General features: G+C 67.9%; 51 protein-coding genes (1 of these 51 running past the window's edge). 33 read left to right on the top strand and 18 right to left on the bottom strand.

Annotated elements, in window-relative coordinates; all coding sequences use genetic code 11:
* Nucleotides 1–295 carry the 5' portion of a DMT family transporter gene (locus ABL840_RS30630; RefSeq protein WP_093302022.1) on the bottom strand. It extends 617 nt beyond the left edge of the window, so 295 of the gene's 912 nt are visible here — the first part of the coding sequence; the start codon lies at nt 293–295; its stop codon lies beyond the left edge, outside the window.
* Nucleotides 296–393: 98 nt separating this feature from the next.
* Between ABL840_RS30630 and ABL840_RS30625 the strand changes: the two genes are divergently transcribed.
* Entirely contained in the window at nt 394–1,890 is a 1,497-nt protein-coding gene (locus ABL840_RS30625; RefSeq protein ID WP_093302019.1) for a PLP-dependent aminotransferase family protein, read from the top strand.
* Between the two features lie 9 nt (nt 1,891–1,899).
* Here ABL840_RS30625 and ABL840_RS30620 read toward each other — a convergent pair whose 3' ends face one another.
* The 4 genes from ABL840_RS30620 to ABL840_RS30605 all read right to left on the bottom strand — a co-directional run bounded on the left by ABL840_RS30620 (nt 1,900) and on the right by ABL840_RS30605 (nt 5,728).
* On the bottom strand, nt 1,900–2,910 hold the full coding sequence (locus ABL840_RS30620) for a LacI family DNA-binding transcriptional regulator (RefSeq protein ID WP_093302017.1): 1,011 nt from the start codon (nt 2,908–2,910) through the stop codon (nt 1,900–1,902).
* Nucleotides 2,911–3,088: 178 nt separating this feature from the next.
* Nucleotides 3,089–3,787, bottom strand: coding sequence for a DUF1353 domain-containing protein (locus ABL840_RS30615; protein WP_093302014.1), 699 nt, complete (start codon nt 3,785–3,787; stop codon nt 3,089–3,091).
* Nucleotides 3,784–4,728 carry an alkaline phosphatase D family protein gene (locus ABL840_RS30610; RefSeq protein WP_176947469.1) on the bottom strand — a complete coding sequence of 315 codons (945 nt, stop codon included), beginning with the start codon at nt 4,726–4,728 and terminating at the stop codon, nt 3,784–3,786. Before ABL840_RS30610 ends, ABL840_RS30615 begins: the two co-directional genes overlap by 4 nt.
* A 100-nt stretch (nt 4,729–4,828) precedes the next feature.
* Nucleotides 4,829–5,728 carry a LysR family transcriptional regulator gene (locus ABL840_RS30605; RefSeq protein WP_176947468.1) on the bottom strand — a complete coding sequence of 300 codons (900 nt, stop codon included), beginning with the start codon at nt 5,726–5,728 and terminating at the stop codon, nt 4,829–4,831.
* Between the two features lie 133 nt (nt 5,729–5,861).
* Between ABL840_RS30605 and ABL840_RS30600 the strand changes: the two genes are divergently transcribed.
* Together ABL840_RS30600 and ABL840_RS30595 are read left to right on the top strand one after the other, a co-directional pair.
* Nucleotides 5,862–6,911: a Bug family tripartite tricarboxylate transporter substrate binding protein gene (locus ABL840_RS30600; protein WP_093302005.1), complete on the top strand. Its 1,050-nt coding sequence runs from the start codon at nt 5,862–5,864 to the stop codon at nt 6,909–6,911.
* A gap of 7 nt (nt 6,912–6,918) precedes the next feature.
* Nucleotides 6,919–8,232, top strand: coding sequence for an FAD-dependent oxidoreductase (locus ABL840_RS30595; protein ID WP_093302464.1), 1,314 nt, complete (start codon nt 6,919–6,921; stop codon nt 8,230–8,232).
* Nucleotides 8,233–8,236: 4 nt separating this feature from the next.
* Here ABL840_RS30595 and ABL840_RS30590 read toward each other — a convergent pair whose 3' ends face one another.
* A complete protein-coding gene (locus tag ABL840_RS30590; RefSeq protein WP_093197710.1) occupies nt 8,237–8,638 on the bottom strand; it encodes a phage holin family protein in 402 nt (133 codons plus the stop codon).
* Entirely contained in the window at nt 8,632–9,033 is a 402-nt protein-coding gene (locus ABL840_RS30585) for a VOC family protein (RefSeq protein WP_093302003.1), read from the bottom strand. The genes ABL840_RS30590 and ABL840_RS30585 overlap by 7 nt, the downstream gene beginning before the upstream one ends.
* 99 nt (nt 9,034–9,132) lie before the next feature.
* Between ABL840_RS30585 and shkS the strand changes: the two genes are divergently transcribed.
* A complete protein-coding gene (shkS, locus tag ABL840_RS30580) occupies nt 9,133–10,548 on the top strand; it encodes a surface-behavior sensor histidine kinase ShkS (RefSeq protein ID WP_093197705.1) in 1,416 nt (471 codons plus the stop codon).
* 151 nt (nt 10,549–10,699) lie between these two features.
* Here the strand turns inward: shkS and ABL840_RS30575 are convergent, their stop codons facing one another.
* From ABL840_RS30575 to ABL840_RS30540, 8 genes are all read right to left on the bottom strand, one after another.
* Complete coding sequence (locus ABL840_RS30575; protein ID WP_093058637.1) at nt 10,700–11,302, bottom strand: LuxR C-terminal-related transcriptional regulator; 603 nt, start codon at nt 11,300–11,302, stop codon at nt 10,700–10,702.
* A gap of 74 nt (nt 11,303–11,376) precedes the next feature.
* Nucleotides 11,377–12,711 carry a tryptophan--tRNA ligase gene (locus ABL840_RS30570; protein ID WP_093197703.1) on the bottom strand — a complete coding sequence of 445 codons (1,335 nt, stop codon included), beginning with the start codon at nt 12,709–12,711 and terminating at the stop codon, nt 11,377–11,379.
* Between the two features lie 18 nt (nt 12,712–12,729).
* Nucleotides 12,730–13,401, bottom strand: coding sequence for a site-2 protease family protein (locus ABL840_RS30565; protein WP_093302000.1), 672 nt, complete (start codon nt 13,399–13,401; stop codon nt 12,730–12,732).
* 41 nt (nt 13,402–13,442) lie between these two features.
* Nucleotides 13,443–14,078, bottom strand: a complete 636-nt coding sequence (locus tag ABL840_RS30560; RefSeq protein ID WP_093301997.1) for an L-threonylcarbamoyladenylate synthase — start codon at nt 14,076–14,078, stop codon at nt 13,443–13,445.
* A 19-nt stretch (nt 14,079–14,097) separates the two neighbouring features.
* Nucleotides 14,098–15,075: a DMT family transporter gene (locus ABL840_RS30555; RefSeq protein WP_093301995.1), complete on the bottom strand. Its 978-nt coding sequence runs from the start codon at nt 15,073–15,075 to the stop codon at nt 14,098–14,100.
* Nucleotides 15,072–15,929, bottom strand: coding sequence for a 3',5'-nucleoside bisphosphate phosphatase (locus ABL840_RS30550; protein ID WP_093197693.1), 858 nt, complete (start codon nt 15,927–15,929; stop codon nt 15,072–15,074). Before ABL840_RS30550 ends, ABL840_RS30555 begins: the two co-directional genes overlap by 4 nt.
* 97 nt (nt 15,930–16,026) lie before the next feature.
* On the bottom strand, nt 16,027–17,112 hold the full coding sequence (locus ABL840_RS30545; RefSeq protein ID WP_093301992.1) for a transporter: 1,086 nt from the start codon (nt 17,110–17,112) through the stop codon (nt 16,027–16,029).
* A gap of 18 nt (nt 17,113–17,130) precedes the next feature.
* Nucleotides 17,131–18,762, bottom strand: coding sequence for an inorganic phosphate transporter (locus ABL840_RS30540; protein WP_093197688.1), 1,632 nt, complete (start codon nt 18,760–18,762; stop codon nt 17,131–17,133).
* 153 nt (nt 18,763–18,915) lie between these two features.
* On the opposite strand from ABL840_RS30540, the gene ppk2 reads away from it, so the two are divergent.
* The 10 genes from ppk2 (at nt 18,916) to ABL840_RS30490 (ending at nt 30,219) form a co-directional block, all read left to right on the top strand.
* Nucleotides 18,916–19,845: a polyphosphate kinase 2 gene (ppk2, locus tag ABL840_RS30535; RefSeq protein WP_093197685.1), complete on the top strand. Its 930-nt coding sequence runs from the start codon at nt 18,916–18,918 to the stop codon at nt 19,843–19,845.
* A 71-nt stretch (nt 19,846–19,916) separates the two neighbouring features.
* Nucleotides 19,917–20,960, top strand: coding sequence for an alpha/beta hydrolase family esterase (locus ABL840_RS30530; RefSeq protein ID WP_093301990.1), 1,044 nt, complete (start codon nt 19,917–19,919; stop codon nt 20,958–20,960).
* Between the two features lie 93 nt (nt 20,961–21,053).
* The gene (locus ABL840_RS30525) at nt 21,054–22,517 is read left to right on the top strand and encodes an MFS transporter (RefSeq protein ID WP_093301988.1); all 1,464 of its coding nucleotides are present in this window, start codon (nt 21,054–21,056) and stop codon (nt 22,515–22,517) included.
* 61 nt (nt 22,518–22,578) lie between these two features.
* Entirely contained in the window at nt 22,579–22,911 is a 333-nt protein-coding gene (locus tag ABL840_RS30520) for a nucleotide pyrophosphohydrolase (RefSeq protein WP_093301985.1), read from the top strand.
* Between the two features lie 117 nt (nt 22,912–23,028).
* Nucleotides 23,029–24,297 carry an urea ABC transporter substrate-binding protein gene (gene urtA, locus ABL840_RS30515; RefSeq protein WP_019657838.1) on the top strand — a complete coding sequence of 423 codons (1,269 nt, stop codon included), beginning with the start codon at nt 23,029–23,031 and terminating at the stop codon, nt 24,295–24,297.
* A 193-nt stretch (nt 24,298–24,490) separates the two neighbouring features.
* Complete coding sequence (urtB, locus tag ABL840_RS30510; protein WP_093301982.1) at nt 24,491–26,038, top strand: urea ABC transporter permease subunit UrtB; 1,548 nt, start codon at nt 24,491–24,493, stop codon at nt 26,036–26,038.
* Nucleotides 26,035–27,255, top strand: a complete 1,221-nt coding sequence (urtC, locus tag ABL840_RS30505) for an urea ABC transporter permease subunit UrtC (protein ID WP_093301980.1) — start codon at nt 26,035–26,037, stop codon at nt 27,253–27,255. The genes urtB and urtC overlap by 4 nt, the downstream gene beginning before the upstream one ends.
* A complete protein-coding gene (gene urtD / locus ABL840_RS30500; protein WP_093301977.1) occupies nt 27,252–28,130 on the top strand; it encodes an urea ABC transporter ATP-binding protein UrtD in 879 nt (292 codons plus the stop codon). Before urtC ends, urtD begins: the two co-directional genes overlap by 4 nt.
* Before the next feature lie 13 nt (nt 28,131–28,143).
* Nucleotides 28,144–28,836: an urea ABC transporter ATP-binding subunit UrtE gene (gene urtE, locus ABL840_RS30495; protein WP_093197661.1), complete on the top strand. Its 693-nt coding sequence runs from the start codon at nt 28,144–28,146 to the stop codon at nt 28,834–28,836.
* 132 nt (nt 28,837–28,968) lie between these two features.
* Complete coding sequence (locus ABL840_RS30490) at nt 28,969–30,219, top strand: MFS transporter (protein WP_093301975.1); 1,251 nt, start codon at nt 28,969–28,971, stop codon at nt 30,217–30,219.
* Nucleotides 30,220–30,224: 5 nt separating this feature from the next.
* On the opposite strand, the gene ABL840_RS30485 is transcribed toward ABL840_RS30490, so the two are convergent.
* On the bottom strand, nt 30,225–30,902 hold the full coding sequence (locus ABL840_RS30485) for an anti-sigma factor family protein (RefSeq protein WP_093301972.1): 678 nt from the start codon (nt 30,900–30,902) through the stop codon (nt 30,225–30,227).
* Nucleotides 30,889–31,464, bottom strand: coding sequence for a sigma-70 family RNA polymerase sigma factor (locus ABL840_RS30480; protein ID WP_093301969.1), 576 nt, complete (start codon nt 31,462–31,464; stop codon nt 30,889–30,891). Before ABL840_RS30480 ends, ABL840_RS30485 begins: the two co-directional genes overlap by 14 nt.
* Before the next feature lie 152 nt (nt 31,465–31,616).
* Here ABL840_RS30480 and ABL840_RS30475 point away from each other — a divergent pair, with 152 nt between their 5' ends.
* Entirely contained in the window at nt 31,617–32,912 is a 1,296-nt protein-coding gene (locus tag ABL840_RS30475) for a plastocyanin/azurin family copper-binding protein (RefSeq protein ID WP_093301967.1), read from the top strand.
* Here ABL840_RS30475 and ABL840_RS30470 read toward each other — a convergent pair.
* A complete protein-coding gene (locus ABL840_RS30470) occupies nt 32,888–33,847 on the bottom strand; it encodes a sugar-binding transcriptional regulator (protein WP_093197649.1) in 960 nt (319 codons plus the stop codon). The two genes, ABL840_RS30475 and ABL840_RS30470, sit on opposite strands and share 25 nt — an antisense overlap.
* A 137-nt stretch (nt 33,848–33,984) precedes the next feature.
* On the opposite strand from ABL840_RS30470, the gene ABL840_RS30465 reads away from it, so the two are divergent.
* The 18 genes from ABL840_RS30465 to ABL840_RS30380 all read left to right on the top strand — a co-directional run bounded on the left by ABL840_RS30465 (nt 33,985) and on the right by ABL840_RS30380 (nt 57,196).
* The gene (locus ABL840_RS30465; RefSeq protein ID WP_093301964.1) at nt 33,985–35,343 is read left to right on the top strand and encodes an iron-containing alcohol dehydrogenase; all 1,359 of its coding nucleotides are present in this window, start codon (nt 33,985–33,987) and stop codon (nt 35,341–35,343) included.
* Nucleotides 35,344–35,393: 50 nt separating this feature from the next.
* On the top strand, nt 35,394–36,722 hold the full coding sequence (locus tag ABL840_RS30460; protein ID WP_093301962.1) for an extracellular solute-binding protein: 1,329 nt from the start codon (nt 35,394–35,396) through the stop codon (nt 36,720–36,722).
* Between the two features lie 25 nt (nt 36,723–36,747).
* Entirely contained in the window at nt 36,748–37,653 is a 906-nt protein-coding gene (locus ABL840_RS30455) for an ABC transporter permease subunit (RefSeq protein ID WP_093197641.1), read from the top strand.
* A 24-nt stretch (nt 37,654–37,677) separates the two neighbouring features.
* The gene (locus tag ABL840_RS30450) at nt 37,678–38,598 is read left to right on the top strand and encodes an ABC transporter permease subunit (protein WP_093301959.1); all 921 of its coding nucleotides are present in this window, start codon (nt 37,678–37,680) and stop codon (nt 38,596–38,598) included.
* A 20-nt stretch (nt 38,599–38,618) separates the two neighbouring features.
* Nucleotides 38,619–39,380 (top strand): glycerophosphodiester phosphodiesterase family protein, encoded by a 762-nt coding sequence (locus tag ABL840_RS30445; protein WP_093301958.1) that lies wholly within the window; start codon nt 38,619–38,621, stop codon nt 39,378–39,380.
* Entirely contained in the window at nt 39,377–40,939 is a 1,563-nt protein-coding gene (locus ABL840_RS30440; protein WP_093301955.1) for an alkaline phosphatase D family protein, read from the top strand. The genes ABL840_RS30445 and ABL840_RS30440 overlap by 4 nt, the downstream gene beginning before the upstream one ends.
* Before the next feature lie 107 nt (nt 40,940–41,046).
* The gene (locus ABL840_RS30435; protein ID WP_093197630.1) at nt 41,047–42,057 is read left to right on the top strand and encodes an aldo/keto reductase; all 1,011 of its coding nucleotides are present in this window, start codon (nt 41,047–41,049) and stop codon (nt 42,055–42,057) included.
* Nucleotides 42,058–42,347: 290 nt separating this feature from the next.
* Nucleotides 42,348–43,823: an efflux transporter outer membrane subunit gene (locus ABL840_RS30430; protein WP_093301954.1), complete on the top strand. Its 1,476-nt coding sequence runs from the start codon at nt 42,348–42,350 to the stop codon at nt 43,821–43,823.
* 4 nt (nt 43,824–43,827) lie between these two features.
* Entirely contained in the window at nt 43,828–45,063 is a 1,236-nt protein-coding gene (locus tag ABL840_RS30425) for an efflux RND transporter periplasmic adaptor subunit (protein WP_093301951.1), read from the top strand.
* Entirely contained in the window at nt 45,060–48,233 is a 3,174-nt protein-coding gene (locus ABL840_RS30420; RefSeq protein ID WP_093301949.1) for an efflux RND transporter permease subunit, read from the top strand. The genes ABL840_RS30425 and ABL840_RS30420 overlap by 4 nt, the downstream gene beginning before the upstream one ends.
* A gap of 74 nt (nt 48,234–48,307) precedes the next feature.
* Nucleotides 48,308–49,015: a heavy metal response regulator transcription factor gene (locus ABL840_RS30415; protein ID WP_093301946.1), complete on the top strand. Its 708-nt coding sequence runs from the start codon at nt 48,308–48,310 to the stop codon at nt 49,013–49,015.
* Nucleotides 49,012–50,409 carry a heavy metal sensor histidine kinase gene (locus tag ABL840_RS30410; RefSeq protein WP_093301945.1) on the top strand — a complete coding sequence of 466 codons (1,398 nt, stop codon included), beginning with the start codon at nt 49,012–49,014 and terminating at the stop codon, nt 50,407–50,409. The genes ABL840_RS30415 and ABL840_RS30410 overlap by 4 nt, the downstream gene beginning before the upstream one ends.
* A 139-nt stretch (nt 50,410–50,548) precedes the next feature.
* Entirely contained in the window at nt 50,549–51,487 is a 939-nt protein-coding gene (locus ABL840_RS30405) for a DedA family protein/thiosulfate sulfurtransferase GlpE (RefSeq protein ID WP_093197615.1), read from the top strand.
* A gap of 127 nt (nt 51,488–51,614) precedes the next feature.
* A complete protein-coding gene (locus ABL840_RS30400) occupies nt 51,615–52,853 on the top strand; it encodes an MFS transporter (RefSeq protein ID WP_093301944.1) in 1,239 nt (412 codons plus the stop codon).
* 44 nt (nt 52,854–52,897) lie between these two features.
* Complete coding sequence (locus ABL840_RS30395) at nt 52,898–54,319, top strand: cache domain-containing protein (protein ID WP_093301941.1); 1,422 nt, start codon at nt 52,898–52,900, stop codon at nt 54,317–54,319.
* Nucleotides 54,316–54,957 (top strand): response regulator, encoded by a 642-nt coding sequence (locus ABL840_RS30390; protein WP_093197607.1) that lies wholly within the window; start codon nt 54,316–54,318, stop codon nt 54,955–54,957. The genes ABL840_RS30395 and ABL840_RS30390 overlap by 4 nt, the downstream gene beginning before the upstream one ends.
* Nucleotides 54,958–55,324: 367 nt before the next feature.
* Complete coding sequence (locus tag ABL840_RS30385; protein WP_418116066.1) at nt 55,325–55,576, top strand: hypothetical protein; 252 nt, start codon at nt 55,325–55,327, stop codon at nt 55,574–55,576.
* 417 nt (nt 55,577–55,993) lie between these two features.
* Nucleotides 55,994–57,196, top strand: a complete 1,203-nt coding sequence (locus ABL840_RS30380) for a hypothetical protein (RefSeq protein WP_093301936.1) — start codon at nt 55,994–55,996, stop codon at nt 57,194–57,196.
* Nucleotides 57,197–57,264 lie beyond the last annotated feature (68 nt).

Raw genomic sequence — 57,264 nt, 5'->3', positions numbered from 1 at the left:
GGCCGATGCTGCACAGCACGGAGAACGCGGTCATGTGCAGCACGCCGACGCTCAGGATGACCGGCAGGTCCGCGCGCCGGGGCAGCACCAGCCGCCGCGTCAGCAGGCACAGCAGCAGAACGGCGAGGGCGCCCACGCCGGTTCGCAGCGCCACGGTCCACACCGGCGGAAGGTGGGCGAGCATGGCCTTGCCGACCGGCCAGTTGATGCCCCAGACCACCGCCACCAGGCCCAGCAGCCAGGGCGCGGCGCGCGATGACGGTGTCGATGCGAAGGCCGTGGCGGAAGTGCTCATTCGTAGGTGGAAGCGGATGGGTTCGACCCCGGACCTTAGGCTTGCCGTGGCATCATTTGTAGACCCAGATCAGCCCGCATCGATGGAGCCACCACAACATGGACTACGGCGCCTTGCTCGCCGCATTCGCGCGCGAAGAGGGGCCGCAGGGCCCCGCGACCCGGCAGCACCGGCTGTACGCCTGCCTTCGCTGGGCGATCCTCGGCGGAAAGATCGCCGAGGGCGCGCGGCTTCCGTCCACGCGAACCCTGTCGGCCGAGCTCGGCATGGCCCGCAACTCCGTGCTCTATGCCTACGAGCACCTGGGCGCCGAAGGCTTCCTCGTCGGCACGCGCCATGGCACCGTCGTCGCGAGCCTCGGGCTGGCGCGTGACGCGGCCGTCGGGTGCGACTCGGCGCAGGCGCCCGAGGCGCCGCCGCTGGCACGGCGAGCCGCCATTCCGCACGGCGGGCCGGACGAGGCCGACCGCGCGCTGCCCCTGTGGCCCGGCGTGCCGGCGCTGGACGAGTTTCCGCTCGCCGCATGGCGTCGCTGCATGGAGCGGGCCTGGCGCGCCATCGACGCACGGCAGCTGAACTACGCCCCCGTGCAGGGCCACCTGCCGCTGCGGCAGGCGATCGCGCAATACCTGCGCGTGTCGCGCGGCGTGCGCTGCGAGGCGGAGCAGGTCTTCATCACCAACGGATCGCAGGGCGGCCTCGAGCTCTGCGCCCGCACGCTGGCCGACGCGGGCGACACGGCATGGATCGAGAACCCCGGCTACCCGGGCGCCCGCGCGGCCCTGCAGGCGGCCGACCTGCGGCTGGTGCCCGTCGCGGTCGATGCCGAGGGCCTGGCGCCCAGCGCCGAAGACTGGAGCGCAACGCCGCCGAAGCTGATCTACATCACGCCTTCGCACCAGTACCCGCTCGGCGCCATGATGAGCCTGGAGCGGCGGCTGGCGCTGATACGGCAGGCGCGCGAGGCCGGTGCGTGGCTGGTCGAGGACGACTACGACAGCGAATTCCGCAGCGAGAAGGTTCCGCTCTCGGCCGTGCAGGGGCTGGACGCGCATGCACCGGCGATCTACGTCGGCACCTTCAGCAAGACGATGTTCCCGGCGCTGCGCCTGGGCTTCACGGTGGTGCCCGCGCCGGTGGTCCCGGCCCTGCTGGGCGCGATCGGCGCCACAGGCATGCGCGGCCGGGTCGCGGACCAGGCCGCGCTGGCCGACTTCATCGAAAGCGGCCAGTTCACGCTGCACCTGCGCCGGATGCGGCAGCTCTATGCCCGGCGGCGCGAGGCATTGCAGGAGGCGCTGCAGCGGCACCTGGGCGGCGTCGTCACCGTCTCCGGCGGCGCGGGCGGCATGCATCTGTCGGCGCGGCTCGAAGCGCCGGTCGCAGACGTGGACGTGAGCCAGGCGGCGCGGGTGCAGGGGCTGGGGCTGCGTCCGCTGAGTCCGTTCTGCCTGCCGGGCACGGCCGGCACGCTCTACAACGGCTTCGTGCTCGGCTACGCGGGAATGCCTCCGGAGCGGGCCGACGGGCTCGTGCGGCACATGGGGCGCGTCATCGACCAGGTGTGGCGCGCGGCTGCGAACCGGCCCTCCTGAAGCAGGGGCCTACGAACTCTCGCGCTGCTCGATGCGGAACGGGATCAGCACCGTCTCGGCGGGCGGCCGGTGCCCCTCGCGCGCCCCGTCGATCACGCGCAGCAGCAGTTCGCCCGCCGCCTTGCCGATGCCCACGCAATCGACGGCCACGGTGGTGATGCGCGGATGGCAGGCGCGCGCCACCTCGAAGTCGCCGAAGCCCGCGATCGCAATGCGGCCCGGCACATCCCAGCCGCGGCGCTGGCATTCCATCAGCGCGCCGAAGGCCGAGAGGTCGGACACGCAGAGCACCGCGTCCACGTCGGGCCACTGGCGGATCAGCTGCGCCACGGCCTCTCCGCCCTGTTCCATGGAGATGGGCGGCTGGCCGAAGCTGATCACGCGGCCGTCGGGCAGGCCCAGTTCGCGGATCGCCTCCGCGTAGCCGCGCTGGCGGTCGGCACCGCGCGTGTCGCGGTTGGAGGTGCCGCCGATGAAGGCGATGCGCCGGTAGCCCTTGTCGTGCAGGTGCCGCACCATCGCGCCCGCGGCTTCCGCGTTCGAGAAGCCGACCGTGTGCTCGATGGGCGTGACGGGCAGGTCCCAGGTCTCGACCACCGGCACGCCCGCAGCCTGCAGCATCGCGCGAGCGGCCGGCGTGTGCGAGCCGCCGGTGAGGATCACGCCTTCGGGCCGGCGCGCGAGCATGGCGCGCAGCAGGCGCTCCTCGGTTTCCACGCGGTAGTCGGTGTAGCCCAGCAGCAGCTGCAGGCCGCGCGCTTCCACGGCGGCGGTGATGCCCTGGGCGGTCTCGGAGAAGTTGGAGTTGTTGAGCGAGGGGATCAGCACCGCGACGAAGCCCGAGCGCTTGCTGGAGAAGGTGCGCGCCGTCTGGTCGATGACGTAGCCCATTTCCTCGCAGGCCTGCAGGATGCGCTGGCGCAGCGCCTCGGAGGTCACGCGGTCGCTGCTGCCGCCCCGGTTGAGCGCGCGCGACACCGTCATCTTCGACACGCCGACGCGCGCGGCCACGTCGGCCATGGTCGCGGGGCGGGTGAGGGGCGGAGCGGGGGCGGCGGAGGCTTTGGTCGGGGGCAAGGGGCTTCTTTCTCGGGAAAGCAGTCCAAGGATCAAGGATATGCGACGCAGCATCGTCGCAAACCCATGGCTGCCGAGAATACGCCGGGAGCTCCCGTCCGGGGCAGGCAGGGCCCGCCGGTCACTCGGTGGCCAGCAGATTCTTCATGCGCACCTGGTCGCCGTTGCGGTAGTAGAAGTCGTCGGGGCGCTTTGCCTGTGCGCGTTTCTCGAGGTCTTCCAGGCTGATGCCGTCGGGGTTGGCCTGCAGCTCCTGCTCGAGCGCGGCGAGCTCGGCCTCGTTCGTCACTGTCGCGTAGTCGGCCTCGCGGGAGCGCATCACCGGCTGGCCGTCGCTCGTCTTGAAGCTCTTGATGCAGTTGCCTTTGCAGCTTTCGCCCGGCATCAGCTTGACCCACTTGGGACCGCCGAGATAGACGGCGTAGTACATCAGCTTGGCCTTGGCCTGCGGCACGCCTTGGTCGATCAGTCCTTCGTAGAAGACGCGGTGCGTCTTGCGCCACGGACGCACCTGGCGCACGCAGTAGTGGTCGTGGATGATGGCCGCCTTGAGGAAGGACTCCTCGAAGGGCTTGCCGACGATCGGCTGGAATATCGGCGGAATGGTGGCGCCGTCGGTGGGCTCTCCGTCGTAGGTTTCCCAGACGAGCTTGTTGCTGTCGGTGAAGCGGAGCTTGTTCTTGACCTTGCACTTGCCGGTCTGCGTGCATCCCGCAGGTTCCAGCACCAGGTCGCCGACGAACTGGGCCTGCGCGAACGCCGACGCCACGCAGAAGGCGGCGGCCGCGAGGGTCCGGAAGAAGGTGCCGGATGCTTTCATCGGATCTCCTGGTGCACGAAGGTCGCGTTGTCGATGACGTTGTGCAGCTCCAGCCCGTGCTTGTCGAAAAGCTTGATGTCGGTGCTGGCCGGCGAGTAGTCGAGGATGCCGAAGTTCTCGCGCTCGCCGGTGAGGTAGTACTTGGTGACGAAGGCGCCCGAGGAGACGACCTCGAACATCTTCGTTCCGCCGGCGGGCGGCAGGAATGCGTTCTCGTGGATGTCGCCGGTCAGGAAGATGATGTTGCGCCCGTAGATGATCTCGCGGAACTTCGCGTAGTCGTCGCGGTAGCGCATCCAGCCGTTGCCGGTCGCGCGGATCGGGGTGCCGGCGCAGATCACCACGTAGCCTTGCTCATTGGCCAGTTCCTGCTTGAGGTAGTCGAGTTGCTTCTGCCCGAGCAGCGGGCTGGCGTCGCCGGGCTCGGCGCTGTACCAGCGGGTGTCGAGGAAGATCGCCCGGCCGATGCGCTGCTGCTGGTGCATCAGCGGCACCGAGTAGTAGATGCCGTCGGTTGCGGGATCGAGATGCGCCGGGTTCTGCAGCTGCTCGATCTGCATGTACTTGGTGAAGAGCCGGCGGGTCTCCTGCTTCACCGGCGCGCTGACCTCCGAGCCGTGCGCGTTGTTCCAGGCGAAGTCGTGGTCGTCCCAGGTGCCGTACACGCCGCCGCCGTTGCCCTGCCTCTGGCGCAGCGCGTCCCGCAGGGCCTTGAAGTTCGGCACGCTCCATTGCGTTTCGTACTTTCCCTGCATCACATCGGCGAACTTGGCGGGAGTCCATCCGGCCGGTTCGTTCAGCTTGGGAAAGTAGTCCATGTAGATCTGGTCGCCCAGGAGGAACAGGTAGTCGGGCTGCTCCTGCGCGATGCGGTTCCAGACGTGCTGGTAGCCGTCGGGGCCGGACTTGTAGTTCATGCACGACGTGAAGGCGATCTTCATGGGGGCTCCTCGTTCACCGGTCTCTGTCTGCCGGGTGAGGCGGATCATAGGCAGCCGTCGCGCGCTGTCCCTCCGCAGAATATGGGATGGCGCTGCCCGTTCAGGCGCGCTCTTTCTTCAGCTGGCGCAGCGCGGCCTCGGCGTGCGCGACGAACCGGTCGGCCAGCAGCGAGGCCGCGAAGTTGTCGTTGGTCACCGCGAAGATGTCGAACGAGGGCGCGTTGCGTATCGGCCTGAAGCTCAGCCGGTCGGTCATGCAGCCGCGCGCCGTGAGGTCGTCGACGATGGCCACGCCCGCGCCCGCCGCCGCCATGGCGCAGGCGCTCTGGCCGGCTCGCACCTCGATGCGCGAGTCGGGCTGGCAGCGCTGCTGCACGCACCAGTCGGCAATGATGCGGCCCTGTGGGGTGTCGGGGCTGAAGGAGATCATGCGCTCCTTCAGGATGTCGGCCGGTGCCAGCGTGCGCCGCGACTCCAGTGCGTGGCCGCGCGGGAACACGCCGGCCAGCGTCCACCGGCCGATGGGGCGGGCGCTGAGGAGCGGATCGTCGATGGCCAGCGTGGAGATGGCCACGTCGGCCTCGTGCGCCACCAGACGCTTGACCATCTCCTTCGCGAGCAGCACTTCGAAGTAGAGACGCGCGTCGGGAAATTCCTCGCCCAGCGCGGTGAGGGCGCGCGGCACCATGTCGAGCCCGGTGCCCGGGCTGCACAGCACGCGCAGCGTGAGCATCCTGCCGCCCTTCAGCGCCTGCGCGCAGTCGTCGATGCGCGCCACGCCCCGGTACACCTGCTCGACCTCGGCGAACAGCGCCTGAGCCTCGGGCGTCGCCAGCAGCCTGCCCTTGCGCCGCTCGAAGAGGCGCAGCCCCAGCTGCAGCTCGATGTGCGAGAGCATGCGGCTGATGCCCGGCTGCGACACGTGCAGCGAGCGCGCAGCGTCGGTGACGGAGCCCGCCAGCATGACGGCGCGGAAGACTTCGATCTGTCGGAGGTTCATGACTTGCCTCGGCCCGATGCCATTGTTCGATAACGCGATGTTATGGGCTTGCGACATGTTGGTATTTGCCGGGCGGGCGGGGGCTTCCTAGGATCGGCCTCATTCTTCAGAACAAGCAAAGAGGCAACGAGACATGGCCACAGTCACCGGCATCACCGGCATCACCGGCATCACCGCCACCACCGCCGCCGCCGCGCACGGCATCACGCGCAGGCATGCGATTTCCACTCTCTCGGTCGCGGCGCTCGCCGTCGCCTTCGGCCACCGCGCGGATGCCGCCGAGGCCTGGCCCACGAAACCGGTGCGCATCATCGTGCCCTTCGCGCCCGGCGGCGGCGCCGACGGCTCGGCGCGCGTGCTGGCCGAGGTGCTGGCACCGCAGCTCGGCCAGCCGGTGATCGTCGAGAACAAGCCCGGCGCGGGCAGCGCCATCGGCGTGATGGCGGCGCTGCAGAGCCGCGACGGCCACACGCTGCTGATGGGCAGCAACAGCATGGTGATCAACCCGTCGCTCAACCCGAAGCTGACCTACGATGTGGCGCGCGATTTCGACGCCATCGGCATGGTCTCGCAGCAGCCGCTGGTGCTGGTGGTGCCGGCCGAATCGAAAGCGAAGACCGTGGCGGACCTGGTGGCGCAGGCCAAGGCCCAGCCCGGCAAGCTCAGCGCGGGCAACAGCGGCACCGGCACGCTCGCGCACCTGACGGCGGAACTCTTCGCGCAGGAGACCGGCACCTCGCTCGTGAGCGTGCCCTACAAGGGCGAGAGCGCGCTGATGCCCGACCTGATCTCGGGACTGGTGTCGATGGGCTTCCTGAACCTGCCGAGCGTGATCGTGCACATCCGCTCGGGCCGGCTGCGTGCGCTGGCTGTGTCTTCGGCGCAGCCGGTGGCCGAGCTGGCGAACGTGCCGACCCTGCGCAGCCTGAAGCTGCAGAGCCTGGAAGTGGAGGGCTGGGCCACGCTGGTGGCGCCCAAGGGCAGCATTCCTGCCGAGGGGTTGGCGCGACTCGAGAAGCTGCTGGCAGGCGCGCTGCAGTCGGAGACGGTGAAGAAGCGCTTCGAGGCGCTGAGCCTCGAGACATTCATCCGCGGCCGCGAGGCCACGGCCCAGTACCTGAAGGCCGAAGGCGGCCGCTGGGGGCAGGTGGTGAAGAGCCGCGGCATCCAGGTCGAGAACTAGCATGCACATGAACAAGGACATCGGAACGAGCCGCGTCGTCGAGGCCGACGTGGTGGTGTGCGGCGGAGGCGTCGCGGGCACCATGGCGGCGGTGGCGGCGGCACGGCAGGGCGCCTCGGTGGTGCTGGTCGAACGCTACGGCTTCCTGGGCGGCAACGCCACGGCGGGCGCGGTGGCGCAGTTCAACAGCTGGCAGACCGGCAACGGCCGCAAGGTGGTGGCGGGGCTTGCCGACGAGGTGGTCGAGCGGCTGCGGCGCTACGGCGGCGCGCGCGAGCACGACCGATTCGTGATGTCCACCGGGCATCACATGGACCGCGTCGAATACGAGCCCGAGGTGCTCAAGCTGGTGCTCGACGACATGGTGGCTGAGGCCGGCGTGCAACCGCTGCTGCATGCCAGCCTGCTTGACGTGCAGTGCGAGGGGCGACGCGTCGCCGGCCTGCGCGTGCTGACCAAGGGCGGCGTGCTCGCCCTGCGCCCGGCCGTGCTGGTCGATGCCTCCGGCGACATGGACGCGCTCGAGCAGGCGGGCGCGCGCTTTCTCGAACTCGGCAGCGGCGAGGCGCTGCAGCCGGCCACGATGATGTTCCGCTTCGGCCCCATCGATTTCGAGCGCTTCGGCGCGCTCTCGAAGGCGGAGCTCGCCGAACTGGCCGCCAGGGGTTATGCGCAGGGCGGTCTCGCGCGGGCCGCGCTGCACTCCAGCCGCGTTCCGCATTCGGACGACGCCTGGTTCAACATCAGCCGGCTGGCCATCGACGCCACCGACCCGATGGCGCTCGGCGGCGCGGAGATCGAAGGCCGGCGGCAGGCATGGAAGGCCGCGGCCTTCATCGCCGCCTCGGTGCCCGGCTGCGGCAACGGTCGGCTTCGCGCCTTCGGCACGCAGGTGGGCGTGCGCGAGACGCGGCGCGTGGAGGGCGACCATGTGCTGACGGCCGCCGAGCTGCTGGAACCGGTGCAGTTCGCCGACGCCATCGCGGCCGGGGCCTACCCGATCGACATCCATCCGGCGCAGGGCGGTTCGCTGCACTACGTGCCGATGGACGACGACCACGCCTACCAGATCCCGTACCGCAGCCTGATTCCGGGCGCTCTCGACAACGCGCTGGGCGTGGGGCGCGGCATCTCGGCCAGCCACGAGGCGCTGGCGGCCATCCGGGTCATGACGATCTCGATGGCGGTGGGGCACGCGGCCGGCATTGCCGCGGCGATGGCAGCGAAGGCGGCTGGCGAGGGCATGGGCGCCCAGGTGCGGGCGGTTCCGGTGCCGGCATTGCGCGAGGCGCTGCTGCGCGGCGGTGCGGTGCTCGCCTAGGCGCTCAGAGCCAGTTGCCGCTCTGCGGCATCTGCACCTTCTCGGCGGGGTCGCCGCCGGTGACGAGCGAGCCGATGAGGATGCTCAGCAGCGAGATGAAGATGCTCGCGAACAGCGCGGTCCAGAAGCCCGACACCCTGAAGCCCTTCACCAGCGCGGCCACCAGAAGGATCATCAGCGCGTTGATGACCAGCAGGAAGAGCCCGAAGGTCACCAGCGTCAGCGGCAGGGTGAGCACGATCAGCAAGGGCTTGACGATCGCGTTGGCCAGGCCCAGCAACAGCGCCGAGACGATCAGCGCGCCGGTGCTGTCGAACTTCAGTCCGCGGAAGAGATGGCTTGCGACCCACAGCGAGATGCCGGTGATGGCCCAGTGGACGAGGAAGGGAGTCAGGTTGTTCAGCATGGATCGGGTGGTTTGTGGCAGCAGACGCAGAGCTTGTTGCCGTCGGGATCACGGAAGTAGGCCCCATAGTAGTCGGCGTGATAGTGCGGCCTGAGGCCCGGCGGGCCTTCGCAGGTGCCGCCCTGTGCCAGCGCGATGGCGTGGACCCGGTCCACCGTGGCGCGGTCGGCGGCCATCAGCGCCACCATCTGGCCGTTGCCGGGCGAGGCGGCCTGCTCGTCGTACGGGGTACCCACCAGGAAGAGCGGGCGGGGCGCGTCGGGGCCTTGCCAGCCGGCCCATGGCTTGCCGTCGTCGCGGAACCTCAGCGTCAGGCCCAGTTCGCCCATGAGCGCCGAATAGAAGGAGAAGGCGCGCTCGAAGTCGTTCACACCGATGTAGACGTGGGACAACATGCGAGTTAATTCTTCTTGGTTAACAGCTCAATTGTTGACCTGATTCTCGATTGTTACCCCAAGAAACACTGGCGGACTGGCCGTTAAGATCGCCGGCTTATGGCCAATGCGTCGATCGCCAGCATGACCCCCGCCCCGGCTTCGGCCGATGAAGCCGAATCGTGGGTACGCGGCGAGCTCATCCGCAGCCTGATGCGCTCGGCGAAGGGCTCGTACTTCGTCTCCGCGGCGCTGATGCCGGCCATGGTCGGCCTGAACTGGGCCTACGTCCCCCGTTGGGAACTGCTCATCTGGCTCCTGGCCGGCCTGATCGCCACCGCCTGCCGGGCCTGGGGCGCGCGGGTCTATGCGGTGCGCTATGCCGGGCGCAGCGCGGCCGCGCAGCAACAGTTCACCGAGCGCTACGGCTTCGTCTGGAGCACCAGCGCGGTGGTGTGGGGGCTGTCGGTGCTGCTGTTCTTCGAACGTACGCCGCAGGTCAACCAGTTCATGAGCTGGCTCATCGTGGCCGGCGTGGGCACCTTTCCGCTCAATGGGCTGGCGCTGCATCCGCCGCTGCTCAAGCGCTACGTCAACACGCTGTTCATCACGATGCTGGGGGCGGTGCTGATACGGCTGGTGTCGATCACGCTGCAGCATCCGCAGTTCCAGTACGGCTACCTGATGCCCATATTGCCGATCCTTCACTGGTTCCTGCTGCTGAGGGCCGGGCGGCACATCCACGAGACGGCGCGCAACAGCCTGGAGCTGCTGTTCCACAACCACATCCTGATCAAGTCGCTGACCCAGCAGCGGCAGGCGGCGGTGTCGGCCGTGGCCATGAAGAACCGCTTCCTGGCCAGCGCCGCGCATGACATGCGCCAGCCGGTGCTGGCACTTTCGTTGTACGCCGACTGGCTGCGCAACGAGCCCGAGCTGGTGCTCGAGCTCGCGCCGAAGATCGTGCGCGCCACGCACGCGGTGAACGCGCTGTTCGACTCGATGTTCGACCTGGCGCGCATCGACTCGGGCCAGGTGCGCCTGCACGTCGAGCGGGTCGACGTGCCCGAGCTGCTGCACGACCTGGAGCTGCAATACCGCCCCGTGGCAGAGAGCCGCGGCCTGGATTTCCGCGTGCACATGTGCGAGGGCTCGTTCCTGACCGACCCGATCCGCGTGCGCCGCATGATCGGCAACCTGCTGGCCAACGCGATCAAGTACACGACCGAAGGCGGCGTGCTGCTGGCTGCACGGCAGACGCGCGACGGCCTGCGCGTGGAGGTGTGGGACACCGGCATCGGCATCGCGCCCGAGCATCTGCGCGACGTGTTCCTGGAGTTCTACAAGGTGGCCGACCACGCCGGCACCTCCGACGGCTTCGGCCTGGGCCTCGCCATCGTCGCGCGGCTGTCGCACGTGCTGGGTCACCCGGTGAGCGTGCGCTCGCGGCTGGGCAGCGGCAGCGTGTTCAGGGTGGCGCTGCATGACGCCGACGAGGCGGTTGCGCAGGCGCGGGTGACGGCCTCCGGCGGCTGAAGACACACTCAACTCCGCCCCCAAGAAAAAACCGCGCCAAGGCGCGGTTTTTTTATTTCGGGAACACCGAGGAACCGGCTTTGCCGGTCCTCAGGTGTTGCCCCCTGCAAGGGGGTTGGCGCAGCGACACGAAGTGCGCGAAGCCTGGGGGTCAGCCAGATAGCAAGCCGTTCGTGCGCGCGTAGTGCAGCGCCTGCGTACGGCTCTTCACCCCCAGCCTGCGGAACAGACGCCACAGGTGAACCTTCACCGTGTGCTCGCTGATCTCCAGGTCGGTGGCGATGTCGCGGTTGCTCATGCCCTTGTCGAGCATGGCGATCAGCTGCGTCTGGCGCTTCGAGAGCTTGCCGCTGTTGGCGGCGGGCATCTCGTCGGCTTCGTCTTCCGAGCCGGCCATCAGCAGGCCGCGCAGGGCCGCCGCCAGTTCGTTGGAGCTGGCCGACTTCTCGATGTAGGTGTCGGCGCCCGCCTCGATGCAGGCGTCTTCCATGTCGGCGGAGGGGGCCGCGGAATACACGGCGATCGGCACGTTCGGATAGACCTGCTTGACCGCGATCACGCCCGAGACGCCGTTCGTGTCCGGCAGCTTCAGGTCCAGGCAGAAGAGCGTGGGCGCGCCACGCTGCTGCACGGAGCTTGCGAGCTTGTCGAGGCGTTCGAGCTCGACGATGTTCTCGGCCGGGCGCAAGCGCCGCAAGACCATCACGATCGCGTCGCGCATCAAGGGGTGGTCGTCGATGACATAAATGCTCATGTTTTCTTCCTTTGTGATCGCACCGTCTTCTCTCGTCATGCTCATCGGCCGATAAGCCGATGGGCGTTGCCGGATCAACTCCCGCTGGTTGTGCCGGGTGTCGTTTCCGTCAGTGCCTCCAGCGCCTCTTCGACGGCGCGTATTTTTTCTGTACCGATGGGTTCCAGCTGGCCGGCCAGCGCGGCCAATGCTTCGCCGCGTTGTGCCTGCAGGATTGCGATGGTACGGCCCGCTTCCTGCGGCGACGCGAATCCACGGCTTTGCAGCAGGGTTTCGCCGCGCGCATCCAACAGCTTGAAATAGAAAAGTCCGTCCGCCTTCTCGCGGTACTGCTTGAAACTGGGCTTGGCGACCTTGGCCGCCTTGGCTTGGCCCTTGTCCTTGCCGGCCGCGAGGTTGCGCAGGCCGACCGCGTGGCGCAGGCTGGCCATGAAGGGCTTCGACAGGGCCTGCGCCTTCTCGGCGCCGGCGAGCAGGGTGCGCTCGATCTGCGCCGGGTCGTTCATGAGCGCCTCGTAGCGCTCGCGCAGCGGCGCCACTTCGAGGTCGATGCGCTCGAACAGCATCTGCTTGGCGTCGCCCCAGCCGATGCCGTCGGCGTACGCCTTGCGCAGCGACTCGGTTTCCTCGGCGCTGGCGAAGGCCTGGTAGATCTGGAAGAGCGCCGAGCCTTCGGTGTCCTTGGGTTCGCCGGGCGCGCGGGAGTCGGTCACGATGCTGGAGATCTGCTTGTGCAGTTGCGCGCGCGGCGCGAACAGCGGGATCGTGTTGCCGTAGCTCTTGCTCATCTTGCGGCCGTCGAGGCCGGGCAGGGTGGCGACAGCATCGTCGATCTCGGCCTCGGGCAGCGTGAAGTGATCGCCGTAGAGGTGGTTGAAGCGCTGCGCCATGTCGCGCGCCATCTCGATGTGCTGCACCTGGTCGCGGCCCACGGGCACCTTGTGGGCGTTGAACATCAGGATGTCGGCGCCCATGAGCACCGGATACATGAAGAGGCCCGCCGTCACGTCGGCGTCGGGGTCCTCGCCCTTGGCCACGTTCTTGTCGAGCTGCGCCTTGTAGGCGTGCGCGCGGTTGAGCACGCCCTTGCCGGTGACGCAGGTGAGGAACCAGGTCAGCTCGGGGATCTCGACGATGTCCGACTGGCGGTAGAAGGTGACTTTCTCGGGGTCGAGGCCGCAGGCCAGCCAGCTGGCGGCGATCTCGAGGGTGGAGCGCTGGATCAGCGCTGGCTCCTGCACCTTGATGAGCGCGTGGTAGTCGGCAAGGAAGAAGAAGCTCTGCACACCGGGCGCGACGCTTTGCCGCACCGAGTGGCGGATCGAGCCGACGTAGTTGCCGAGGTGCGGCGTGCCCGACGGTGTGATGCCGGTCAGGACGCGCAGGGGAGCTTGGGAAGACGAAGCCATGGAACGACGAAGAAATACTTAAAGCAGCAGTGCCTTGAGCGGGGTGATCAGCAGGTTGATGACGAAGTAGCCCACGTCCATCAGCGGCCGCAGCCAGTATGTGCTGACGATGCCCGCGAGGACGAGGCCCATCACGATGAAAAAGCCGTATGGCTCGATGCGCGCAAGGAACATCTGGGCCTGTCCGCTCGGAAGAAGGCCGGCCAGCACGCGGCCGCCGTCGAGCGGAGGCAGCGGGAACAGGTTGAAGGCCCACATCACGAGGTTGACCAGGATGCCGCCCTGCGCCATCTTGATGAAAAAGGTTTCAGTGACGCCCGCGGCGACCAGCGTCACCAGCAGCAGCGCCCAAAGGATCGCCTGGATGAAGTTGGAGACAGGCCCTGCCAGCGCCACCCACACCATGTCGCGCTTCGGATGGCGAAGCCGTCCGAAGTTGACCGGCACCGGCTTGGCATAGCCGAACAGGAATGCGCCCGAGGTCGCGAAGTACAGCATCAGCGGCATCAGGATGGTCCCGATGGGGTCGATGTGCTTCATCGGATTGAGCGTGACGCGTCCCATCATTGCGGCCGTGTTGTCGCCGAAGTGGCGCGCCACGTAGCCGTGCGCCGCCTCGTGCACGGTGATCGCGAAGATCACCGGCAGCGCGTAGATCAGCACGGTCTGTATGAGGTTGGAAATATCCACTGGGCGATTGTGTCAGACGGGAGTGGTTCTCAGCCCCGATTTCAGAGGCCCAGCACGGCCAGCGCGCCGCGCCCCTGGCGCACCACGACGGGGTCGTCGCCCGAGCCCATGGGCGTGAGGTCGACCACGGTGGTGGGCTGCGAAGGGCAGGCGCCGGCATCGATGACCGCGGCGATCTGCTTCTCGAAGCGCTCGCGGATGGTCTGCGCGTCGTTCAGGGCCTCGGTCTCGCCCGGAGCGATCAGCGTGGTGGCCAGGAGGGGCGCGCCGTGCAGCGCGAGCAGCTCCAGCAGCACCTTGTGGTCGGGCACGCGCAGGCCGATGGTCTTGCGCTGCGGATGGCTCACGCGGCGCGGCACTTCCTTGGTGGCCTCGAGCAGGAAGGTGTAGGGGCCGGGCGTGGCCGCCTTCAGCAGGCGGTACTGCTTGTTGTCGACACGCGCGTAGTTGGCCAGCTCGCTCAGGTCGCGGCACAGCAGCGTGAGATGGTGCTTCTCGTCGACCTGGCGGATGCGGCGAAGCTGGTCGACCGCGTCCTTGTCGTCGAGGTGGCAGGCCAGCGCGTAGCTGGAGTCGGTGGGCACGGCCACGATGTCGCCGCGCTCCAGCAGCGTGACGGCCTGCTTCAGCAGGCGCTGCTGCGGGTTCTCTGGATGGACTTCGAAGTACTGGGCCATGATGAAGAAGGGCTCCTGGTCAGGATTCGGCGGGCTCGATGGGCACCCGGCGCTCGCGCACCGTGAGCCACGCGCCGGCCGCGCCGCAGACCGCGATCATCGCCATGCCGATGAGCGAGAAGCTGTCGGGCACGTGGGAAAAGACGATCCAGCCGCCGAGCATGGCGAATGCGATCTGGGCATAGAGATACGGGGTGAGCGTGGAAGCCGGCGCGCGCTGGTAGGCCAGGATCAGCATGAAGTGCCCCACCGTGCCCATGAAGCCCATGAGGCACAGCAGCGCCCACCATTCCCACGAGGGCAGCGAGGTCCACACGAAGGGCACTCCCAGCGAGACGAGCAGCGTACCCACCCAGCCGGTGTAGAAGTGCATGGTCAGCGGGTTCTCGGTCTGCGCCAGCTTGCTCGTGAGCACCTGGAACCAGGCGTTGCTCAGCACCAGCCCGAGCGGCAGGAAGATGGCCCAGCTGAACGCACCGCCGCCCGGCCGCAGGATGACCAGCGTGCCGAGGAAGCCGCCCGCCACCAGCGACCAGCGCAGCGGCGACACGTGCTCCTTGAGCGTGGTGGCCGCCAGCAGCGTGATGACCAGCGGCGCGATCAGCACGATCGAGGTGAACTCGGCCAGCGGCATGTAGCGCAGGCTCAGGAAGGCGAAGATGCTCGACGCCAGCAGCAGCGCGCCGCGCAGCGCCTGGTAGCGCGGATGCCGCGTGCGAAGCAGCTCCGTGCCGCGCAGCGGCAGCAGCACCAGCGTGGTTGCCACGGCCTGGAAGGCATAGCGGAACCACACGCCCATCAGGATGGGCACGCCGAGGGTGGAGTACTTGGTGGCGGTGTCGAGCGTCGCGAAGCAGGCCACCGCCAGGATCACGAGGCCGATGCCGGCGAGGATGCGCTCCGACTCCTTGCTGACGCTGCGCTGTTGCGCCGCGCGTGCGTTCGCCAGCGCAACTGCCGCCGCGCTGTCAGTGCCGGTCCCGGGGTTCTGGCTCACTGCTGGATGCGGTCGCCGAGCAGTTCCCACACGGGAGTGAGCGCGCCGGGCAACGGCGGCAGCTTGCCGAGATCGCAGTGGCTCTCGTCGGGGCTGTGGAAATCGCTGCCGCGCGAAGCGGCGAAATCGAACTCGAGCGCCTTGTCGGCGTACTCGACGAACTCGGCCGGCGTGTGGCTGCCTGTGACGACCTCGATCGCCTGGCCGCCATGCGCCTTGAACTCGAGGAACAGCGCGTACTCCTCGTTGGCCGAGAACTTGTAGCGGCCCGGGTGCGCGATCACGGCCATGCCCTTGGCGGCGGTGATCCAGTGCACGGCGTCCTTCAGCGTGGCCCAGCGGTGCGGAACGTAGCCGGGCTTGCCCTCGGTGAGGAACTTGCGGAACACCTCTGGCGTGTCGCGGCAGTGACCCTGCTCGACGAGAAAGCGCGCGAAGTGGGTGCGCGAGATGAGTTCGGGGTTGCCGACGAACTTGAGCGCGCCTTCGTAGGCGCCGTGGATGCCGACCTTTGCCAGTCCTTCGGACATTTCCTGCGCCCGCTTGCCGCGGCCGCCGCGCGTGTCGTAGAGGCCTTGCGAAATGGCCGCGTCGTCGGGATCGAAGCCCAGGCCGACGATGTGCACGGTTTCGCCGGCGAAGGTCACCGAGATCTCGGTGCCGGTGAGATAGCGCATGCCGTTGGCACGGGCCGCCGCTGCGGCGCGGTGCTGGCCGCCGATTTCGTCGTGATCGGTGAGGGCCCAGAGCTCGACGCCGTTGGCGGCCGCGCGCGTGGCCAGTTCTTCGGGCGTCAGCGTGCCGTCGGAAACCACGGAGTGGCAGTGAAGATCGGCATTGAGAATGGAGGACACCCTCGCATTCTATGGGGTCTGGAACATCGTTGCGGGCGCGTGGATGCTATGCAAGATGCTATTAAATAAATAGCATTACTGCACCGCTGCATGCGCCTCAGCGCTTCTTGCGAAAAGCCGCCCAGGCCGCCACCGCGGTGAAGCTGATCACGATGCCCACCACGATCCAGAAGCCGTGCTTGTGCTCCGCGAGCGGAATGCCACCCACGTTCATGCCGAACAGGCCGGCCAGGATGTTGATCGGCAGCGCCAGCACGGTCACCACCGTCAGCACGAAAAGGCTGCGGTTGTTGTCCTCGTTGACGTTGGCGGCGATCTCTTCCTGCAGCAGCTTGATGCGCTCCTGCAGCGCCTGCATGTCGCGCAGCACCACCGAGAACTCCTCGGTCGAGCCGCGCAGCGCCTGCGCGTCGGGTTCGGCCATCCATCCTGGAGGCCCCTGCAGCAGCCGGAACAGCGCCGCCGGCTCGGGTGCCAGCAGCCGCTGCAGCCGCACCAGCAGCCGGCGCAGCACGCCCAGGCGCGCGCGCTTGTGGTCGAGGCGGCCGGCCAGCAGTTCGTCTTCGATGCGGTCGATGCGCGAGGTGACGCCGCGCACGATCTTCACCAGCACGTCGGCCTGTGCGCGCAGCAGGTGCTCGAGAAGCTCCGTGCTGGAGCGCGGCGCGTCGCCCGCCTTCACCGCCGTGCGCAGCGCGTCCACCGAGCGCAGCGGCTTGGTGCGCGCCGTGACCACGAGGCGCGGACCCACGCTGATCCACAGCGTGGAGATGTCGGAAGGTTCGAAGCTGAACTCGAAGTGCACGTCGTTGATGACGGCGATCAGCGAGTCGTCGTCGCGCTCGATGCGCGTGGAGGGCAGGCCCTCGTGCAGCGTCTCGTAGAAGGTGTCCGACAGATTTGCGTGTCGCACCAGCCAGCGCTCGGCGTGCGCATGGCTCAGGTTGAAGTGCAGCCAGACGTAGGCGGGGTTCTCCTGCCCGTCGCCTTCGCAGCCGTGGATGTCTTCGCGGCTCGCAGGGCCGGTCGGGGTATCTCGCTGCTCGGCCAGCCACGCCGCCGCCTGCGCCGAGTCGATGGATCGCGCAGGCTCCGGCGCCCGGGCGTCGAAAAGGTAGCCGCAGATCAGCCCGGCTTCGTCGCCCCCGTAGGACTGGGCAGCGAGATCATGGAATGCCGACAAGATGGTAGATACGCGAGATCAGAAGATGCGGGTGAACAGCCAGTAGAGCGACCCCGACAGCAGCATCGCCACCGGCAGCGTCAGCACCCAGGCCAGCGCGAGATTGCGCAGCGTGGACAGCTGCAGGCCCGAGCCGCTGGCCGTCATGGTGCCCGCCACGCCTGACGAAAGCACATGCGTGGTCGACACCGGCAGCCCGTACATGTCGGCCGCGCCGATGGTGACCATGGCGACCACTTCGGCCGAGGCGCCCTGCGCATAGCTCAGGTGCGTCTTGCCGATCTTCTCGCCCACGGTGACCACGATGCGCTTCCAGCCGATCATCGTGCCCAGGCCCAGCGCGATGGCCACCGCCACCTTGACCCACAGCGGAATGAAGCGCGTGGCGCTGTCCAGCTCCTGGCGGAAGGTGTTCACGCGCAGCTTCGTCTCTTCGTCGAACTTCGCTGCGCCGCTCTTGTCGAGGTGGCGGATGGCCTCGGAGGCCAGGTACATGTCGTTTCGCACGTTGGCGACGGCATCGGCCGGAACGCCGGCCAGCGAGCCGTGCTGGCGCACCTGCTGGCCGATGCTGCCGGCGGTCGCGGCCAGCGCAGGCACCACGGAAGGAGCGAACTCGCGGGTGCGCACATAGGTGGAGAGCGTGTCGCGCGCGGCCGCCGGCTCCATGGCCGGCAGCGAAGTCGGCACGCTGCGGTTCAGCGCGTTCTGCGCCATCTCGGCCACGGCCACGAACTTGACGGTTTCGTTGGCCGGCATCGCGCGGTTCAGCGCATAGGCCATCGGCACCGTGCCCACGAGGATCAGCATGATCAGGCCCATGCCCTTCTGCCCGTCGTTGGAGCCGTGCGCGAACGAGACGCCCGTGCAGGTGAGGATCAGCAGGCCGCGGATCCACCACGGCGGCGGCTCGCTGCCCTTGGGTTCTTCATAGAGTGCGCGGTTCTTCACGAAGGCACGCAGCGCCAGCAGCAGCAGGGCGGCGCAGCCGAAGCCGACCATCGGCGACAGCAGCAGCGAGTAGCCCACCTTGGTGGCCTGCGCCCAGTCGACGCCGCTGGTGCCGTCGCGGCCGTGCATCAGCGCGTTGGCCACGCCCACGCCGATGATCGAGCCGATCAGCGTGTGCGACGACGAAGCCGGCAGCCCCAGCCACCAGGTGCCCAGGTTCCAGATGATGGCGGCGATCAGCAGCGCGAACACCATCGCGAAGCCAGCGCCCGAGCCGACCTGCAGGATCAGCTCCACCGGCAGCAGCGCGATGATGCCGAAGGCCACTGCGCCGCTGGAAACCATCACGCCCAGGAAGTTGAACACGCCCGACCACACCACCGCGAAGTTGGGCGGCAGCGAATGGGTGTAGATGACGGTGGCCACGGCGTTGGCCGTGTCGTGAAAGCCGTTGACGAACTCGAAGCCCAGCGCGATCAGCAGCGCCACGCCCAGAAGTATGTAGGGCACCCAGGTGGTGACAGGCGCCCCGGAGGCCGTGACGTCGCCCACCAGGCTCCAGGCCGTGAAGAGCAGGCCCGCGGCCAGCAGCCCCACGAAGGTGATCAGCGTGAGCGGACCGGGCTTGGCGTCGAGCTTCGGCCGTTGCGCGGCAGGCGCCGACGGTAACTCGGCATGCGGGGCTGCAAGCGTGTTCATGGGCGATTCTGGGGTGTTGGAATGGCTTCAGATGGTGTTCGCGGCGTGTGACAGCTACATGTCAACGGCGTCAAAACCGTCACGTAGTCGTCATATAGGGCGAGCAGCATGCTTTTTCGTCTCCCTTCTCAATCCTTTCTTCTGCTGCCCACCATGCTGACGAGCGCACTTCCCGACCACGAAGACCTGATGCAACGCATCGCCCGCGACCTGATCGACAGCTACGACGAAGAGCTCGAGCTGGAAATCGAGGACCGCAACCTCGACGGCCTCGACCCCGCCTCCGCAACCACCCAGTCGTCCACCGACAAGGCGGCCCGCCAGGCCTATTTCAAGGAGCTGTTCCGTCTTCAGGGCGAGCTGGTCAAGCTGCAGGACTGGGTGCAGCACAGCAAGCAGAAGGTCGTCATCCTGTTCGAAGGCCGCGATGCGGCGGGCAAGGGCGGCGTCATCAAGCGCATCACCCAGCGCCTGAATCCGCGCGTGGCCCGCGTGGCCGCGCTGCCGGCGCCCAACGACCGCGAACGCACGCAGTGGTACTTCCAGCGCTACGTGGCTCACCTGCCGGCCGCCGGCGAAATGGTGCTGTTCGACCGCAGCTGGTACAACCGCGCCGGCGTCGAGCGCGTGATGGGCTTCTGCACCGACGACGAGTACGAGGAGTTCTTCCGCACCGTGCCCGAGTTCGAGAAGATGCTCGTGCGCTCGGGCATCAAGCTCATCAAGTACTGGTTCTCCATCACCGACGACGAGCAGCACATGCGCTTCCTCGGCCGCATCCACGACCCGCTCAAGCAGTGGAAGCTGAGCCCCATGGACCTCGAGAGCCGCCGCCGCTGGGAGGAATACACCAAGGCGAAGGAAACCATGCTCGAGCGGACCCACATCCCCGAGGCTCCGTGGTGGGTGGTGCAGGCGGTCGACAAGAAGAAGGCGCGGCTGAACTGCATCAGCCATCTGCTGGGCCAGCTGCCCTACAACGAGGTGCCGCACCCGCCGGTCGAGTTGCCCGAGCGCGTGCGCCATGCCGACTACCTGCGCCAGCCGGTTCCGGCCAGCATGATCGTCCCGGAAATCTACTGAAGCGCGCCCGGCCCGGGGCTGACCCGGGCCGGGAGTAGGCCGGCCGGCGCTTTGCGGTCACACTGCGCGCCATGGCCAGCCGTTCCACAGCCTCCGTCTTCGCCCGCGCCTACGAGCGAAACCTGCGCGCGCTCACCAAGGCAACGCTGAACAACAGCAAGCGCATCGCGGGACAGGTCCGGCGCGCCACGGCACAGCGGCTCAAGCCCCCGCCCGGCAGGGGCGACTGGCTCAGCGGCATGGCCGTGGGCCCCGGCGGGGCGCGCGGCTATCACCTGTTCCGGCCGGCCGGGCTGGAGCTCCAGCCGGGCGAGCGGTTGCCGCTCATGGTCATGCTGCACGGCTGCGGCCAGACCGGGCGCGACTTCGCCGCGAGCACCCGCATGAACGCGCTGGCCGTGCGCCAGCGCTTCCTGGTGCTCTATCCCGAGCAGGACCGGCTCGCCCATCCCCAAGGCTGCTGGAACTGGTACGAGCGCCGTTCAGGCAAGGCCGATGCCGAGGCCGCGACGCTGATGGCCGCCATCGACCAGGCCTGCCTGCTCTATCCCATCGATCGCGACTGCATGGCGCTGGCCGGTCTCTCGGCCGGCGCGGGCATGGCGGCGCTGCTGGCCACACGCTATCCGAACCGCTTCCGTGCCGTCGTCATGCATTCGGGCGTGGCGCCCGGCGCGGCGAAGTCGTCGGTCACGGCCCTCGGCGCGATGCGCGGGGAGCACGTGCCGCCGATGCCCACCACGGCAGTCGGCAAGGCGATGGGCGCCGCTGCAGTCTTCACCACCTTGCCGCCGATGCTGGTGCTGCACGGCGACGCCGACGCGGTGGTCGCGCCGAGCAATGCCGTCAGCAGCGCGGCGGTGTGGGCCACGGCGCTGGGCGCGCGGCCCGGGCTGCCGCGCGACATGCAGCGGGGCAGGCGTCGCGCGATGCGCGTGACCGACTTCAAGCGCAAGGGCCGCACGCTCGTCACCCTGTGCGAGATCGCGGGGCTGGGACACTCATGGAGCGGCGGCGCGCCGCATCAGCTGTTCAGCGATCCCGAAGGGCCCGATGCCACGCGCATGAGCTGGGCCTTCGCTGCCGCGCAGTTCAAGAACGTCGTGAAGACCTGAGCCTGCGCGCTCCGGAAATCCGCCGCCCGAGCCCGGCGATGACCTCCGAGGTCATTGCCGTCGTGGCGCCCGGCCCGAACACTCGGGCCCATCATGACGCAGTCGAACACAGCTGCCTCCGCAGCATCCCTTTCTTCCACGACCAGCCAGGGCGCGGGCGTGGTTCGACCCGGCCGGCTGGGCCTGTGGGTCATGCTCAGCGGCACCTTCCTGGTGGTGATGGACTTCTTCATCGTCAACGTCGCACTGCCGTCGATGCAGCGCGAACTGCAGGCGAGCGCCGGCACCCTGCAGCTGGTGGTGGCCGGCTACGGCCTGGCCATGGCGGCGGGCCTCGTCACCGGCGGGCGGCTCGGCGACATCTTCGGGCGCAGGCGGATGTTCATGCTCGGCCTGCTGCTCTTCGCGCTGGCTTCCGCCGCCTGCGGCTTCGCGCCGACCGCCGAACTGCTGGTGGCCGCGCGCGTGCTGCAGGGGCTGGCCGGCGCGCTGCTGCAACCGCAGGTGCTGGCGATGATCGGCCTGGCCTACACCGGCGAAGACCGCGCGCGAGCCTTCGCGGCCTACGGTCTTGCGCTGGGGCTCGCCGCCACGCTGGGCCAGCTCGTGGGCGGGCTGCTGATCCATGCCGACCTGGCGGGGCAGGGGTGGCGCAGCTGCTTCCTCATCAACGTGCCGATCGGCCTGCTGGCGTTCGTGCTCGCGCCTCGGGTCATCCCGTCTCTCGCGAATAACGGCAGGAGCAGCCTCGATCCGGCCGGCATGCTGCTGGTGGCCCTGAGCTCGGTGGCCGTGGTGCTTCCCCTGGTGGAAGGCCGCGAGCAGGGCTGGCCGCTGTGGAGCTGGGCGTGCCTTGCCGCGGCGCTGCCGCTGCTCGCCGCCTTTGCATATCAGCAGCGCAGGCTCGCCGCGCGCGGCGGTGCGCCGCTGGTGGCGCCGGTGCTGCTGGCCAACGGTCGCTTCGTCACGGGCCTGTTCACCACGCTGGCTTTCTACGTGGGGAACGCCTCGCTGTACTTCGTGCTCGCGCTGTATCTGCAGCAGGGCCTGGGGCTCGAGGCCCTCAGCTCGGGCATCGTCTTCACCTCGCTGGCGGTCGGCTTCTTCGGGACATCCATCGCGGGCGCGCGCATCACGCGGCGCTTCGGCGGCAAGCCGCCCATCGCGCTCGGCGCGCTGGTGCTGGCGGCGGGGCATGCACTGCAGTTCGTCAACGTCGCCGGATGGGCCGGGCATTCGCACGTCGTGGCGTGGATGGTGCCGCTGCTGTTCGTGCAGGGCGCCGGGCTCGGCATGGTGATGGCGCCGCTGGTGTCCACCGTGCTGGCCGGCCTGCCGCCGCAGCATGCGGGCGTGGCTTCGGGCGTGATGTCGATGGTGCAGCAGGCGAGCAACGCGCTGGGCGTGGCGCTGATCGGCATCCTCTTCTATGGGCGGCTGGGCCACGCGCCCGATGCGGCGGGATACGCGAGCGCGTTCGGGGCGGCGCTGCTGTACCTGACGGTGTCGGCGCTGCTCGTGGCGGTACTGCACCGGCGCGGGAGCCGGCAGACCTGAACTGAAGCGCGGAGCGGCAGGCGGCCGTGCCAAACTCTCCCGTCCGTACGACAGGACAGACATGGCCACCGATCTGCAGCAACTGACCCAGGCCCTGCGCGACTTCGCACAAGCCCGCGACTGGGAGCAGTTCCACTCCCCCAAGAACCTCGCCTCCGCACTTTCCGTCGAGGCGGCCGAGCTGCTCGAACACTTCCAGTGGCTCACCGAAGCCCAGAGCCGCGACCTTCCGGCCGACAAGCGCGCCGAGATCGGCACCGAGATCGCCGATGTCTTCCTCTACCTGCTGCAGCTCGCCGACAAGCTCGGCATCGACGTGATCGAAGCGGCGCGCAGCAAGTTGCTGGTCAACGCCCGCAAGTACCCTGCACCGCCTGTCCTGCCACCCGGCTGAGTACATCCGTGTACGCCACCCGGCGTATTTCCCCTTTGTGGTGCGTTCCGCAGACTCCCTCCCACGCCAGCCAAGCGCTGTCGAAAAGGTTCAACCAACCCCGGAGCAGGAGTCCACATGCAACGTCGTTTCACACTCAAGGCGCTCACCGCCGCCGTCGCGCTGGCCAGCATTTCTGCTGCGCCCGCATTCGCCGCCGACACCATCAAGGTCGGCGTGCTGCACTCGCTGTCGGGCACGATGGCCATCTCGGAAACCGTGCTGAAAGACACGGTGCTGATGGCGATCGACGACATCAACAAGAAGGGTGGCGTGCTGGGCAAGCAGCTCGAGCCCGTGGTGGTCGACCCGGCCTCCAACTGGCCCCTGTTCGCAGAGAAGACCAAGCAGCTGCTCGGCCAGGACAAGGTCTCGGTGATCTTCGGCTGCTGGACTTCGGTGTCGCGCAAGTCGGTGCTGCCGGTGGTCGAGGAAATGAACGGCCTGCTGTTCTACCCCGTGCAGTACGAGGGTGAAGAGCTCTCGAAGAACGTCTTCTACACGGGCGCCGCGCCCAACCAGCAAGCCATTCCGGCGGTCGACTACCTGATGAGCAAGGAAGGCGGCGGCGCCAAGCGCTGGGTGCTGCTGGGCACCGACTACGTCTATCCCCGCACCACCAACAAGATCCTGCGCGCCTACCTGAAGAGCAAGGGCGTGAAGGAATCGGACATCGACGAGAAGTACACCCCCTTCGGCCACAGCGACTATCAGACCATCGTCGCCGACATCAAGAAGTTCTCGGCCGGCGGCAAGACCGCGGTGGTGTCGACCATCAATGGCGACTCCAACGTGCCCTTCTACAAGGAACTGGGCAACGCCGGCCTGAAGGCCAAGGACGTGCCCGTGGTCGCCTTCTCGGTGGGCGAGGAAGAACTGCGCGGTGTGGACACCAAGCCGCTGGTGGGTCACCTGGCCGCATGGAACTACTTCATGTCGATCAAGAACCCGACCAACACCGCTTTCATCAAGCAGTGGAGCGAGTACGCCAAGGCCAAGAACATCGCCGGCCACAAGGACAAGCCGCTCACCAACGACCCGATGGAAGCCACCTGGATCGGCATCCACATGTGGAAGCAGGCGGTCGAGAAGGCCAAGAGCACGGACACCGACAAGGTGATCGCAGCCATGGCCGGCCAGACCTTCACGGCTCCCTCGGGCATCGTCTCGAAGATGGACGAGAAGAACCACCACCTGCACAAGAGCGTGTTCATCGGCGAGATCAAGGCAGACGGCCAGTTCAATGTGGTGTGGAAGACGCCGGGCCCGGTCAAGGCCAAGCCGTGGAGCCCGTACATCGAAGGCAACGACAAGAAGCCGGACTACCCGGCTGGCAAGTCGATGTAATTCATCGACAAGCCCCTTGCCTTGCTCCCTCTCCCCTCGGGGAGAGGGCAGGGGTGAGGGCAACAGCGGTCGCTCCGGCCGCTGCGTTTGTTTGAAGGCCGCAAGCCCTCACCCCAACCCTCTCCCCCAGGGGAGAGGGGGCAACACGAATCTCATGATGCTTCGACGAACCCTTCACTGCGCACTGGCCGCCATGCTGCTGATGGCATCGGCCGCCCACGCGCTGACCGCCGACGAAGCCCGGGCCATCGCCTCCGGCGATTCCGAAGCCCGCATCGCCGCGCTCAACAAGGCCGTGCTCACGGCCGACGAGAAGACTTCCGCCTTCATCCAGGCCATGTCCGACGACGCGGTCAAGTACACGGAAGACAAGGTCTTCGTGATGAAGGACGACAAGGGCTACGACCCCGTCACCGGCGCCGAGCTGAAGGTGCCCGACACCGCCGAGGACGTCGTCAACAACAACCTCATGCGCGGCGCGCTCGATGCCGCGCAGGCCGCGCTCAAGCTCACGAGCAAGGACGACGCGGTGCGCGCCGAGGCCGCGCAGGCGCTCTTCAAGGAGCCCGACGAGTCGCGCGTGCCCATGGTCGAGAAGGCGCTGGCCGCCGAGACCAACCCGAAGATCAAGGCCCAGCTCGAGCTGGTGCGCGCCGCCAGCATGCTCGGCAGCGCCGACAAGGCGAAGCGCCTCGCCGCGGCGAAGGAGCTGGGCAACAACCGCAACCCCGACACCAAGCTGCTGCTCAACCAGCGCCTGGCCGACGAGACCGAGGCGGACGTCAAGGCTGCCATCGTCGCGTCCATTGCCAGCATCGACGGCGCGCTGGTCTGGGGCGACCGCATCAACGCCGTGTTCAGCGGCATCAGCCTGGGCTCTGTGCTGTTGCTGGCCGCGCTGGGCCTGGCCATCACCTACGGGCTGATGGGCGTGATCAACATGGCGCACGGCGAGCTGATGATGATCGGCGCCTACGCCACCTACGTGATGCAGGGCATCTTCCAGAAGTACATGCCCGAGGCGGCGTTCGGCTGGTACCTCGTCGCCGCCATTCCGGTCTCGTTCATGGCATCGGCGCTCGTGGGCGCGGTGCTGGAGCGCGGCGTGATCCGCTTCCTCTACGGCCGCCCGCTCGAGACGCTGCTGGCCACCTGGGGCATCAGCCTGATGCTGCAGCAGCTGGTGCGCTCCATCTTCGGCGCGCAGAACGTCGGCGTGGAAAACCCCGGCTGGATGAGCGGCGGCTTCACCATGCTGAGCAACGTCACGCTGCCGTGGAACCGCATCTGCATCATCGTCTTCGCGGCTCTGGTGCTGGTCGCCATGGGCTGGCTCATCGGCCGCACGCGCCTGGGCCTGTTCGTGCGCGGCGTCACGCAGAACCGGCCGATCGCCTCGTGCATGGGCGTGAACACCGCTCGCATCGATACCTACGCCTTCGCGCTCGGCTCCGGCATCGCGGGCCTGGCTGGCTGCGCGCTGAGCCAGATCGGCAACGTCGGCCCCGACCTGGGCCAGAGCTACATCGTCGACAGCTTCATGGTGGTCGTGATGGGCGGCGTCGGCCAGCTCGCGGGCACCGTGTACGCGGCGCTGGGGCTGGGCATTCTCAACAAGTTCATCGAAGGCTGGGCGGGCGCGGTGCTCGCGAAGATCGCGGTGCTTGTCTTCATCATCATCTTCATTCAAAAGAGACCTCAGGGCATCTTCGCCATGAAGGGCCGGAGCGCGGAAGCATGAGCAAGGTAACGTTGCCAACCAAGGGGCCGCTGCTGAGCGGCAAGGGCTGGACGGCCTTCTTCGTCGCGCTGATCGTGGTGTGCGCCGTGGCGCCCGTGCTCAACATGTGGGTGCCGGTGGACAGCCCGCTGCACATGAGCGACTACGCGGTGGCGCTGGTCGGCAAGATCATGTGCTATGCCATCTGCGCGCTGGCCATGGACCTGATCTGGGGCTACACCGGCATCCTCTCGCTGGGCCACGGCCTCTTCTTCGCGCTGGGCGGCTACATGATGGGCATGTACCTCATGCGCCAGATCGGCCGCGACGGCAACTACAAGAGCGACCTGCCCGACTTCATGGTGTTCCTCGACTGGAAGACGCTGCCCTGGCACTGGACCTTCAGCGACAGCTTCATCGCCACGCTCGTCCTCGTGGTCGCGGTGCCGGGCCTCATCGCCTTCGTGTTCGGCTTCTTCGCCTTCCGCTCGCGCATCAAGGGCGTGTACTTCTCGATCATCACGCAGGCCATGACCTTCGCGGCCATGCTGCTGTTCTTCCGCAACGAGACGGGCTTTGGCGGCAACAACGGCTTCACCGACTTCAAGCGCATCCTGGGCATCCCGATCGCCACGCAGGAAATGCGCATGACGCTGTTCGCGCTTACCGGCGCCACGCTGCTGGGCTTCTTCCTGTTCGCGAAGTGGCTCATCGGCAGCAAGTTCGGCCGCGTGCTGCAGGCCATCCGCGACGCCGAGACGCGCGTGATGTTCTCGGGCTACAACCCGTTGCCCTACAAGCTCACGATCTGGGTCATCTCCGCCGTCATGTGCGGCGTGGCCGGCGCGCTGTACGTGCCGCAGGTCGGCATCATCAACCCGGGCGAGATGAGCGCGGCCAACTCCATCGAGATCGCCATCTGGGCGGCGGTGGGCGGGCGCGCCACGCTGATCGGGCCGATCATCGGCGCCTTCATCGTCAACGGTGCGAAGAGCTGGCTCACCGTGGCCTATCCGGAGTACTGGCTGTACTTCCTGGGGGCCTTGTTCATTGCTGTCACGCTGTTCCTTCCGAACGGCATCGTCGGGCTGGTGCGCAAGTGGTTGTCGAGGGAGAAAAAGAAGATCACGCCACCTGAACCCGTACAGGACGCGCGCCGCGCCGTCGCTGCAGAGCAGGGCGTCGAGACCGATGCCATGGCCTCGCTGCCTGTGGAAGCGAAGGGAGCACGCGCATGACGCCCGACCTGATGGAAGCGGGTGCCGAGCGCGCCGCACGGGCCAGTGGCATCCACTACGTGAGCGGGAGCACCGAGTCGGGCGGTCGCGCCGCCGATTTCGGGCGTCATGTCACGCCGGGTGAGGTCGACGTCACGCACGGCCGCATCCTCTACCTCGAAGACGTGAGCGTGAGCTTCGACGGCTTCAAGGCCATCAACAAGCTGTCGCTCGACATCGCGCCGGGCGAGCTGCGCTGCATCATCGGGCCGAACGGCGCGGGCAAGACCACGATGATGGACATCATCACCGGCAAGACCCGGCCCGACGAGGGCACGGTGTTCTTCGGCAGCACCATCGACCTGCTGCGCCACCGCGAGGCCGAGATCGCGCAGCTGGGAATCGGCCGCAAGTTCCAGAAGCCGACGGTGTTCGAGCACCTGACCGTGTTCGAGAACCTCGAGCTCGCGCTGAAGACCGACAAGGGCGTGCGCTCGTCGATGCTTTTCAGGCTCGACTCGGCGCAGAGCGACCGCCTGGCCGAGGTGCTCGAAACCATTCACCTCGCCGACAGCGTCTCGCGCCTCGCGGGCAACCTGAGCCATGGCCAGAAGCAGTGGCTCGAGATCGGCATGCTGCTGATGCAGGACCCGAAGCTGCTGCTGCTCGACGAGCCCGTGGCCGGCATGACCGACGAGGAGACCGCGCGCACGGCCGAGCTGTTCCTCTCGCTCAAGGGCAAGCATTCGCTGATGGTGGTGGAGCACGACATGAGCTTCATCCGCACCATCTCCGAGATCGTCACCGTGCTGTGCGACGGCTCCGTGCTTGCGCAGGGCACGCTCGACGAGGTGCAGGCCGACGAGCGCGTGATCGAGGTCTACCTGGGCCGCTGAGGGAGAACGAACCATGCTGACAGTCAAGAACATCCACCAGTACTACGGCGGCTCCCACATCCTGCGGGACGTGAGCTTCGAGGCGAAGCTCGGCAAGGTCACGGTGCTGCTGGGCCGCAACGGTGTGGGCAAGACCACGTTGCTGAAGTCGCTCATGGGCCTGGTGCCGATCAAGAGCGGCAGCATCGAGCTCGAAGGCAAGCCGATCCACAAGGCCACGCCCTACGAGCGGGCGAGGGCGGGCATCGGCTTCGTGCCGCAGGGCCGCGAGATCTTCGCGCGGCTCACGGTTGAGGAGAACCTGCGCATGGGCCTGGCCTACAAGAGCGGCGGCACGCCCATTCCGGCGGAGCTGTACGAGCTGTTCCCGGTGCTCAGGCAGATGATGAACAGGAGGGGCGGCGACCTTTCTGGCGGCCAGCAGCAGCAGCTCGCCATCGCACGGGCGCTGGCGCCCAAGCCCAGGCTGCTGATCCTCGACGAGCCCACCGAGGGCATCCAGCCCAGCATCATCAAGGACATCGGCCGCGTCATCCGCATGCTGGCCGACCGGGGCGACATGGCCATCGTGCTGTGCGAGCAGTACTACGACTTCGCCCAGGAACTGGCCGACGACTACCTCGTGATGGAGCGCGGCGAGGTCATCGCGCGCGGCCTCGGCAAGGACATGGAAGCGCAGGGCGTGAGGCAGCTGGTGGCGATCTGAGCCCACTGGTGAGGCCTTTGCGGCCCTGCCAGTACAAGGTCTTCGGCAATTGCGTATCGGCGCGATTTCAGGGTTTACCCTAAAATCGCGCCTTGCCCGCTGCCGCCGGGCACCCCTCCCAGGAGCCTGGCCTTGAACGCCTCCCCACCCGCGCAGGACAGCGCGGTCACCGATATTTCTTCCTTCACCCTGCCTTCGGGCGCACCCGCCAACTTCCTGCGCGCGGTGCTCGCGCTCGGCGTCGGCGGCTTCGCCATCGGCACCGGCGAGTTCGTCATCATGGGCCTGCTGCCCGAGGTGGCGAAGGACATCGGCGTGAGCATCCCGCAGGCCGGCCATGTCATCAGCGCCTATGCGCTCGGCGTGGTGATCGGCGCCCCCGTGCTCGCGGTGCTCGCCGCCGGCTGGCGCCGCCGCGCGCTGCTGATCGCGCTCATGGCCGTGTTCGCGGCCGGCAACTTCGCCAGCGCCGTCGCTCCCAACTACCTGCTGCTGAACCTGCTGCGCTTCGCCGCCGGACTGCCGCACGGCACCTACTTCGGCGTGGCCGCGCTGGTGGCCGCCACCCTCGCACCGCCGGGGCGCAGGGCACGGGCAGTGGGGCTCGTGATGCTGGGGCTCACCGGGGCCACGCTGGTCGGCGTGCCCATCGCGGCGTGGCTGGGCCAGTACTTCGGCTGGCGCGCCGCCTTCGTCTTCGTCGGCGTCATCGCACTGGTGGCCATCGTGCTGCTGCGTCGCGACATTCCCGACATGGCGCCGGCCGCGGGTGCCAGCCCGTGGCGCGAGCTCGGCGCGCTCAAGCGCAAGCAGGTGTGGTTCACGCTCGGCATCGCGGCCATCGGCTTCGGCGGCATGTTCTCGGTGTTCAGCTACATCAAGCCCACGCTGATCGAGGTAGCGGGCCTGTCGCTGAGCGGCGTGCCCTTCGTGCTCGCGCTCTTCGGCCTTGGCATGGTCGTGGGCAACCTCGTGGGCGCGCGGCTGGCCGACAAGTCGGTGATGCGCACCATCGGTGGCCTGATGGTCTACGCGGCGCTGGTGCTCGCGATGTTCACCTTCGCGGCGCACAACGTGATCACGGCCGCCATCAACGTGTTCCTCATCGGCACCACCGTGGCCATCGGCCCGGCGCTGCAGATCCGCCTGATGGATGTGTCGGGCGACGCGCAGACGCTCGCGGCCGCGCTCAACCATTCGGCTTTCAACATGGCCAATGCGCTCGGTGCGTGGCTCGGCGGCGTGGCGATCGCGGCAGGCCTGGGCTGGACTTCAACCGGCTGGGTCGGTGCGCTGCTGGCGCTCGCCGGCCTCGGCATCTTCGGCTGGGCGGTGGCAAGCGCCCGTGCCGCTGCGCGCCGGCCGGCCGTCGTCGCGTACTGAGGCCGCTACTTAGGCGAAGGCGCCGGCGCGGTGCGCTCGCGCAGCAGCGCCGCGAAGTTCTGCAGCTCGGCTGCATTGAGATCCGACACTGCCCAGGCCTGCATGCCGCCCTGGGCCCAATGCACCAGCTGGTAGCCCTGCCGCGCGGAGAGCACCGTCGGCTGCGGCTTGGCATCCTGGGCCGGCCACACGAACAGGTTGATGACGTGCGGGCCCGAGCGATAGACCATCGCCGCCACCGTGCGGCCGTTGAGGTAGTCGAGCCGCCCGCCCGCCAGCGGAAAACCTTCCGGGGCCAGGTCGACCACGGGAGGTGAGAAGTCCAGCTTGCCGGCGAACCACGGCTTCACCGTGTGATGGTCGGACGAGGCCACGTCGGCCAGGTGCGAGGCCATCAGCGAACGCACGTGGTTCGCGGTGACGCCTTCGGCGAGCGCATCTGCAGGCGGCACTGGCGTTGCCAGCAGCATGAGCGCCAGGCCCCAGGCCGTCGCGGCGCCGGTGCCGAACCATGCCAGTCCCTGCCACACGCCGGTGCGGCGCCGCACCGGCGCAGGCGCCGGCGCAACAACCGCTTCGGAACGCACCGCGCGCCCGATGCGTTCGGCCAGTCCCTCGGGCGGCGAATGGCGTGTGGCATGGCGCTTGATCAGCGTTCCCAGTTCCTCGTCAGACATTGACATGGCGTGTCCTTCCTCCTGCGTCGCCGGGACGTTCGTCGCGCAGGCTCTCGCGCAGCATCGCCCGCGCACGCGACAGGCGCGACATGACGGTGCCCAGCGGCACGCCCGCGATGCGCGCGATGTCCTCGTAGCGCATCTCCTCCAGCTCGCGCAGCACGATCACCTCGCGGTAAACGGGCGGCAGCGCGTCGATGGCGGCGTTGACGCGCTCGCCCTGCACGCGCTGTTCCCACTGCCGAGCCGGATCGCCGGCTTCGGGCGAGGAGGGGGCTGAAACCGCCTCGCTGTCCCGCAGCTCGTCGAACTCCACCTGGTCGGCCAATTGCCGGTTCTGCCGCATCCAGTCGTAGCAGGCGTTGCGCACGATGCCCAGCAGCCACGGCCGGGCGCTCTCGCCGCGCAGCCCGTCGAAGAAGCGGAACGCGCGCAGATAAGCCTCCTGCACCGCGTCGTCGGCCAGCTGGTCGTCGCGCAGCAGCCAGCGCGCGAGGTTCCATGCCGCATCGAGATGCGGCAGCGCGGCGGCTTCGAACTGGCGTGTGCGGTCGGTCGACAGGCTCAAGGGCTCCTTCTTCCTGCATGACGTGGCAGCCCGACGATTTATTCCAGTCTTTTTCGCTTTTTGGCGGCACCGCTGGAATAAGCAGGGCACGCCATGCGTCATGCCCTCCACGGATTCTGCTTCTTTCGCTTCTTCCACAGGAGGTTTTCACCATGATCGCCATGCCCCGCTTCGCACGCATCCTCGCCGTTCTCGCGGCGCTGGCGGCCTCGGCCGGCGCCGCGCTCGCCGCGGGCCCCAAGGCCTATGTCGGCAACTTCAAGGACAGCACGGTCAGCGTGATCGACACAGCTTCCGAGCGCGTCGTGGCCACGCTGCCAGTGGCGGCGGGGCCCGACGGCATCGTCCTCACGCCCGACGGCCGCACCGTGTTCGTGAGCGGCTCCAGCGCCGCCGCCGTGAGCGAGATCGACGCCGCGAGCGACCGCGTCACGCGCTCCGTCGACGTCGGCAAGGGCCCGCAGGGCCTGGCCATGACGGCGGATGGCAAGTGGCTTCTGGTGGCCGTCAACGGCGACGACCGCGTGGCCTTCGTCGACACCTCGGCCCACGGCGTGAGCGCCACCGTGCCGGTGCCCAAGCCGCACACCATCGCCATCCGGCCCGACGGCCGGCAGGCGTACGTCGCTTCGCAGGAGCCGGGGCACTTCGCGCTGGTGGTCATCGACATGGCGACGCGCGCCGTGGTCACCCAGATCCCGCTCGACAAGCCGCCGCGCGACCTGGAATTCGGCCACGACGGCAAGGCGCTCTACCTCACGCTGGCCGGCGTGCCGGCGGTGCAGGTGCTCGATCCGGCCACCAACCAGTGGGGCGCGCCGGTTCCTACCGGCGTGTCGCCGCACATCGCGCAGCACTTCGCGGGCATGGCGAACGGCGCGGTGGTGGTGCAGGGGCCGGGCGAGGTCATGCTGTTCGACCCGGTCACACGCGCTGCGGTGCGCAGCATCGGCGTGGGCAAGCAGCCGCACTGGCTCGACCTGTCGGCCGACGGCAAGAAACTGTGGGTCAGCAACGAGGGCTCCAACGACGTGAGCGTGGTCGACCTGGGTGGCGGTGCGATGCACACGGTGGCGGTCGGCAACGCGCCGCGCAAGATCGCCGTGCAGCGCGTGGCCTTGTCCGAAGGCGCGCATGCCGGCGCATCGACGCACGTGACCATCCGCAACTTCGCCTTCGAGCCCGCGCAGATCATCGTGAAGGCAGGCGAGCGCGTGAGCTGGCAGAACGACGACGGCGCGCCGCACGGACTGGTCTTCAAGGACGGCTCCGCAGGCATCGACCTGCTGCTGCCGGGCAAGAGCTTCGCCCGCAGCTTCGACAAGCCGGGCGTGTACGAGTACGCGTGCTCCGTGCATCCGTACATGACGGCGCGCGTGACGGTGGTGGCGCCGGCGCGCGCGGCGGCGCCGACAACGCCCGCTCAGCGCTCGCCGAGCGCCTCGTAGAGCTTCAGCGCGGCGCGTGCCGCCTGCTCGTCGCAGATCAGCACCGACACCAGCTTCGCCCACAGCACCGCCGCGATGATCGGCGCCTTGTTCTCGCCGCCCGAAGCCACGATCACCGTCGGGATCTTCGCGAGCTCCTGTGTCGAGGGCGCCACCACACGCTGGTTCAGCGCGTGCTTCACCGGCTTGCCGTGGCGGTCGAGGAACTGGCCGACGATGTCGCCTACCGCCTTGGCCTGCCGCAGTTCGGCCACCGGCACGTCCTTGGGCAGTCCGTAGCGCACCAGCAGCGAGCGGGTGCTCAGGTCGCCCACGCTCAGCAGCGCCACGTCATTGGCCGCGATCTGGCCGAAGGCATCCTTGAACACGTCCTGCGACACGATGGTGTCGCGTGACTTCGCGCTGCCCGCGTACAGCGGCGCGGCCAGGTAGCTGCACTGCGCGCCCAGCCGGCTGGCCAGCGCGCTGGCCGTCTCGAAGGTGTTGATCTCGAGGCCGCGCGTCAAGCCGCCCATCATCGAGTTGACGTGCAGGTTCGGCCACTCGCCCGGCGTGACGTGGCGGATCGTCTCGCGCAGGGTCGCGCCCCAGCCCACGCCGATGCCGCGCACGCGATGCGTCTCTAGGTGCCTGGAGAGGTATTCGCCGGTGGTGCGGCCGAGCAGCGCCGGAATGAGATCGGCGCTGCCCGGCGTGGGAATGATGACCGCCTCGCGCAGCCCGCAGACCGTGCGCAGCTCTTCCTCCAGCCGCAGGCAGCTTTCGTGGCGCGAATTGATCTTGATGCTGACCAGCCCGCTTTCGCGCGCCTCGCCCAGCAGCCGGTTCACGCGCAGCCGCGTGAGCCCGAGCTTCGTCGCGATGGCGTCCTGCGTGAGGCCCTCCATGTAGTAGAGCCAGGCCACGCGCACCACCACCTGATCTTCGTCAGCCATCCGAATGCTCCGTTGTCGTGTCCGGATTCTGCCCGCGCCGATGCCGGTATTGGGGAAGTCACCCGCTTGAAACAAATGAATTTCAAAATATACACTTGTTCATCCGCCACCAGTCGGCGCCTGAATTACCCGGAGACATGAGCGAAACCACATCCCCGTTGAGAGCTGCCTTGCGCGATGCCGCCGTCACGAAGGAGGTCGTCGTCGAGCGCGCCGCGGCACGCGCGATGCCCGACCTCCTGCGGCGCGTTGCCCCCGGCGCTCGCTGGATGCTGGTGGCCGACGAAACCACCTGGGACGTCGCCGGCGCCGCCGCGCAGGCGCTGCTGGAGGCGCGCGGCATCGCGCTCGCGCCGCCGCTGGTACTGCCCGCGCGCCCGCGCCTCAAGCCGCGCGTGTCGTCTTCGGAAGCCATCGCGCGCAAGCTCGCCGCGCATGAACTCACGCCGCTGGCTGTGGGCTCGGGCGTGATCAGCGACCTGGTCAAGCACGCCGCCTCGATGGCCGGAAAACCCTATGTGTGCATGGCCACTGCCGCGTCGATGGACGGCTACGCCGCATCGGGCGCGGCCCTGCTCGACGAGGAAGGCTTCAAGCGCACGCTGGCCTGCGCCCCTCCGGTGGCCGTGCTCGCCGACCTGGACGTGCTCGGCACAGCTCCCGCGCGCATGACGGCGTGGGGCTACGGCGATCTCGCCGGCAAGACTGTGGCCGGCGCCGACTGGCTGCTGGCCGATGCGCTCGGCGTCGAGCCGCTGAACCGGCGCCCCTTCGACATGGTGCAGGCCCACCTGCACGAATGGCTGGGAGCGCCCGAGCGTCTTGCGATACAGGAGCCCAAGGCCCTGGGCGACCTGCTGTCGGGCCTGCTGGTCAGCGGCTTCGCGATGCAGGCACACGGCAATTCGCGGCCCGCGAGCGGCAGCGACCACCAGTTCTCGCACCTGTGGGAAATGGAAGACCTGCGCGTCGACGGCGAACCTGCCGCGCACGGCGCATGCGTCGGCGTGGGCTGCGTGGCGATGCTCGCGATGTACAAATGGCTGCGCGAGCAGGGCGATGCCGCGCTGGCCGCCGCGGTCGCCGAAGTGCCGGAAGGCCACGACGACGCTGCGCTCGCACGCGAGATCGACGCCGCCTTCGGACGCGAGGAGTTCCGTGCCGCCGCCCGCGAGGAAATGAATGCCAAGCGCGCCGCCGGCGGCCGCCGCGCCCGCGTCGCGCGCTTTGCCGGCGTATGGCCCGCGCTGCGCGAATCGCTCGCACGGCAGCTCGTCGGCGCACGCGACATGCAGCAGCGCCTGCGCGCGGTCGGCGGCGCGGCGCATCCGCGCGATCTCGGCATCGTCGGCGCGAGCTTCGCCGCCGACCATCGCCGCGCGCGCCTCATCCGTCGCCGCTACACCGTGCTCGACCTGCTCGACGACCTCGGCTGGCTCGACCGCGCGATCGCCGACCTCTTTGCCCCCGGCGGCTTCTGGGCCGCCGAATCCTGAATCCCGAAACCCGCACCACCGACCGATCCCTCGACTTCAAGGAGACCGCGATGAACTTCCAACGACGCAGCACCCTCGCCACGCTCGCCATGTCCTCGATGCTCTGGCTCGGCGTGAACACCCCCGCAGCCGCCGAACCCGTGCAGATCCAGTGGTGGCATGCCATGGGAGGCACGCTCGGCGAGCGCGTCGACGAGCTCGTGAAGAACTTCAACGCATCGCAGCAGAAGTACGTGGTGGTGGCCGTCAACAAGGGCAACTACGACGAGGTCATCAACGGCACCATCGCCGCCTACCGCGCCAAGCGCGCGCCCCAGCTGGTGCAGATCTACGAGCGCGGCTTCATGACCATGCTGCTGTCCGACGCCACCATGCCGGTGCAGGACCTGCTCGACCAGCGCGGCTACAAGGTCGACTGGGCCGACTTCGTGAAACCCGTGGCGGGCTTCTACAGCTACAAGGGCAAGCTCATGACCATGCCCTTCAACTCCTCGTCGCCGATCCTCTGGTACAACAAGACGCACTTCGAGAAGGCCGGCTTCGCCAGGCCGGCCGAGACCTGGCAGGAACTGGAGAAGCAGCTCTACACCATCAAGCAGAAGGGCATCTCCGCCTGCGGCTCGGTGCTCGCGGGCGACTACCACTGGAGCCTGCTGGAGAACTACAGCGCCATCAACGACCTGCCGTACGCAACCAAGGCCAACGGATACCAGGGGCTGGACACCGAGTTCGTCTACAACAAGACCTCGGTCGTCTCGCAGGTCGGGCGCATCAAGAAGTGGATCGACGACGGTGTGATGCAGATCGCCGGCCAGGGCCTGAGCCCCGAGCAGCTCTTCACCTCTGGCAAGTGCTCCACCTTCTTCGCCTCCACGGCGGCGCACAGCGGCATCGAGCGCGAGGCCAAGATCGACTGGAGCGCCACCTACCTGCCGTGGGAGGAGGGCAAGCAGCCGAAGAACAGCACCATCGGCGGCGCTTCGCTGTGGGTCATGAAGGGGCAGAAGCCGGCGGAATACGACGCCGTGGCCGCCTTCCTGGACTACCTTGCCAAGCCCGAGACGCAGGTCTGGTGGCACAAGTCCACAGGCTACGTGCCGCTGAGCAACAAGGCCTACCAGCTGGCGAAGTCGCAGGACTACTACAAGCAGCACCCCACGCGCGAGATCGCGATCCTGCAGCTCACGCGCGGCACGCCCACGGCCAACTCCACGGGCTTTCACTTCGGCAACTTCACGCAGACCATGATGGCGCAGCGCGATGAGTTCGAGAACGTGGTGGCCGGCAAGAAGACGCCGCAGGCGGGCATGGACGACGCCGTGAAGCGCGGCAACGAAATCCTGCGCCAGTACGAGAAACTGAACAAGGGCCGCTACTGAGCAGGCACGCAGGCGGGGCACTTCCATGGCCGGACCCGAAGCAGGACTGAAACGCGCGCACTTCAAGGACGTGCGCCTGCCGGTGCTGCTGCTCCTGCCGCAGCTCGCGATCCTGCTGTTCTTCTTCTTCATTCCGTCGTTCCGCGCGCTGGGGCAGGCCTTCTTCCTGTCCGACCCCTTCGGCAACACGGTGCACTTCGTCGGCTTCGACAACTTCGTGCAGCTGCTGCGAAGCGCCAACTACCACGAGTCGGCGCAGGTCACCGTGGTGTTCACGGTGCTGCAGAACCTGCTGACCATCGCCGTGGCGCTGGTGCTGGCCTTCGCCAGCGACCGCGTGATTCGCGGGCGCGGGGTGTACAAGGCCATCATCCTGCTGCCGTATGCCATCGCGCCGGTCATCGCGGGCATCCTGTGGGCCTTCCTGTTCAACCCGGCGGTGGGGCCGCTCGCGCACGTGCTGCATGCGCTGGGCTTCGCATGGGACCCGAACCGCGTGGGCTCCGACGCGATGATCCTGGTGATCCTCGCGGCCTCGTGGAAGCACGTCTGCTACGACTACATCTTCCTGCTGGCCGGGCTGCTCGCGGTGCCGTCCTCGCTGCTCGAGGCCGCGGCCGTCGACGGCGCGGGGCCGCTGCGGCGCTTCTTCACCATCGGGCTGCCGCTGCTGATGCCCACGATGTTCTTCCTGGCCGTGATGAACTTCGTCTACGGCTTCTTCGAGATCTTCGCCATCGTCGACGCAGTCACCGGCGGCGGTCCCGCGGGCGCCACCAACGTGCTGGTCTACAAGGTCTACACGGACGGCTTCGTCAACCTCGACCTCGGCTCCTCGGCGGCGCAGTCGGTCATCCTGATGATCTTCGCGCTGCTGATGACGCTGCTGCAGTTCCGCTACGTGGAGCGCCGCGTGAGCTACGACATATGAACCCCGAACGGAAAGCCGCGGCACATGGTTGAACGCGCCCCCATCCTCGACGGCATCTGCCACGCCATCCTGCTGGTGGGCGTGGCCTTCGTCTGCGTGCCCCTGTACCTGGCCTTCGTGGCCGGCTCGCTCACCATCGGCGAGGTGCAGCAGGTGCCGCTGCCCTGGCTGCCCGGCGACCAGTTCGTGCAGAACCTGCGCACCGCGTGGACGCAGGCCAACTTCGGCCGCCTGTTCCTCAACTCGTTCATCGTGGCGGTGGGCATCACCTTCGGCAAGATCGCGGTGTCGCTGCTGTCGGCCTTCGCCATCACGTACTTCCGCTTCCGATTCCGCATGACGGCGTTCTGGCTCATCTTCGTGTCGCTGATGCTGCCGATCGAGGTGCGCATCTCGCCAACCTACGAGTCGGTGGCCAATGCGGCGCTGCCGGTGCAATGGCTGGTGGAGACATTGCACCTGTCTGACGCTTGGAACGCGGTGACAGGGCACAGCATCGACATCCAGCTGCAGTGGAACATGGTCGACACCTACCCGGGGCTGATACTGCCGCTCATCGCATCGGCCTCGGCCACCTTCCTGTTCCGCCAGTTCTTCCTGACGGTGCCCGACGAACTGTGCGAGGCCGCGCGGATCGACGGCGCCTCGCCAATGCACTTCTTCTGGACCATCCTGCTGCCGCTGTCGCGCTCGAACATCGCCGCGCTGGGCATCATTTTGTTCCTCTACGGATGGAACCAGTACCTGTGGCCACTGCTCTTCACCACCGAGAAGGACATGGCCACCGCCGTGATCGGACTGAAGCACCTGATCCCGCGTTCCGATTCGCAGCCGGCCTGGAACGTGGCCATGAGCGCGGCGCTGCTCACCATGCTGCCGCCGATCCTGGTGGTGATCGCACTGCAGCGCTCGTTCGTGAAGGGGCTGGTCGACAGCAGCAAATAGAACGGAAGGACAATGCCGCAATGATCATCGTGGGACACCGTGGCGCTCGCAACCTCTGGCCGGAGAACAGCCTGAGCGGCTTTCGCCGCCTGATCGCATCGGGCGCCGACGCGGTCGAATTCGACGTGCAGGAAACGCGTGACGGCACGGCCGTGGTCATCCACGACCCGCTGCTCGACCGCACTACCGAAGGCTCCGGCCCGGTGCGCGAGCGCATGGCCGCCGAGGTGCTCGCCACTCGGCTGCGCGAAGGGCAGGGCGATCCCGCCGGGCCCGGCGCGGACAGGGGCGAATGCGTGCCTTCGCTGACCCAGGTGCTGCGGCTGTTCGCGCCGACGCGCATGGAGCTGCACGTGGAGATCAAGACCGACGCGGCCGGCGAGCTGCCCGCCGGCGCGGTCGCGCGCATCGTGCGGGCGCTGCACGACGCCGGCGTGCAGGAGCGCAGCATCCTGACCTGCTTCGTGCCCGAGGTGCTGGCGCAGGTGCGCGAGTGCTGGCCGGGCGCGCGCGTGCTGGCTTCGCTGGACCATCGCTCGGCCGAGATGCTGGGCGGCATCGGCCGCGCGCTGGCGCGCTATGCGGCGCTGCCCGGGTGCATCGTCGCCGTCGAGAAGAAGCTGCTGGCCGCCACGTGGTCGCAGTGCCTCGGGGCGCTGGGCACCGAGCGCCTGGGCGCGTGGGTCATCAACGAGCCCGACGAGATCGCGCACTGGCTCGCGATGCCCATCCGGCAGATCACCACCGACAGGCCGGACCTGGCCATGGCGGCACGCGGATGACCGGCTTTCCCGTCTCGCGCAGGCGCTTGCTGTGCACCGGCCTGGCGGCCGCGTCGCTGGGCCACCCTTTCCTGCGCCTGCAAGCGCAGCCGGCGACGACGACATCGCGCGACCCGTTCACGCTCGGCGTGGCATCGGGCGTTCCGCGAGCCGACGGCTTCGTTCTCTGGACGCGGCTGGCGCCCGAGCCACTGCAGGGCGGTGGCATGGGCGATGCGCCGGTAGAGGTGCGCTGGGAAGTCGCCGACGACGAAGGCTTCAAGCGCGTGATGGCGAAGGGCACGGCCACGGCCACGGCCGAATTCGCCCACTCGGTGCACGTCGAGGTGGCAGGCCTTTCCCCGGGCCGCTGGTACTGGTACCGGTTCACCGCCGGCGGCGCGCGCAGCCCCGCCGGCCGCACGCGCACCGCGCCGGCCGATACCGACGAGTCCGCGAAGCCGCTGCGCTTCGCCTTCGCCTCCTGCCAGCACTACGAGCAGGGCCACTACGCCGCCTACCGCGACATGGCCGCGCAGCCTCTCGACTTCGTGGTGCACCTGGGCGACTACATCTACGAAAGCTCCCGCAACTCGCATCAGGTGCGGCGCCACGAGGGCGGCATTCCAACGCAGCTTGCCGAGTTCCGCGACCGCTACGCGCTCTACAAGGCCGATGCGCAGCTGCAGGCCGCGCACGCCGCCTTCCCCTGGCTCGTGACCTGGGACGATCACGAGGTCGCCAACGACTACACGAACGACGTGTCGCCGCGCACGGCAGACCCCGCGCAGTTCCTCGCGATCCGCGCGGCCGCCTACCAGGCCTGGTACGAGCACATGCCCGTGCCCGCCAGCATGCGCCCGCGCGGCGCCGATGCCCTCATCTACGGCCGCCACCGCTTCGGCCGCATGCTCGACCTGCTGCTGACCGACGGGCGCCAGTACCGCTCGCACCATGTCTGCCTCGCGGGGCGCAGCGCCTCGCCACTGGCCGACTGCGCCGACCGGCTCGCGCCCGAGCGCAGCCTCTTCGGCGCGCAGCAGGAGGCCTGGCTGGCGCGCGAACTCGCGGCGCCGCCCGCGCGCTGGACCGTCGTCGCCCAGCCCACGCTGCTCGCCGAGGCCGACCGCAAGCGCGGCCCCGAGCACGGCTACTGGATGGACGGCTGGGACGGTTACGCCGCAGCTCGCGCGCGCCTGCTCGACGCGCTGGCCGAGCACAAGGCGCGCGGCGGCAACGCGCTGGTGGCCAGCGGCGACGTGCACGCCTTCTGGGCGGCCGACCTTCGGCGCGGCGATGCGCGACAGGGACCGCTGGTCGCGACCGAGTTCGTCGGCGGAGCCATCACTTCCGAGGGGCCGAGCGCCGCCAGCGTGGCGAACATGCTCGCGAAGAACCCGCAGCTGCGCTACGGCCGGGCCGACAAGCGCGGCTACGCGCTGATGACGCTCGATGCGCGCGGCGCCGCGGTCGAGTTCCGTGCGGTGGAAGACGAGAGGACGGCCGATTCGCCGGTCGGCACCATGGCCCGCTTCTCGGTCGAGCGCGGCGCACCCGGCGTGCACGCCGAAGGCACCTGAAACCTCGCTCGCCTGCAGGGTCGCGCGGTCGTGCCTATGATGGCCGCCGCCCCCTCCACCCCATCCCTCATCCCATCTCCTTCCCTCCCGAGCGAGAACCGAACACCATGAGCCTTCCCACCACCCGCCTGGGCCGCACCGGCCTCACCGTCTCCCGCCTCGCCCTCGGCACCATGACCTTCGGCCTGCAGACCGACGAGGCCGTGTCGCACCAGATCCTCGACAAGGCGGCCGAAGGCGGCATCAACTTTCTCGACACCGCCGACGTGTATCCGCTGGGCGGCACCATCGAGACGGCAGGCCGCACCGAGGAAATCATCGGCAACTGGCTCGAGAAGCAGGGCCCCTCGGGCCGCCGCCGCTTCGTGCTGGCGACCAAGGCGGTCAACAAGGTCGGCCCCAACAGCTGGGACCAGGGCGCCTCGCGCAAGCACCTGCTCGACGCCATCGACGCCTCGCTCAAGCGGCTGAAGACCGACCACGTCGACCTGTACCAGCTGCACATGGACGACCGCGAGACGCCGCTGGAAGAAAGCCTGGAGGCGCTCGACACCATCGTGAAGTCGGGCCGCGCGCGCTACATCGGCGTGTCGAACTTCCTGGCCTACCGCCTCGCCCGCGCGCTGGGCAAGGCCGACCTGTTGCGGCTCACGCGCTACGTGTCGGTGCAGCCGCGCTACAGCCTGCTGTTTCGCGAGATCGAGCGCGAGCTGCTGCCGCTGGCTGCGGAAGAGGGTCTGGGCGTGATCCCCTACAACCCGCTCGCGGGCGGCCTGCTCACCGGCAAGTACAAGCCCGGCGGCAAGCCCGAGGAAAACACCCGCTTCACGCTCGGCACCGCCGGCGGCATGTACCAGGACCGCTACTGGAACGAGCGCAGCTTCAACACCGTGACGCAGCTGCACAAGCTGGCGGACGAGGCCGGCGTGCCGCTGGCCACGCTGGCGGTGGCCTGGGTAATGGCGAATCCGCTCATCACCGCGCCGCTGCTCGGCGCCAGCCGCCCCGACCAGCTCGAGGCGACCATCGCGGCCGCCGAATACAAGCTCGATCCGGCGCTCAAGCAGAAGCTGGACGAGCTGACCGCCGAGTACCGCAAGGGCGACGCTCCGCGCTGAACGGCTCTTCTCCTTCCCCCGCTGGGGGAAGGCCGGGATGGGGGCAGGCCTTCGAACAAGCGCCGTGCTCAAGTTGGCGCCGTCGTGCCCCCACCCCGACCCTCCCCCAGCGGGGGGGAGGAAAACCAGGAACACCGTGGAACCGGCTTCGCCGGGCCGCAGGTGTTTCCCCCGGAAGGGGGGGCGAAGCGACACGAAGTGCGCGCAGCCTGGGGGAGAGCCGAAACTGTCAGAACTGTCAGTTAACCGACAGCGAGGGGTTTGATGGGGGTGCCTAGAGTGCCCTCATCATGGCCCTACCAGACGCATCTCTTCTTTCGCGCACGGCCCTGGCGCTGGCCGTCGCGCTACTCGCGGGCTGCGCCGTCGGCCCCGACTACGTCCGCCCGCAGGTGGACGTGCCCGCCGCCTTCAAGGAAACCGGCGGCCCCTGGAAGACCGCCGCACCGCAGACCATCGACGCCGACCACCCCTGGTGGGAGGCTTACGGCGACAGCACGCTCAGCTCACTGATTGTTCAAGCCAACGCGGCCAACCAGAACATCCGAGTCGCCGAGGCGCAGTACCGCGAGGCGCAGGCCCTGACTGCCGCCGCGCGTGCAGGCTTCTTCCCCACGGTGGGCCTCAACGCTGGCGCCACGCGCGCCCAGAGCAACAGCACTGGCACCGTCAAGCTCGGCACTACCGACACCCTCGGCCTTGCCGCGAGCTGGGAGCCCGACATCTGGGGCGCGGTGCGCCGCTCGGTCGAGGCCGGCAGCGCAAGCCAGCAGGCCAGCGCCGACGACCTCGCCGGCGCGCGGCTCAGCATTCAGACCACGCTGGCGCAGGACTATCTGCAGATCCGCGTGATCGACCTGCAGCGTGACCTGTACGCAAGCACCACCGCCGCCTACGCCAAGGCGCTAGAACTCACGCAGCACCAGTACGCGGCCGGCACCGTGCTGCGCTCCGACGTGGCGCTGGCCGAGAGCCAGCTCAAGACCGCGCAGGCCCAGGCCGTCGATCTCGACGCCCAGCGCAGCCAGCTCGAACACGCCATCGCGGTGCTGACCGGGCAGGCGCCCGCGTCGTTCTCGCTGCCGCCGCTCGAGACTTCGTCGCAGCCGCCCACGGCCGAATCGCTTTCATCCGCCGCCGCGCTGCACCTGCAGTTGCCGGTCACGCCCGCAGGCCTGCCGTCGGAGCTGCTGGAGCGCCGCCCCGACATCGCCGGCGCCGAGCGTCGCGTGCAGGCGGCCAACGCCAACATCGGCGTGGCCAAGGCCGCCTACTACCCGCAGATCGTGCTCAGCGCCAGCGGCGGCTTCAGCGCAGCCACCCTGGGCACGCTGTTCAACACGCCCAGTCGCGTGTGGTCGCTGGGCGCCGCGCTGGCGCAGACCGTGTTCGACGGCGGCCTGCGCAAGGCCCACACCGACCAGGCCGTGGCCGCCTACGACGCTTCCGTCGCGCAATACAAGCAGACCGTGCTCGCGGGCTTCCAGCAGGTGGAAGACAACCTCGCCACCCTGCGCGTGCTCGACAACGAATCCGCGCTGCAAGCCGATGCGGTGCGCGCCGCGCAGCTCGCCGAGCGCATGGCGCTGAGCCAATACCGCGCCGGCACCGCAACGTACCTCAGCGTGGTGACGGCGCAGACGCTCTCGCTCACCAACCAGCGCACGGCCGCGCAGGTGCTCGGCCGCCAGCTGGCCGCCAGCGTCTCGCTGATCGCGGCCACGGGCGGCGGCTGGAACGCCGCCACGACGACTTCCGGGAATTGATGCCATGACGACCCCAGACACCACCACGCACCCCCTGTACCAACGCCGATCCACCTGGCTCGCGGCCTCCGCGCTCGTGCTTGTGCTCGGCGGCGGCGCCTGGGCGCTCACCCACCATGCCGCCAACGCAGCCAAGCCCGACGCGCCGAAGACGCCGCCCGTACAGGTGACCACCGCGCGCGTCGCCACCCAGACCGTGCAGGTCTACCGCTCCGGCATCGGCACCGTCGCCTCGATGGCCACCGTCACCGTCAAGGCGCGCATCGACGGCCAGCTCGACAAGGTCGGCTTCGTCGAGGGGCAGGACGTGAAGGCCGGCCAGCTGCTCGCTCAGCTCGACCCGCGCACGCTGCAGGCCCAGCTCGCGCAGGCGCAGGCCACGAGGGCAAAGGACCAGGCCACGCTGACGAACGCCCGCGCCGACCTCAAGCGTTACACCACCTTGATCGCGCAGGACGCCGCCACGCAGCAGCAGGTCGACACGCAGAAGGCCCTCGTCAACCAGCTCGAAGCGGCAGTGCAGAACGACGCGGCCCAGGTTCAGTACGCCGAGGTGCAACTGAGCTTCACGCGCATCACTTCTCCGATGAACGGCCGCGTGGGCGCGCGGCTGGTGGACCCGGGCAACATCGTGCATGCGGCCGACACCAACGGGCTGGTCGTCATCAACCAGATCGACCCCATCGCCGTGCAGTTCACGCTGCCCGAAGACGCGGTGCAGGACATCAACCGCGTGCAGCAGCAAAGCAGCCAGCCGCTCTCGGTGGTGGCTTACGACCGCAGCGGCACGCAGATGCTGGGCACCGGCAAGCTGATATTGCTGAACAACCAGATCGACACCACCAGCGGCACCGTGCAGCTCAAGGGCAGCTTCTCCAACCCGCAGCACACGCTGTGGCCGGGCCAGTACGTCAACGTGCGGCTGCAGCTCGACCGCCGGGCCGACTCGCTCACGCTGCCCGCCGCCGCCGTGCAGCGCGGTCAGGACAGCACCTACGTCTGGGCGGTCGACGCCGAGAACAAGGTCGCCAACGTGCCGGTGCACGTGGTGCAGATCGCCGACGGCACGGCCGTGATCGACAAGGGCCTGGAGGCCGGCCAGCGCGTGGTGGTCGACGGCCAGTACAAGCTCAAGCCCGGCGCCACCATCGTCGAGCCGCCGCCGGCCGCGAAGAGTGCCGTCAAGGACGCGGTGAAGGACGCGGCGAAGGTCGCCACCAGCAGCGGGAGCAGCAATTGAGCATCTCCGCCGCATTCATCAAGCGCCCCATCGGCACCACGCTGCTGGCGCTGGCCATCCTGCTGGTCGGCGCGGCGGTGTTCCCGCTGCTGCCGGTGGCGCCGCTGCCGCAGGTCGACTTTCCGACCATCCAGGTCTCGGCCAACCTGCCGGGCGCCAGTCCGGAGACCATGGCCTCCAACGTGGCGCAGCCGCTGGAGCGGCAGTTCTCGCTGATCGCGGGGCTGTCGCAGATGACCTCGACAAGCGGCCTAGGCTCCACCCAGATCACGCTGCAGTTCGACCTCGACCGCAGCATCGACGCCGCCGCGCTCGACGTGCAGGCCGCCATCAATGCATCGACCGGCCAGCTGCCCGCCAACCTGCCGAGCCCGCCGACCTTCCGCAAGGTGAACCCGGCCGACGCGCCCATCCTCATTCTCTCGGTGCAGTCGAAGACGCTGCCGCTCACCGAGGTGAACGACTACGCCGACAACATCCTCGCGCAGCAGATATCGCAGATCTCGGGCGTGGGCCTGGTCAACATCGGCGGCGTGCAGAAGCCGGCGGTGCGCATCCAGGTCGACCCGGCCAAGCTCGCCGCGCTGGGCCTGAGCCTGGAAGACGTGCGCACCGTGCTCGCCTCGGCCACCGTCAACGCGCCCAAGGGCACCATCGACGGGCCCAACCAGAGCTTCACCGTCTACACCAACGACCAGCTGCTGAAGGCCAAGCCCTGGAATGACGTGGTGCTGGCCTACCGCAACGGCGCGCCCATCCGCGTGAGCGACCTGGGCGTGGCGGTCGACGGCCCCGAGAACGCCAAGATCGCCGGCTGGGCCTATGCCGGCGCCGCCGCGCCCGAGGGCAGCACCGTGCAGAACGGCCGCTCCATCGTGCTCGCCATCACCAAGCAGCCGGGCGCCAACGTCATCGAGACGGTGGACCGCATCAATGCCGCGCTGCCGCGGCTGAAGGCCTCGATCCCGCCGACGGTGGACGTCAACGCCATCATCGACCGCACCCAGACCATCCGCGCCTCGGTGAAGGACGTTGAGTTCACGCTGCTGCTGACCATCGCGCTGGTGGTGGGCGTGATCTACGTGTTCCTGCGCAACGTGCCGGCCACGCTCATTCCCAGCGTGACGGTGCCGCTCGCGCTGCTGGGCACGGTGGCTGTGATGTACCTGCTGGGCTACAGCCTCGACAACCTCTCGCTCATGGCGCTGACCATCGCGGTCGGCTTCGTGGTGGACGACGCCATCGTGATGCTCGAGAACATCTACCGCTACGTGGAAGAGGGCATGTCGGCGGTCGAGGCCGCGTACAAGGGTGCGGGCGAGATCGGCTTCACCATCATCTCGATCTCGGTGTCGCTGGTGGCGGTGTTCATTCCGCTGCTGCTCATGGGCGGCATCGTGGGGCGGCTCTTTCGCGAGTTCGCGGTGACGGTCACGCTCACCATCGTGGTGAGCGTGGTGATCTCGCTCACGCTCACGCCCATGCTGTGCTCGCGCTTTTTGAAGAACGAGCACGGCAGCCAGCACGGGCGGCTCTACCAGCTCTTCGAGCGCGGCTTCGACGCCATGCTCGGCGCCTACAAGCGCGGGCTGCACGTGGTGCTCGACCACCAGTTCATCACGCTCATGACCTTCATCGCCACGGTGGCGGCCACGGGCGTGCTCTTCGTGTTCATCCCCAAGGGCTTCTTCCCGCAGCAGGACACGGGCTTCATCTCGGGCTTTGCCGAGTCGGCGCAGGACGCCTCCTTCGCCTCGATGAACGCCCGCATGCTCGAGCTGGCCGACGTGGTGCGCAAGGACCCTGATGTGACCGGCTTCGGCATGAACGGCAGTTCGTCCACCTACAACACCGGCAACTTCTTCATCAGCCTGAAGCCGAAGGACGAAGGCCGCACCGCCTCCGCCGACGAGATCATCACGCGGCTGCGCCCGCAGCTGGCCAAGGTGCAGGGCGTGAACCTGTTCCTGCAGGCAGGGCAGGACATCCGCGTGGGCGGCCGGGCCTCGCGCACGCAGTACCAGTACACGGTGACCGACGCCAACCTCGACGAGCTCAACACCTGGGCACCGAAACTGCTCGAGCGCTTCAAGCAACTGCCCGAGCTCACCGACCTGGCCACCGACCAGCAGAACGCCGCGGCCTCCGCCGTGCTCACCATCGACCGCGACCGCGCATCGAGCTTCGGAATCTCGCCGGCCGTCATCGACGCCACGCTGTACGACGCCATCGGCCAACGCCAGGTGGCGCAGTACTTCACGCAGCTCAACAGCTACCACGTGGTGCTCGAAGTAACGCCCGCGCTGCAGCAGGACCCGGCGCTCTTCAGCAAGCTGTACCTCAACTCACCCATCACCGGCCAGCAGGTGCCGCTGTCGACATTCGTGAAGGTAGACACGAGCAAGACCGCCTACCTGTCGATCAGCCACCAGGGCCAGTTCCCGGCCGTGACCATCTCGTTCAACCTCGCGCCAGGCCATGCGCTGGGCGACGCGGTGAACGCCATCAACAAGGCCCAGGCCGACATGGGGCTGCCGCAGTCGCTCACCGGTTCGTTCCAGGGCACGGCGCAGGCCTTCCAGGACTCGCTGGCCACGCAGCCCTACCTGATCGCGGCGGCGCTGGTGGCGGTGTACATCGTGCTGGGCCTGCTGTACGAGAGCTACATCCACCCGCTGACCATTCTCTCGACGCTGCCCTCGGCGGGCGTGGGCGCGCTGCTGATACTGATGGCGGGCGGCTACGACCTGAGCGTGATCGCGCTGATCGGCATCATCCTGCTCATCGGCATCGTGAAGAAGAACGGCATCATGATGATCGACTTCGCCCTCAAGGCCGAGCGCGAGCAGGGCATGCCGCCGCACGACGCCATCTACCAGGCCTGCCTGCTGCGCTTCCGCCCGATCATGATGACCACCATGTGCGCTCTGCTCTCGGGCCTGCCGCTGATGCTGGGCCACGGCTCGGGCTCCGAGCTTCGCCGGCCGCTGGGCTACGCGATGGTCGGCGGGCTGATACTCTCGCAGGCGCTCACCCTGTTCACGACGCCCGTGGTCTACCTGTACCTCGACCGCGCCCACTACTGGTACATGCGACGCAAGGAAGCGCGCAAGGCCCGCAAGGCCGCGAAGGAAGGCAAGGCTCCCGTGCCTGCCGAGGTGCACGGATGAACGCGGGTTGATGCCGGTTGATGCTGGCTGATGCCGCAAGGGGTGGAGACGAAGACAAGAAGGCAGAACGCGCCATGAAGATCCTGATAGTCGAAGACGAACTGAGAACCGCGGACTACCTCTCCAAGGGGCTGACCGAGCAGGGCTGCGCCGTCGACATGGCACACAACGGAATCGACGGCCAGCACCTCGCCCTCACGCACGAGTACGACGTGATCGTGCTCGACGTGATGCTGCCGGGCCAGGACGGCTTCTCGGTGCTGCGCGCGCTGCGCGCCGTGAAGCAGACGCCGGTCATCATGCTCACCGCGCGCGACCGCGTCGAAGACCGCATCAAGGGCCTGCACGAAGGGGCCGACGACTACCTCGTCAAGCCCTTTTCCTTTCTCGAGCTGCTTGCGCGGCTGCAGGCGCTGAACCGGCGCGGCCGCAAGCAGGAGCCGATGCAGCTGCGCATCGCCGACCTGCAGATCGACCTGCTGGCGCGCAAGGCTTTTCGTGGCAGTGGTGGGGGCAGCACCCGCATCGACCTCACGGCCAAGGAGTTCGCTCTGCTCGCGGTGCTGGCGCGCCGCCAGGGCGAGATCCTCTCGAAGACCGCCATCGCCGAGCTGGTGTGGGACATGAACTTCGACAGCAACACCAACGTGGTCGAGGTGGCCATCAAGCGGCTGCGCGACAAGATCGACGTACCCTTCAGCCCGAAGCTGCTGCACACCATCCGGGGCATGGGCTACGTGATGGAGGTACGTGAGAGCGGCGGGGAGGGCGCGGCGCCGTGAAGCGCTCCATCACCGCCCGGCTGGTGATCATGTTCGCGGCCGTGGCGCTCGCGACCTTCGCGCTGGCCGGCTTCGCGTTGCACAGCGTGCTGGCGCGCGAGCTGGAGCGGCATCAATACGAGGAGCTCGACACCACGCTCAAGAGCCTGCAGTTCTGGATCAAGGCCATCGGCAGCCCAGAGCGCTGGTCGCGCGTGCAGTCGCGCATGGACGCGCTCACGCCCGAGGACGGCAGCGTGCGCTTCTGGGTGCTCAGCGACGATCCGCGCTTCCAGTACGGCAAGGGCCTGGCCGAGATCGACGGCCTCACGCGCGAGGCCAACGGCCACACCAGCGTCGTCGAGCTGCCGGGGCAGGAGCGGCCGTTCCGCACGCTGTCGGTGCACATCGATCCCTTCGAGCAGCGCCCGGCCGTGCGCCTGATCGTCGGGCGCAACACCGAGCCTTATGCGCGCACGCGCCAGGCCTTTTTGAGCGCGCTGGTCGCGTTCGGGCTGGGCGCAGTGCTGGTGGTGGCCTTTGCGGGCTACTGGATCGCGCGGGTCGGGCTGCGGCCGCTGGAGCGGCTGTCGAAGGAGGCGCAGGCGCTGCGGCCCAAGACGCTGTCGCAGCGGCTGCGCGCGGAGCCTCTGCCGGTAGAACTCTCGGCGCTGGCCGAGGCCTTCAACGGCGCGCTGAGCCGGCTGGAAGAAGCCTACGGCCAGCTCGAATCGTTCAACGCCGACGTGGCGCACGAGCTGCGCACGCCGCTGGCCAACCTCATAGGCAGCACGCAGGTGGCGCTCTCGCGCCAGCGCAGCGCGGGCGAGTTCCAGGAGGTGCTGCAGGCCAACCTCGAAGACCTGGAGCGGGTGCGCTCCATCGTCAACGACATGCTGTTCCTCGCGCGCGCCGACCGCGGCGAGGTGGCGACAGGGCTGGTGCTCACGCCGGTGGCGCAGGAGGTGCGCAAGACCATCGAGTTCTTCGAGTTCGTGCTCGACGAGACGCGCGCGCAGGTCGTCATCGAGGGCGATGTGCTGGCCGAGGCGCGGCTTGAAAGCGCGCTGTTCCGCCGCGCCATGTCGAACCTGCTGCAGAACGCCATCGAGCATTCGAAGCCGGGCGCGCGGATCACGGTCACGCTGCGCGAGGAGGCTGCCGCGACGTGGATCACGGTTTCGAACCCCGGCGCGCCCATCGACGCGTTGCATCTGCAGCACCTGTTCGACCGGTTCTACCGCGTCGACGAGGCGCGCAACGATGGCGGCGAGCATCACGGCCACGGGCTGGGGCTGGCCATCGTGAAGGCGGTGGCGAGCATGCATGGCGGGCAGGTCAGCGCATCGAGCGAAGGGGGGCTGAATACCTTCGGCTTCAGCGTGTCGCGCACCCCTGAAAAAACCGCCGGTTGACGCTGGTTGACGCCGGCTGGAGCCATCCGCCAATGGCCTGTGCCCGGTACGTTCTTGGGCCATGCCCGAGAATCGCTGTCGGCATGAACAGCACGCAACCTCCGCAGATCTCACCCGCATCCGGGCCACAAGGGCAGCCATGGCGCAGCTGATGTCCCTGCTCGTGCAGAACGCGATCCTGGTGGTTTTCGCCGCCAGCTTCGCCGCGCGGCTGGGGCTGCCGGTGCCGGCGGCGGCGGTGCTGGTGCTCACGGGCGCGCTGCTCGCGGCGGGCGATGTCTCGGTGGCTGGCGTGGTGCTGGCGGCCGTCATCGCCAACCTGCTGGGCGACGGGGCGTGGTTCTATGCCGGGCGACGCTTCGGCTACCGCTTCATGCGGCTGCTGTGCCGCATCTCCCTTTCGCCCGACTCCTGCGTGCGGCGCGGCGAATCGCTGATCTCCGACTGGGGCGGGCTCTCGCTCGTGGCCGCCAAGTTCGTGCCGGGCGTGTCGGTGGTGGCACCGCCGATGGCCGGGGCGCTGGGCATGTCGGTGCGGCGGTTCATCGGCTTCGACATCGGCGCGGCGCTGGTCTGGACCGGGCTCTTCCTCGGGCTGGGCTGGGTGTTCCGCAACCAGATCCAGGAAGTGCTGGCCATCATGGCGCAGGCCGGCGGCGTCGCCACCGCCGCGCTGGCGGTGGTGCTGCTGGTGATCCTGGCGGTGCGCTACTGGCGTCGGCGCGCCTTCATGCGGCTCACGGGCATGCCGCGCATCTCGGTGGAAGAGCTGCACGAGCTGCTGAGCGGCGAGGAGCCCCCGCTGGTGATCGACGTGCGCGGCAAGGCCGGCGTGCAGGTCGACCCGCGCCGCATTCCGGGCGCGCAGGCCTACACGCTCAAGGCGCTGCAGCAGCGCAGCCTCGACCTGTCGCATGCGGCGGGGCGTGACGTGGTGCTGTACTGCAACTGCCCCAACGAGGTGTCGGCCGCGCAGGCCGCGCGCGTGCTGCTGGCGCGCGGTGCGCGGCGGGCCCTGCCGCTGACGGGCGGGCTCGACGCCTGGGTGGCCTCGGGCCGGCCGACCACGGTCGACTGAGGCGTAGTTGTCCCGAGGGCCTGCACAAGGCCCACGCCAGCAGAAACCGGCTGCGCGTGCTAAGGTGCCCGGCCTTCGGGTTAACCCTGAATCCAGCCTTCTCGCAACCGGCAACCGGGATTCCTCCGTGTCCTCTTCATCCTCCACGGCCCCTGCGGCCCACGCTGCCCATCCTTCCGCTCCGGGGCTCACGCCCGCGCTCACGCTCGTATTCGCCGTCGCCTGCGGCCTTTGCGTAGCCAACATCTACTACGCCCAGCCGCTGATCGGCCCCATCTCCGACACGCTGCAGCTGCACGCCGGCCTGGCCGGGCTCATCATGACGCTCACCCAACTCGGCTACGGCGCCGGCCTGTTGCTGCTGGTGCCGCTGGCCGACGTGGTCGAGAACCGCAAGCTCATCATCGGCGCGCTGGCCGGCGCGGTGATCGGGCTGGTCGGCATTGCGCTCTCGGGCTCGGCCGTTACCTTCCTGGCGGCTTCTTTCGTGGTGGGCACCTGCGCCGTCGCGGCTCAAGTGCTGCTGCCTTTCGCCTCGCACCTCGCGCCCGAGGCCACGCGCGGCAAGGTGGTCGGCAACATCATGGCCGGGCTGCTGGGCGGGATCATGCTGGCCCGGCCCTTCGCCAGCGTGGTGGCCTCGGCGCTGGGCTGGCGCGCGGTGTTCGGCCTGTCGGCCGCGCTGATGGCATCGCTCATCGCCGTGCTGTGGCGCGTGCTGCCGCAGCGGCGGCCGCATGCCTCGGTGGGCTACGCGCGCACCATGGCCTCGCTGCCCGGCATCGTGTGGAACACGCCGCTGCTGCGCAGGCGCAGCCTTTACCAAGGGATGATGTTCTCCGGCTTCCAGGCCTTCTGGACGGCCGTGCCCCTGGCGCTGGTGCACGAGTTCGGCATGGGGCAGGGCGGCATCGCGCTGTTCGCGCTGGCGGGGGCCGCGGGCGCATTGCTCGCGCCCGTGGCGGGGCGGCTGGCCGACAGGGGCTGGACGCGGGCCGCCACCGGCTGGGCCATCGTCGTCGCGCTGCTTTCGTTCGTGCTGGGCGCCGTCTCCATGCACTACCACTCGCTGGCCGGGCTGGTCGCGGCAGGCATCCTGCTCGACGGGGCCGTGCAGCTGTGCCAGGTGCTCAACTTCCGCAGCCTGTTCATGCTGGCGCCCGAGCTGCGCGGCCGCATCAACGGGCTGTTCATGACCTTCATCTTCATCTGCGCGGCGGTGGCCTCGGGCATCGCGGCCGCCGTGTACGCCTTCCACGGATGGGGCGGGTTGTGCCTGCTGGGCGGCGGGTATGTGCTGGTGGCGCTGCTCTACTACGCGACGGAGTTCAGGCGGGCATCGGTGCCTGCTGCCGTCGGCGGCTGACCCGGCCTGGCGGCCTCCAGGCGCGGTGGTAGCCTTGCCACCCGATGAACCTCCGCACCAAGATCGTTGCGCTCGCCGTCGCACCGCTGCTCCTGGCGCTGGTGCTGGTGGCCCTTGCGGTGCGCCACCAGGAGAACGACCTCGCCCAGCGCGAGCGTGCCCTCATCGAGAACAGCTACATGGCCCAGCGCCGCAGCGAGCTGCGCAGCTACGTGGACCTGGCCGTCAGCAACCTGATGCCGCTGTACGAATCGGGCCAGGACGACGAGGCCACCCGCAACGAGGCCCTGCGCCGGCTGGCCGCGCTCAACTACGGCGACGACGGCTACTTCTTCGTGTACGACCTGGAGGGCAAGTCGCTCATGCACTCGCGCCAGCCCGAGCTGGTCGGCCAGAACCTCTGGGAGCTGCGCGACTCGCATGGCCGCTACACCATCCAGGAGCTGATCAAGGGCGCGAAGGAAAACGGCGGCGGCTACGTCGAGTACGAATGGCGCAAGCCCTCGAGCGCGCAGCTGGCGCCCAAGCTCGGCTACGTGACCGCCATGCCGCGCTGGAACTGGATGGTGGGCACCGGCCTGTACCTCGACGACATCCAGTCGACCATGGACACCCTCGACCGGCAGGTGAACGCCAACGTCACCGCCACGCTGCTGTGGATAGCCGGCATTGCCGCGCTGTGCCTCGGCGTGGTCAGCGCCGCCGGCCTGCTGCTCAACCTCAGCGAACACCGCACGGCCGAAGCCAAGCTGCGCCTGCTCGCGCGGCGCGTGGTGCAGTCGCAGGAAGAAGAGCGCGGCCACCTCGCGCGCGAGCTGCACGACGGCACCAGCCAGACGCTGGTGTCGGCCAAGCTGCTGATCGAATCGGCCGTCGAGTCGCTCGAACGCCAGCACCAGCCCACGCCGCCCGCGCTGCCCAAGGCGCTGCAGCGGCTCAACGATTCGCTGATAGAGGTGCGCCGCATCTCGCACCGGCTGCGCCCCGCCTTGCTCGACACCCTGGGCCTGCCCGCCGCGCTGGAGCGGCTGGTCGACGAGTTCAGGGAAGAGGGCGGTGGCGTCGATGCCTCGATGATGATCGGCGGCGAATCCTTCGAGCTGCAACCCGAGGTGAAGACCGCGCTCTTCCGCCTCACGCAGGAGGCGCTGACCAACGTGCGCAAGCACGCCAACGCGCACCACGTGCACATTGCGCTGAACTTCGATGAAGAAGAGGGCGTGCGGCTCGAAGTGAGCGACGACGGCACCGGCTTCGACATCGAGGCCGTGCAGCTCGACCCGAGGCGCGGCATCGGCCTGCGCAACATGCGCGAGCGCATGGAAGCCATCGGCGGGAGGCTCACCATGTGCAGCAACGCAGGGCGCACCTCCATCGAGGCCGAGGTGCCCGCACGCAGCGCGAGGGCAGCAGCGGCCGAACAGAAACAGCAGGCACACGCGCCCGCATCAGGCGCCAGAGCATGACCACCGCCAAGACCATCCGGCTCTTTCTTGTCGACGACCACCCGCTGGTGCGCGACGGCCTGCGCGCCCGGCTCGGCTCCATGCCCAACCTGGAGATCGTCGGCGAGGCCGGCAGCGCCGCAGAGGCGCTGGAGCTGGTCGACAGCGTGCGGCCCGACCTGATGCTGATGGACGTCGGCATGAAGGACATGAACGGCATCGAGCTCGCGGAAGTGCTGCTGCAGCGCCAGAGCGCGACGCACATCGTGATGCTCAGCATGTACGACAACCCCGAGTACGTGCAGAAGGCCTTGCAGGTGGGCGCGCGCGGCTACGTGCTGAAAGACGCGCCCGCGGCCGAGATCGTCGCGGCCATAGAGGCCGTGTCGGCCGGCGGCACATTCCTGAGCCCGGCCGTGTCGAAAAAACTGTTTCGCACCCAGGAGCCCAGGCCGCTGCTCACGCCGCGCGAGAGCGAGATTCTGTCGGCGCTGGGCCGGGGCGAATCGAGCAAGCAGATCGCGCGCGAACTGGGTTTGAGCGTGCGCACGGTGGAGGCGCACCGGCAGAGCATCAAGCGCCGGCTGGGCATCGAGGGGCAGGCGGAGCTCATCAAGTACGCGGTGGAACATGCGCGCGAATTCGGGCGCGATTCCTGAACTGTTGCCGCCGCTTCTGCTGCCTCTTTTTCGCTGATTGACCCGGCGACTGTCAGCGCTTTGTGGACTGGCGCTGCGGCCTCGCGATTACTCGAAGGAATCGAGAAATTCTGGGCAGAAAGTTATTTCTGCGCGGGGCTGGTCTTCTATACAGTGAATGCCCCTGTGGTTGAACGACCCACCTAGTGGGCATGGAGGGCAGAGCACACAAAGACTTCTCTTGAGTGAACCGCATTGCCTCGCGGCGGGCTGCGGATGCGACTTGCATCGACGCGAACGTGAGGTGCAAAAGGCGACGGCCAAGGTGCGCGAACACCTCAGCCGTCTAACCAAATGACGTGCATAACCCTTAGAAGGAGCACACCAAGTGGCTAAACGAATTATGGCCGGCGCAGCAAAGCCGGCATCCGCGGACGCAACCACCACGACACGGGACCCGTCCGGTCTTCTGGAGAACAAGCTGGAGCAGTTGAACTCGCTGCTCTGGTGCTTCTACGGCGCCGGGGACGGATGGTTCCAGGATGCGGGGGAGGCGCATCGGGAGAATCTGCTTTGGATTGCTTCGGATTTGGCGCGGGAGGCGGTGGAGTTGTATCAGGAGATGAGCCCGGCGGGATGACCGGTTTGAGCGCCAAGTCTTCATAGGCGGCTTGGCGCAGTTGGTCGACCCGATTTCGCCCTTTCAGTTAGCGACGTCGCATCCATGTTGCAACACTAGATGAAACAACGAGGGATTACTGATGCAGGCAAGGAGTACAAGGTTGGCAAGGGTGCGGCGGAGGTCGAAGAACTCGCTATCGACGCTCTGAAGAAATGAAATCGTTCGACCGCGAAAGGGGCGGGATGGCGTCGCAGTCGTTAGGAGTTACGGCGTGTTGCGGTCCAAGATTTTTAAACACACGCCTCATACTGCTGCGAAGCCAGTCCGTATTTGACTAGTGGAACTGAGCTATTGCGCTCCGTAGTGTCTTGGTACATTCCTACGTCTACGGTGTAAACGCTGGTAGCTCGAACTCGAAGAAGATTGAGGAGAAGAATGTCGTCATCCAATACAGACCATGCGGCGTACGGCACGCTGCTTCGGATCATCGAACTCCAACTCGACCCTGCATTTACTTTGCCGGCAATTGCCGAGAACGAGCAGTTTCGGTTTGCCCGAGACAAAGTCGCCGCAATGTCAGCGGTTTTGAAGGTTTTGCTGGAGCAGACGCCCGCTGAGCTTTGCAGTACCTCCGGCCTTTTGCAACTCCAGAACAACCTAAATTCGCCTCTAAACGAACTTACCAGTTTTGTTGGCAACGGTAACGGTGGACATCTGGTCAATGCGGCATCTCAGTTTGAGGGAAATATCATGCCGCTCCAATGGGGGTATGGCCCTCATTTGTCGAACCTGCCAAGCAACTTGATCGGCCCGCTATTTGAGATTCAGGCCGAGGCAACACAGAAGACAATCAATCAGCTCGCGGCGCAACGCGACGAATTTGCTCTGAAAGTTCAAGAATTGACGGCGAAGGTTGCTGAGCAAACGACACAGATTACTGCGTCGATAGAGGCCGTGACTCGTGCCAAAACGGACGCGGCCGCAACTGTGGCCCAACTAGATGTTCAGTTTGCTGAGAATGAAAAAGCTCGAATCGAGGCTGCGAATGCAGCTATCGCTAAACTGACTGAAGATATCGGCGAGTTCAACAAGAACACGCGCTCTGAAGCTAGTAACCTGATCTCCACACTTACGACGCATAAGGAAGAAGCTCGGAAACTGGTTCAGATCGTAGGAAACGATACTGTCACGGGAAACTACCAAAGGATCGCAGTCTCCGAAGGCAAGACTGCTGACATTTTGCGGCTTGCCACGCTGGCGTTTTTTGGGCTCGGCTTAATAGTGGCCGGTGCGACGTTCTACAAGTTCTGGGGGCAGCCATTTAATGCGGAGAATGGCTGGGCGGTTGTTATTCGATTGCTGTATGCGGTTGCGATCACGACACCTGCTTGGTACACAGCTCGGGAGTCTGCTCGGCATCGTTCCAACTCTGATCGTGCGCGCCAGACAGAGCTTGATTTGGCAGCGATTGGGCCCTTCATTGAACTTTTGCCTGAGGAAAAGAAAATTGAAATACGCGAGAAGATGACAGGCTTGTACTTTGGGAAGAGCGTGGAAACGCATACGGTGAACAGTCCATTTGACGCCATTGCTGTTAAGGACATGGCTGTAGAGTTGGTTAAGCTTCTAAAGAAGTAGCCGTCTTGCACTGTCCATCGCGTGCGTTGTCGAGAGGTCGTAGTCATGCTTCGGCCCTGAGACAAAAA

Source organism: Variovorax sp. NFACC27 (genome assembly GCF_048301545.1).
Taxonomy (GTDB): domain Bacteria; phylum Pseudomonadota; class Gammaproteobacteria; order Burkholderiales; family Burkholderiaceae_C; genus Variovorax; species Variovorax gossypii.
Note: the sequence above shows the minus strand (reverse complement) of the source record. Positions and strands in the feature narration are given on the sequence as shown.

Coding starts and splice junctions, on each gene's coding strand:
- ABL840_RS30625 (WP_093302019.1), top strand. CDS start 394: ATGGACTACGGCGCCTTGCTCGCCGCATTCGCGCGCGAAGAGGGGCCG.
- ABL840_RS30620 (WP_093302017.1), bottom strand. CDS start 2,910: ATGGCCGACGTGGCCGCGCGCGTCGGCGTGTCGAAGATGACGGTGTCG.
- ABL840_RS30615 (WP_093302014.1), bottom strand. CDS start 3,787: ATGAAAGCATCCGGCACCTTCTTCCGGACCCTCGCGGCCGCCGCCTTC.
- ABL840_RS30610 (WP_176947469.1), bottom strand. CDS start 4,728: ATGAAGATCGCCTTCACGTCGTGCATGAACTACAAGTCCGGCCCCGAC.
- ABL840_RS30605 (WP_176947468.1), bottom strand. CDS start 5,728: ATGAACCTCCGACAGATCGAAGTCTTCCGCGCCGTCATGCTGGCGGGC.
- ABL840_RS30600 (WP_093302005.1), top strand. CDS start 5,862: ATGGCCACAGTCACCGGCATCACCGGCATCACCGGCATCACCGCCACC.
- ABL840_RS30595 (WP_093302464.1), top strand. CDS start 6,919: ATGAACAAGGACATCGGAACGAGCCGCGTCGTCGAGGCCGACGTGGTG.
- ABL840_RS30590 (WP_093197710.1), bottom strand. CDS start 8,638: ATGCTGAACAACCTGACTCCCTTCCTCGTCCACTGGGCCATCACCGGC.
- ABL840_RS30585 (WP_093302003.1), bottom strand. CDS start 9,033: ATGTTGTCCCACGTCTACATCGGTGTGAACGACTTCGAGCGCGCCTTC.
- shkS (WP_093197705.1), top strand. CDS start 9,133: ATGGCCAATGCGTCGATCGCCAGCATGACCCCCGCCCCGGCTTCGGCC.
- ABL840_RS30575 (WP_093058637.1), bottom strand. CDS start 11,302: ATGAGCATTTATGTCATCGACGACCACCCCTTGATGCGCGACGCGATC.
- ABL840_RS30570 (WP_093197703.1), bottom strand. CDS start 12,711: ATGGCTTCGTCTTCCCAAGCTCCCCTGCGCGTCCTGACCGGCATCACA.
- ABL840_RS30560 (WP_093301997.1), bottom strand. CDS start 14,078: ATGGCCCAGTACTTCGAAGTCCATCCAGAGAACCCGCAGCAGCGCCTG.
- ABL840_RS30540 (WP_093197688.1), bottom strand. CDS start 18,762: ATGAACACGCTTGCAGCCCCGCATGCCGAGTTACCGTCGGCGCCTGCC.
- ppk2 (WP_093197685.1), top strand. CDS start 18,916: ATGCTGACGAGCGCACTTCCCGACCACGAAGACCTGATGCAACGCATC.
- ABL840_RS30530 (WP_093301990.1), top strand. CDS start 19,917: ATGGCCAGCCGTTCCACAGCCTCCGTCTTCGCCCGCGCCTACGAGCGA.
- ABL840_RS30525 (WP_093301988.1), top strand. CDS start 21,054: ATGACGCAGTCGAACACAGCTGCCTCCGCAGCATCCCTTTCTTCCACG.
- ABL840_RS30520 (WP_093301985.1), top strand. CDS start 22,579: ATGGCCACCGATCTGCAGCAACTGACCCAGGCCCTGCGCGACTTCGCA.
- urtA (WP_019657838.1), top strand. CDS start 23,029: ATGCAACGTCGTTTCACACTCAAGGCGCTCACCGCCGCCGTCGCGCTG.
- urtB (WP_093301982.1), top strand. CDS start 24,491: ATGCTGCTGATGGCATCGGCCGCCCACGCGCTGACCGCCGACGAAGCC.
- urtC (WP_093301980.1), top strand. CDS start 26,035: ATGAGCAAGGTAACGTTGCCAACCAAGGGGCCGCTGCTGAGCGGCAAG.
- urtD (WP_093301977.1), top strand. CDS start 27,252: ATGACGCCCGACCTGATGGAAGCGGGTGCCGAGCGCGCCGCACGGGCC.
- urtE (WP_093197661.1), top strand. CDS start 28,144: ATGCTGACAGTCAAGAACATCCACCAGTACTACGGCGGCTCCCACATC.
- ABL840_RS30485 (WP_093301972.1), bottom strand. CDS start 30,902: ATGTCAATGTCTGACGAGGAACTGGGAACGCTGATCAAGCGCCATGCC.
- ABL840_RS30475 (WP_093301967.1), top strand. CDS start 31,617: ATGATCGCCATGCCCCGCTTCGCACGCATCCTCGCCGTTCTCGCGGCG.
- ABL840_RS30470 (WP_093197649.1), bottom strand. CDS start 33,847: ATGGCTGACGAAGATCAGGTGGTGGTGCGCGTGGCCTGGCTCTACTAC.
- ABL840_RS30465 (WP_093301964.1), top strand. CDS start 33,985: ATGAGCGAAACCACATCCCCGTTGAGAGCTGCCTTGCGCGATGCCGCC.
- ABL840_RS30460 (WP_093301962.1), top strand. CDS start 35,394: ATGAACTTCCAACGACGCAGCACCCTCGCCACGCTCGCCATGTCCTCG.
- ABL840_RS30455 (WP_093197641.1), top strand. CDS start 36,748: ATGGCCGGACCCGAAGCAGGACTGAAACGCGCGCACTTCAAGGACGTG.
- ABL840_RS30450 (WP_093301959.1), top strand. CDS start 37,678: ATGGTTGAACGCGCCCCCATCCTCGACGGCATCTGCCACGCCATCCTG.
- ABL840_RS30445 (WP_093301958.1), top strand. CDS start 38,619: ATGATCATCGTGGGACACCGTGGCGCTCGCAACCTCTGGCCGGAGAAC.
- ABL840_RS30440 (WP_093301955.1), top strand. CDS start 39,377: ATGACCGGCTTTCCCGTCTCGCGCAGGCGCTTGCTGTGCACCGGCCTG.
- ABL840_RS30435 (WP_093197630.1), top strand. CDS start 41,047: ATGAGCCTTCCCACCACCCGCCTGGGCCGCACCGGCCTCACCGTCTCC.
- ABL840_RS30430 (WP_093301954.1), top strand. CDS start 42,348: ATGGCCCTACCAGACGCATCTCTTCTTTCGCGCACGGCCCTGGCGCTG.
- ABL840_RS30425 (WP_093301951.1), top strand. CDS start 43,828: ATGACGACCCCAGACACCACCACGCACCCCCTGTACCAACGCCGATCC.
- ABL840_RS30415 (WP_093301946.1), top strand. CDS start 48,308: ATGAAGATCCTGATAGTCGAAGACGAACTGAGAACCGCGGACTACCTC.
- ABL840_RS30405 (WP_093197615.1), top strand. CDS start 50,549: ATGGCGCAGCTGATGTCCCTGCTCGTGCAGAACGCGATCCTGGTGGTT.
- ABL840_RS30395 (WP_093301941.1), top strand. CDS start 52,898: ATGAACCTCCGCACCAAGATCGTTGCGCTCGCCGTCGCACCGCTGCTC.
- ABL840_RS30390 (WP_093197607.1), top strand. CDS start 54,316: ATGACCACCGCCAAGACCATCCGGCTCTTTCTTGTCGACGACCACCCG.
- ABL840_RS30380 (WP_093301936.1), top strand. CDS start 55,994: ATGTCGTCATCCAATACAGACCATGCGGCGTACGGCACGCTGCTTCGG.